Annotated in this window: 51 protein-coding genes, 1 tRNA gene and 1 other RNA gene (2 of these 53 cut by a window edge); 25 read left to right on the plus strand and 28 right to left on the minus strand. The window is 41.0% G+C overall.

Going from position 1 to position 57671, the window contains the following annotated elements; all coding sequences use genetic code 11:
* From IMPJCBKJ_RS04375 to lipA, 4 genes are all read left to right on the plus strand, one after another.
* On the plus strand, positions 1-1076 hold the 3' portion of the coding sequence (locus IMPJCBKJ_RS04375) for a serine hydrolase (protein ID WP_054551673.1). Its footprint begins 85 nt before the window's first position; 1076 of the gene's 1161 nt are visible here — the last part of the coding sequence; the start codon falls outside the window, past its left edge; the stop codon is at positions 1074-1076.
* 183 nt (positions 1077-1259) lie between these two features.
* Complete coding sequence (gene ybeD / locus IMPJCBKJ_RS04380) at positions 1260-1538, plus strand: DUF493 family protein YbeD (protein WP_054551674.1); 279 nt, start codon at positions 1260-1262, stop codon at positions 1536-1538.
* Between the two features lie 19 nt (positions 1539-1557).
* On the plus strand, positions 1558-2211 hold the full coding sequence (gene lipB / locus IMPJCBKJ_RS04385) for a lipoyl(octanoyl) transferase LipB (protein ID WP_166338944.1): 654 nt from the start codon (positions 1558-1560) through the stop codon (positions 2209-2211).
* Positions 2208-3173, plus strand: a complete 966-nt coding sequence (gene lipA, locus IMPJCBKJ_RS04390) for a lipoyl synthase (protein WP_138602638.1) — start codon at positions 2208-2210, stop codon at positions 3171-3173. The genes lipB and lipA overlap by 4 nt, the downstream gene beginning before the upstream one ends.
* 57 nt (positions 3174-3230) lie before the next feature.
* Here the strand turns inward: lipA and IMPJCBKJ_RS04395 are convergent, their stop codons facing one another.
* The gene (locus IMPJCBKJ_RS04395; protein WP_062564346.1) at positions 3231-3824 is read right to left on the minus strand and encodes a TetR/AcrR family transcriptional regulator; all 594 of its coding nucleotides are present in this window, start codon (positions 3822-3824) and stop codon (positions 3231-3233) included.
* 175 nt (positions 3825-3999) lie between these two features.
* Here IMPJCBKJ_RS04395 and IMPJCBKJ_RS04400 point away from each other — a divergent pair, with 175 nt between their 5' ends.
* On the plus strand, positions 4000-5019 hold the full coding sequence (locus IMPJCBKJ_RS04400) for an MBL fold metallo-hydrolase (RefSeq protein WP_228482534.1): 1020 nt from the start codon (positions 4000-4002) through the stop codon (positions 5017-5019).
* 127 nt (positions 5020-5146) lie between these two features.
* On the plus strand, positions 5147-6772 hold the full coding sequence (locus tag IMPJCBKJ_RS04405) for a M28 family metallopeptidase (RefSeq protein WP_166339227.1): 1626 nt from the start codon (positions 5147-5149) through the stop codon (positions 6770-6772).
* 61 nt (positions 6773-6833) lie between these two features.
* On the opposite strand, the gene IMPJCBKJ_RS04410 is transcribed toward IMPJCBKJ_RS04405, so the two are convergent.
* From IMPJCBKJ_RS04410 to fabB, 4 genes are all read right to left on the minus strand, one after another.
* Entirely contained in the window at positions 6834-11159 is a 4326-nt protein-coding gene (locus IMPJCBKJ_RS04410) for a FimV/HubP family polar landmark protein (RefSeq protein ID WP_166338948.1), read from the minus strand.
* Positions 11160-11480: 321 nt separating this feature from the next.
* Positions 11481-12497: an aspartate-semialdehyde dehydrogenase gene (locus IMPJCBKJ_RS04415; protein ID WP_054551679.1), complete on the minus strand. Its 1017-nt coding sequence runs from the start codon at positions 12495-12497 to the stop codon at positions 11481-11483.
* 32 nt (positions 12498-12529) lie between these two features.
* Positions 12530-13651, minus strand: a complete 1122-nt coding sequence (locus tag IMPJCBKJ_RS04420) for a 4-phosphoerythronate dehydrogenase (protein ID WP_054551680.1) — start codon at positions 13649-13651, stop codon at positions 12530-12532.
* A gap of 132 nt (positions 13652-13783) precedes the next feature.
* Positions 13784-14998 carry a beta-ketoacyl-ACP synthase I gene (fabB, locus tag IMPJCBKJ_RS04425; RefSeq protein WP_054551681.1) on the minus strand — a complete coding sequence of 405 codons (1215 nt, stop codon included), beginning with the start codon at positions 14996-14998 and terminating at the stop codon, positions 13784-13786.
* 180 nt (positions 14999-15178) lie between these two features.
* On the opposite strand from fabB, the gene mnmC reads away from it, so the two are divergent.
* Positions 15179-17227 carry a bifunctional tRNA (5-methylaminomethyl-2-thiouridine)(34)-methyltransferase MnmD/FAD-dependent 5-carboxymethylaminomethyl-2-thiouridine(34) oxidoreductase MnmC gene (gene mnmC / locus IMPJCBKJ_RS04430; protein ID WP_166338950.1) on the plus strand — a complete coding sequence of 683 codons (2049 nt, stop codon included), beginning with the start codon at positions 15179-15181 and terminating at the stop codon, positions 17225-17227.
* Between the two features lie 22 nt (positions 17228-17249).
* Here the strand turns inward: mnmC and IMPJCBKJ_RS04435 are convergent, their stop codons facing one another.
* Positions 17250-18707, minus strand: coding sequence for an OmpA family protein (locus IMPJCBKJ_RS04435; protein ID WP_166338952.1), 1458 nt, complete (start codon positions 18705-18707; stop codon positions 17250-17252).
* A 142-nt stretch (positions 18708-18849) separates the two neighbouring features.
* On the opposite strand from IMPJCBKJ_RS04435, the gene IMPJCBKJ_RS04440 reads away from it, so the two are divergent.
* The 3 genes from IMPJCBKJ_RS04440 (at position 18850) to IMPJCBKJ_RS04450 (ending at position 22057) form a co-directional block, all read left to right on the plus strand.
* Positions 18850-19485 carry an SDR family oxidoreductase gene (locus tag IMPJCBKJ_RS04440; RefSeq protein WP_166338954.1) on the plus strand — a complete coding sequence of 212 codons (636 nt, stop codon included), beginning with the start codon at positions 18850-18852 and terminating at the stop codon, positions 19483-19485.
* A 249-nt stretch (positions 19486-19734) separates the two neighbouring features.
* Positions 19735-20571, plus strand: coding sequence for a transporter substrate-binding domain-containing protein (locus IMPJCBKJ_RS04445; protein ID WP_166338956.1), 837 nt, complete (start codon positions 19735-19737; stop codon positions 20569-20571).
* A 7-nt stretch (positions 20572-20578) separates the two neighbouring features.
* Positions 20579-22057: a methyl-accepting chemotaxis protein gene (locus IMPJCBKJ_RS04450; RefSeq protein WP_166338958.1), complete on the plus strand. Its 1479-nt coding sequence runs from the start codon at positions 20579-20581 to the stop codon at positions 22055-22057.
* On the opposite strand, the gene IMPJCBKJ_RS04455 is transcribed toward IMPJCBKJ_RS04450, so the two are convergent.
* Positions 22047-22820 carry a sulfite exporter TauE/SafE family protein gene (locus IMPJCBKJ_RS04455; RefSeq protein WP_166338960.1) on the minus strand — a complete coding sequence of 258 codons (774 nt, stop codon included), beginning with the start codon at positions 22818-22820 and terminating at the stop codon, positions 22047-22049. The two genes, IMPJCBKJ_RS04450 and IMPJCBKJ_RS04455, sit on opposite strands and share 11 nt — an antisense overlap.
* A 205-nt stretch (positions 22821-23025) precedes the next feature.
* On the opposite strand from IMPJCBKJ_RS04455, the gene IMPJCBKJ_RS04460 reads away from it, so the two are divergent.
* Complete coding sequence (locus IMPJCBKJ_RS04460; RefSeq protein WP_166338962.1) at positions 23026-23742, plus strand: enoyl-CoA hydratase/isomerase family protein; 717 nt, start codon at positions 23026-23028, stop codon at positions 23740-23742.
* Positions 23743-23829: 87 nt separating this feature from the next.
* On the opposite strand, the gene ssrA is transcribed toward IMPJCBKJ_RS04460, so the two are convergent.
* Positions 23830-24188, minus strand: a transfer-messenger RNA (tmRNA) gene (gene ssrA / locus IMPJCBKJ_RS04465).
* Between the two features lie 277 nt (positions 24189-24465).
* Here ssrA and IMPJCBKJ_RS04470 point away from each other — a divergent pair.
* A complete protein-coding gene (locus tag IMPJCBKJ_RS04470; protein WP_166338964.1) occupies positions 24466-26091 on the plus strand; it encodes a FapA family protein in 1626 nt (541 codons plus the stop codon).
* Here the strand turns inward: IMPJCBKJ_RS04470 and rnt are convergent.
* Positions 26075-26755 carry a ribonuclease T gene (gene rnt, locus IMPJCBKJ_RS04475; protein ID WP_138601594.1) on the minus strand — a complete coding sequence of 227 codons (681 nt, stop codon included), beginning with the start codon at positions 26753-26755 and terminating at the stop codon, positions 26075-26077. The two genes, IMPJCBKJ_RS04470 and rnt, sit on opposite strands and share 17 nt — an antisense overlap.
* Before the next feature lie 216 nt (positions 26756-26971).
* On the opposite strand from rnt, the gene IMPJCBKJ_RS04480 reads away from it, so the two are divergent.
* Complete coding sequence (locus IMPJCBKJ_RS04480; protein WP_054561850.1) at positions 26972-27850, plus strand: OmpA family protein; 879 nt, start codon at positions 26972-26974, stop codon at positions 27848-27850.
* Between the two features lie 21 nt (positions 27851-27871).
* Here the strand turns inward: IMPJCBKJ_RS04480 and IMPJCBKJ_RS04485 are convergent, their stop codons facing one another.
* Positions 27872-28777, minus strand: a complete 906-nt coding sequence (locus tag IMPJCBKJ_RS04485) for a DMT family transporter (RefSeq protein ID WP_119852085.1) — start codon at positions 28775-28777, stop codon at positions 27872-27874.
* A 405-nt stretch (positions 28778-29182) separates the two neighbouring features.
* Here IMPJCBKJ_RS04485 and IMPJCBKJ_RS04490 point away from each other — a divergent pair, with 405 nt between their 5' ends.
* Positions 29183-30385, plus strand: coding sequence for an aromatic amino acid transport family protein (locus IMPJCBKJ_RS04490; RefSeq protein ID WP_082389182.1), 1203 nt, complete (start codon positions 29183-29185; stop codon positions 30383-30385).
* A 226-nt stretch (positions 30386-30611) separates the two neighbouring features.
* On the opposite strand, the gene ggt is transcribed toward IMPJCBKJ_RS04490, so the two are convergent.
* Together ggt and IMPJCBKJ_RS04500 are read right to left on the minus strand one after the other, a co-directional pair.
* Entirely contained in the window at positions 30612-32270 is a 1659-nt protein-coding gene (gene ggt / locus IMPJCBKJ_RS04495) for a gamma-glutamyltransferase (RefSeq protein ID WP_166338966.1), read from the minus strand.
* A 76-nt stretch (positions 32271-32346) separates the two neighbouring features.
* On the minus strand, positions 32347-32892 hold the full coding sequence (locus IMPJCBKJ_RS04500) for a GNAT family N-acetyltransferase (RefSeq protein ID WP_166338967.1): 546 nt from the start codon (positions 32890-32892) through the stop codon (positions 32347-32349).
* 49 nt (positions 32893-32941) lie between these two features.
* On the opposite strand from IMPJCBKJ_RS04500, the gene IMPJCBKJ_RS04505 reads away from it, so the two are divergent.
* A complete protein-coding gene (locus tag IMPJCBKJ_RS04505; RefSeq protein ID WP_054551695.1) occupies positions 32942-33310 on the plus strand; it encodes a hypothetical protein in 369 nt (122 codons plus the stop codon).
* 41 nt (positions 33311-33351) lie between these two features.
* Here IMPJCBKJ_RS04505 and IMPJCBKJ_RS04510 read toward each other — a convergent pair whose 3' ends face one another.
* Positions 33352-35574, minus strand: coding sequence for a TonB-dependent receptor (locus tag IMPJCBKJ_RS04510; RefSeq protein WP_055196989.1), 2223 nt, complete (start codon positions 35572-35574; stop codon positions 33352-33354).
* A 487-nt stretch (positions 35575-36061) separates the two neighbouring features.
* Here IMPJCBKJ_RS04510 and IMPJCBKJ_RS04515 point away from each other — a divergent pair, with 487 nt between their 5' ends.
* Positions 36062-36658, plus strand: a complete 597-nt coding sequence (locus IMPJCBKJ_RS04515) for a LuxR C-terminal-related transcriptional regulator (protein WP_166338968.1) — start codon at positions 36062-36064, stop codon at positions 36656-36658.
* Here the strand turns inward: IMPJCBKJ_RS04515 and IMPJCBKJ_RS04520 are convergent.
* Genes IMPJCBKJ_RS04520 through IMPJCBKJ_RS04545 form a run of 6 tightly spaced genes read right to left on the minus strand, consistent with a single transcriptional unit; the run spans position 36639 to position 42318 of the window.
* Positions 36639-37484 carry a hypothetical protein gene (locus IMPJCBKJ_RS04520; RefSeq protein ID WP_166338969.1) on the minus strand — a complete coding sequence of 282 codons (846 nt, stop codon included), beginning with the start codon at positions 37482-37484 and terminating at the stop codon, positions 36639-36641. The genes IMPJCBKJ_RS04515 and IMPJCBKJ_RS04520 overlap by 20 nt on opposite strands.
* On the minus strand, positions 37474-39924 hold the full coding sequence (locus IMPJCBKJ_RS04525) for a fimbrial biogenesis outer membrane usher protein (RefSeq protein WP_240920995.1): 2451 nt from the start codon (positions 39922-39924) through the stop codon (positions 37474-37476). Before IMPJCBKJ_RS04525 ends, IMPJCBKJ_RS04520 begins: the two co-directional genes overlap by 11 nt.
* Entirely contained in the window at positions 39884-40585 is a 702-nt protein-coding gene (locus tag IMPJCBKJ_RS04530) for a hypothetical protein (protein ID WP_166338970.1), read from the minus strand. The genes IMPJCBKJ_RS04525 and IMPJCBKJ_RS04530 overlap by 41 nt, the downstream gene beginning before the upstream one ends.
* On the minus strand, positions 40585-41283 hold the full coding sequence (locus tag IMPJCBKJ_RS04535) for a molecular chaperone (RefSeq protein ID WP_166338971.1): 699 nt from the start codon (positions 41281-41283) through the stop codon (positions 40585-40587). Before IMPJCBKJ_RS04535 ends, IMPJCBKJ_RS04530 begins: the two co-directional genes overlap by 1 nt.
* Positions 41284-41331: 48 nt before the next feature.
* Positions 41332-41808 (minus strand): hypothetical protein, encoded by a 477-nt coding sequence (locus tag IMPJCBKJ_RS04540; protein ID WP_166338972.1) that lies wholly within the window; start codon positions 41806-41808, stop codon positions 41332-41334.
* Between the two features lie 39 nt (positions 41809-41847).
* A complete protein-coding gene (locus tag IMPJCBKJ_RS04545; RefSeq protein WP_166338973.1) occupies positions 41848-42318 on the minus strand; it encodes a hypothetical protein in 471 nt (156 codons plus the stop codon).
* A 367-nt stretch (positions 42319-42685) separates the two neighbouring features.
* Here IMPJCBKJ_RS04545 and IMPJCBKJ_RS04550 point away from each other — a divergent pair, with 367 nt between their 5' ends.
* Positions 42686-43528, plus strand: coding sequence for a VOC family protein (locus tag IMPJCBKJ_RS04550; protein ID WP_240920996.1), 843 nt, complete (start codon positions 42686-42688; stop codon positions 43526-43528).
* A complete protein-coding gene (locus IMPJCBKJ_RS04555) occupies positions 43528-43680 on the plus strand; it encodes a hypothetical protein (protein ID WP_166338975.1) in 153 nt (50 codons plus the stop codon). Before IMPJCBKJ_RS04550 ends, IMPJCBKJ_RS04555 begins: the two co-directional genes overlap by 1 nt.
* Positions 43681-43721: 41 nt before the next feature.
* Here the strand turns inward: IMPJCBKJ_RS04555 and IMPJCBKJ_RS04560 are convergent, their stop codons facing one another.
* The 8 genes from IMPJCBKJ_RS04560 to rlmE all read right to left on the minus strand — a co-directional run bounded on the left by IMPJCBKJ_RS04560 (position 43722) and on the right by rlmE (position 51137).
* Positions 43722-44666, minus strand: coding sequence for a general glycosylation pathway protein (locus IMPJCBKJ_RS04560; RefSeq protein WP_166338977.1), 945 nt, complete (start codon positions 44664-44666; stop codon positions 43722-43724).
* A 197-nt stretch (positions 44667-44863) separates the two neighbouring features.
* Positions 44864-44948 (minus strand) — tRNA-Leu (locus IMPJCBKJ_RS04565).
* 76 nt (positions 44949-45024) lie between these two features.
* The gene (gene secG, locus IMPJCBKJ_RS04570) at positions 45025-45372 is read right to left on the minus strand and encodes a preprotein translocase subunit SecG (RefSeq protein WP_054551698.1); all 348 of its coding nucleotides are present in this window, start codon (positions 45370-45372) and stop codon (positions 45025-45027) included.
* Position 45373: 1 nt separating this feature from the next.
* Entirely contained in the window at positions 45374-46123 is a 750-nt protein-coding gene (gene tpiA, locus IMPJCBKJ_RS04575) for a triose-phosphate isomerase (protein WP_166338979.1), read from the minus strand.
* A gap of 69 nt (positions 46124-46192) precedes the next feature.
* Complete coding sequence (glmM, locus tag IMPJCBKJ_RS04580; protein ID WP_054551700.1) at positions 46193-47548, minus strand: phosphoglucosamine mutase; 1356 nt, start codon at positions 47546-47548, stop codon at positions 46193-46195.
* Positions 47541-48389, minus strand: coding sequence for a dihydropteroate synthase (gene folP / locus IMPJCBKJ_RS04585; protein WP_166338981.1), 849 nt, complete (start codon positions 48387-48389; stop codon positions 47541-47543). The genes glmM and folP overlap by 8 nt, the downstream gene beginning before the upstream one ends.
* 114 nt (positions 48390-48503) lie before the next feature.
* Positions 48504-50441: an ATP-dependent zinc metalloprotease FtsH gene (gene ftsH, locus IMPJCBKJ_RS04590; protein WP_166338983.1), complete on the minus strand. Its 1938-nt coding sequence runs from the start codon at positions 50439-50441 to the stop codon at positions 48504-48506.
* 66 nt (positions 50442-50507) lie between these two features.
* The gene (gene rlmE, locus IMPJCBKJ_RS04595; protein WP_054551703.1) at positions 50508-51137 is read right to left on the minus strand and encodes a 23S rRNA (uridine(2552)-2'-O)-methyltransferase RlmE; all 630 of its coding nucleotides are present in this window, start codon (positions 51135-51137) and stop codon (positions 50508-50510) included.
* 89 nt (positions 51138-51226) lie between these two features.
* Here rlmE and yhbY point away from each other — a divergent pair, with 89 nt between their 5' ends.
* The gene (gene yhbY / locus IMPJCBKJ_RS04600; protein WP_054551950.1) at positions 51227-51523 is read left to right on the plus strand and encodes a ribosome assembly RNA-binding protein YhbY; all 297 of its coding nucleotides are present in this window, start codon (positions 51227-51229) and stop codon (positions 51521-51523) included.
* A 106-nt stretch (positions 51524-51629) separates the two neighbouring features.
* Here yhbY and IMPJCBKJ_RS04605 read toward each other — a convergent pair whose 3' ends face one another.
* Complete coding sequence (locus IMPJCBKJ_RS04605; protein WP_166338985.1) at positions 51630-52778, minus strand: serine hydrolase domain-containing protein; 1149 nt, start codon at positions 52776-52778, stop codon at positions 51630-51632.
* A gap of 115 nt (positions 52779-52893) precedes the next feature.
* On the opposite strand from IMPJCBKJ_RS04605, the gene IMPJCBKJ_RS04610 reads away from it, so the two are divergent.
* From IMPJCBKJ_RS04610 to IMPJCBKJ_RS04635, 6 genes are all read left to right on the plus strand, one after another.
* On the plus strand, positions 52894-53700 hold the full coding sequence (locus IMPJCBKJ_RS04610; protein WP_166338987.1) for a hypothetical protein: 807 nt from the start codon (positions 52894-52896) through the stop codon (positions 53698-53700).
* A 163-nt stretch (positions 53701-53863) separates the two neighbouring features.
* Positions 53864-54703: a MipA/OmpV family protein gene (locus tag IMPJCBKJ_RS04615; RefSeq protein ID WP_166338989.1), complete on the plus strand. Its 840-nt coding sequence runs from the start codon at positions 53864-53866 to the stop codon at positions 54701-54703.
* Positions 54693-55082 carry a DUF3019 domain-containing protein gene (locus tag IMPJCBKJ_RS04620; RefSeq protein WP_138601568.1) on the plus strand — a complete coding sequence of 130 codons (390 nt, stop codon included), beginning with the start codon at positions 54693-54695 and terminating at the stop codon, positions 55080-55082. Before IMPJCBKJ_RS04615 ends, IMPJCBKJ_RS04620 begins: the two co-directional genes overlap by 11 nt.
* A 13-nt stretch (positions 55083-55095) precedes the next feature.
* Positions 55096-55803 carry a response regulator transcription factor gene (locus IMPJCBKJ_RS04625; protein ID WP_054551708.1) on the plus strand — a complete coding sequence of 236 codons (708 nt, stop codon included), beginning with the start codon at positions 55096-55098 and terminating at the stop codon, positions 55801-55803.
* 12 nt (positions 55804-55815) lie between these two features.
* Entirely contained in the window at positions 55816-57105 is a 1290-nt protein-coding gene (locus tag IMPJCBKJ_RS04630; protein WP_166338991.1) for an ATP-binding protein, read from the plus strand.
* 173 nt (positions 57106-57278) lie between these two features.
* Positions 57279-57671: the 5' end (the start) of a sodium-dependent transporter gene (locus tag IMPJCBKJ_RS04635; protein ID WP_166338993.1), read on the plus strand. The gene runs 960 nt beyond the window's last position; only the first 393 of its 1353 coding nucleotides appear in the window; its start codon is at positions 57279-57281; its stop codon lies off the right edge, out of view.

The following is a 57671-nucleotide window of genomic DNA, read 5'->3' on the forward strand; positions in this document are numbered from 1 at the left end:
TCCCTGCCCCACCTCAAGTTAATGCGAAAGGTTATTTCTTGGTTGATTTCACCACAGGTAAAGTGATTGCCGAAGGCGAAGCAGATACAAAATTAGCACCGGCTAGTTTAACCAAAATGATGACCAGTTATGTAATTGGTACTGAAATCAAAGCAGGTAATATTGCACCAACTGATATGGTTACAGTCAGTGAAAAAGCCTGGGCAAAGAATTTTCCTGAATCATCAAAAATGTTTATCGAAGTCGGTAAGCAGATCAGTGTTGATGACCTTAACCACGGTATTATTATTCAATCAGGTAACGATGCCTGTGTAGCAATGGCTGAACACATTGCTGGTAGTGAAAGCGCATTTGCTGATTTAATGAATGCCCACGCTGAAAAGCTTGGCATGACTAACAGTCATTTCGTGAATAGCCATGGTTTAGATACTAACGAACACTTCACGACACCACGTGATATGGCAACCTTAGGTGCTGCACTTATTCGCGATGTACCAGATGAGTACGAAGTATACGCGAAAAAATCATTCACTTTTAACGGCATCAAGCAATACAACCGTAACTCATTGTTATGGGATGAAAGCATGAACGTTGACGGTATTAAAACTGGCCATACATCAGAAGCGGGTTATAGCTTAGTAACTTCTGCAACTAAAGATGACATGCGTTTAATCGCGGTAGTAATGGGCACAGAAAGCGAACGTGCTCGTAAAGTTGAAAGCAAAAAACTATTGAACTACGGTTTCCGCTTTTTCGAAACAATCACGCCATATAAAGCAGGCGATAGCTTTGCTGAGCAACGTATTTGGATGGGTAACAAAGAAAACGTATCGTTAGGTATCTTAGAAGATACACCTATTACTATTCCACGTGGTCAGCGTAAAAACTTAAAAGCGAACTTCGAGCTTGATAAAACATTAGAAGCGCCGCTTGCTAAAGGTACTAAAGTAGGCACGCTATTCTTACAGCTTGAAGGTGAAGAAATTGCACAATATCCACTAGTTACACTAGAAGAAGTGGAAGAAGGCAGCTTCTTTAGCAAGATCTACGATTACCTACGTTTACAAATTCAGTAATCTGGTCATAAAGTTTATAAACGCCTTGCACCGCAAGGCGTTTTTTTTTGTCTGAAAAATGATAGAATGCGCCCCATATCAGTCGCGCTGGGTCGAGTGCGTCGTAATCTAAGTTTGCTTAACGCCAAGAAATGGCAGAGAACACCTCTATTAAGCACACTCACTGTTTGAGGAGTCACCGTCGTGGTTCAACCTGTAAAAAATACTAAGTTTGACGAGTATTTAGATTTCCCTTGCCCATTCACATTTAAAATCATGGGCTTAGCTAACGTAAATCTAACAGATCAGATCCTAGAAAAGCTGCAACCAATTGCACCTGGCGATTATGCGCCAAAGGTAAAACCAAGCAGCAAAGGTAATTACGAATCTGTAACGCTTGTAGCAACGGTTACAAGTAAAGAGCACATTGAAGAAATTTATAACGTGATCAGCAACATCGATGACGTACGTCACATGCTATAGGCCGATTACGGAGTAAGTCGTGAGCGAAAGAGAATTAATCGTTCGTCAATTAGGTCGTCAGCGTTACATGCCAATTTGGCAAAAAATGCAATCTTTTACCGACACCCGTGATGAGCATACAGCAGATGAAATTTGGCTTGTAGAGCACGAGCCAGTATTTACGCAAGGCCAAGCAGGCAAAGCTGAGCACTTATTAAATACCGGTGATATCGAAGTGATCAAAGTGGATCGTGGTGGTCAAGTGACCTATCACGGACCAGGCCAACAAATGATGTATGTGCTATTCAACTTACGTCGTTTAAACATTGGTGTAAGGGAGCTAGTAACCTGGCTTGAAGAGTGCATTATTGATACGTTAAAAGACTACGACATTGATGCCTACGCGAAAGCGGACGCACCCGGTGTTTACGTTAACGACAGCAAAGTTGCCTCATTAGGCCTTCGCGTTCGCCGCGGTTGCTCTTTCCACGGTTTAGCACTAAATGTAAGTATGGATCTAAGTCCATTCTTACGTATTAATCCATGCGGCTATGCTGGCATGAACATGGTGCAAACAACCGATCTAAACGGTCCGCAAAACCTCGAGCAAGCAGGTGCAGGGCTTGTAAAACACATGATTAAAAAGCTTAATGCTACTGTGGTTAAGCACACTGAAGGGTTTGAAAACGAATGAATAAACCAGTCAAAATGGAACCAGGCGTAAAACTGCGTGATGCAGAAAAAATGGCACTGATCCCAGTTAAAGTTTTACCGACTGAAAAAAACGAAATGTTGCGTAAGCCAGAGTGGCTAAAAATTCGCTTACCAAAATCAACTGAACGTATTGATGGTATTAAACAAGCGATGCGTAAACATGGTTTACACTCAGTGTGTGAAGAGGCTTCGTGCCCTAACCTATCTGAATGCTTCAACCATGGTACTGCGACTTTCATGATCTTAGGTGCTATTTGTACTCGTCGTTGTCCGTTCTGTGATGTTGCCCATGGCCGTCCATTAAAGCCAGACGCAGCCGAACCAGAAAAGCTAGCGCTGACTATTAAAGACATGAAGCTAAGCTATGTTGTAATCACGTCAGTAGATCGTGATGATTTACGTGATGGTGGTGCACAGCACTTTGCTGACTGTATTCGTGAAATTCGTAAGCATAACCCAGAAATCACGATTGAAATTCTAGTACCTGATTTCCGTGGTCGTATGGACAGAGCCCTTGATATCTTAATCGAGACGCCGCCAGATGTATTTAACCACAACCTAGAAACAGCACCGCGTTTATACAAATTAGCGCGTCCAGGTGCTGACTATAAATGGTCACTTGAGCTGTTACGTCGCTTTAAAGAAGCACATCCAGAAGTGAAAACTAAATCTGGTTTGATGGTAGGTTTAGGTGAAGAAATTAGCGAAATCGAAGAAGTGTTACGTGACTTACGCGAGCATAACGTTGATATGCTAACAGTAGGTCAATACCTACAACCTTCTAAGCACCACTTACCGGTTAAACGCTATGTGCCGCCAGCAGAGTTTGATGCTTTAAAAGATTATGCAGACGAAATTGGCTTTACACATGCGGCCTGTGGTCCATTTGTTCGCTCAAGCTACCATGCTGACCAACAAGCAGCTGGTAAAGAAGTGAAGTAATACTTTTACAACTATTTAAAAGCCCGCATTAAGCGGGCTTTTTTATGTTCCAAAATATCAGCGCCCATAACGCGCTAAGAACATTTTTACAGTTTCGCTTATTACTTTGTTATCGGAGTCGCCTTCTTGGCGCTCAAAGCCATACAGCAACGGATAGAAGATCAGCGACTTTAACTGATACACAAACTGTTTTGCTGCAAACTCAACATCATCAATCGTTAAAACCTGTGCTTGCACACCTGCTTCTAAAAACGCCACCAGATCTTGCATACAGCCCATGTTATTACTGGCTAATGATTTTGCTAAATCAGGCTGCTGTAACATCTGCATGAAAGCGACTTTCGCTACTTTTAAAAACTCTTCAGAGGTCAAAAGTGCCACTTCTTGTTCAGCAATGCGTGTTAACTGCTGTGCAATTGGCACAGCGGCATCAAATACTACCGCTTGCTCTTGGCGGACTTTTTCAAACATAAACACTAGAATTGCTTGAAACAACACATCTTTATTTTCAAAGTGATTGTAGACGGTACGTTTTGAGGCACCCGCTAAGCTTGCAACCTGATCCATACTTGTATGCTCAACGCCCTGCTGAAAAAACAATGTTTCAGCTGCATTCAAAATATCTAATCGTTTTCTCTGTGATAATTTCATGGACCCCTCCGATAAGGGTTACTAGTGTAACGCAAAAATAAAAAATGCACTAGATAGTTTACTTTTATAGCAAACCATGAAAAACTACACCGTGTAGTTTACTTATGGTGACGATATGAAATTTCTAAAATGGCTCGCAATCGCCACTCTATGCATCGTGATAGGAGTGTTTATTATGAATAATCAATTAGCCGCTGAAGGCGTGAGTGATAACAGCCACTCTGCGCAGTTATCTGATGGCAAGTTCCACAATACTGCTGAGGTAGAAAGACCCAGCTTTAAGAAAACGCTAGGTATCTTCAAACGCTTTATTACAGAAAAGAAAATTGATGCAGAGCCAACAGGTGAACTGCCTATGCATTCTGTTTCTCATGCACAGCTTGAGCGTTTATCTAATGACACAGTGCATTTTGTAAAATTAGGTCACTCCTCTATTTTAGCGAAAGTGTATGGCGAATACTGGCTATTTGATCCAGTATTTTCAGAGCGCGCTTCGCCTTTTTCATTCATGGGGCCAAAGCGTTTTCAGCCAACACCTATCAGCATTAAAGAGCTACCAAACATTGCTAAAGTGTTTATTTCACACAACCATTATGATCACTTAGATAAAGCAGCAATTAAACAGCTTGTTGATAAAACAGATTCTTTTTATGTGCCATTAGGAGTCGAAAACGACCTGAAAAAATGGGGAGTTGATGAACAAAAAGTCCATAGTTTTGATTGGTGGCAAGAGCAAAATATGGCAAATAGCCAAATTGTATTTACACCAACCCAGCACTTCTCTGGCCGAGGTTTAACAGACGGCAATAAAACCCTTTGGGGCTCTTGGGCTATTAAAGTAAATGACAAGCGCTTTTATTTTAGCGGTGACTCTGGCTATTTTGCTGGCTTTAAAGAGATTGGTAATCGCTATGGGCCGTTTGATATCACTTTTATTGAAACCGGTGCTTACGACAAAGATTGGGCTGACATTCACATGACACCAGAACAATCAGTACAAGCTCACCTCGATTTACAAGGTGATGTGATGGTGCCAGTGCATAATGGAACATTCGATCTGGCCTTTCATGCTTGGTATGACCCACTTAAACGTGTCGCTAAAAAAGCGGGGCAGGAGCAAGTATCACTGAGTACTCCGTTAGTTGGTGAGGTATTTAAAATTCAAGATACCGCCATTGAAAAAGCGTGGTGGTAAAATTGACAGGATGAAAGGTGCATTATTATCCTTTCATCCTGAATAATTAGTTATTTGTAGACTCTTTCTGGACAGCCCCCCTTCGCGTCCCATATAGTGAAACCCTGTGCAATCAACCAGAAAAACTATGACAACTCACCTTAAGTATGCAAGCTTGGCACTTGCAATTGGTTTATTTGGCTGCTCTGAGCAACCAACAACAAGCACTGATAAACCAAACGCTGAAAGCAATGCAGCCGTAAACATTGCCAATGTACGCTCACATATTAAAACCCTCGCCTCTGATGAATTCTTAGGCCGTGGCCCTTTAACTGAAGGAGAAACGCTAACTATTAACTATTTAGCCGATAAATATAAAAAACTCGGCTTAAGCGGTAGTTTTAATGGCGAGTTTTTACAGCCAGTTACTATGGCAAAACTCACTCCAGATCAAAACATGACCTTACAAGTGGGTGATTTAAGCTTTAATGCTGGCAGTGATTTTACCGCCCGTACCCAACAAATTAACCCTGAGATCAACATTGATGGCTCTGATGTTGTGTTTGTTGGCTATGGTATTAATGCACCTGAATATAATTGGGATGACTTTGCAGATATTGATGTAAAAGACAAAACAATTATCGTGCTTGTTAATGATCCTGGTTTTGCCACGCAAGACGACACGCTTTTCACCGGTAATGCTATGACCTACTACGGTCGTTGGACTTACAAATATGAAGAAGGTGCTCGCCAAGGTGCAAAAGCAGTATTTATCGTTCACGAAACTGCTCCTGCAGCTTACCCTTGGAGCGTTGTAGAAAGCTCGAACACGGGTAGCAAATATACCTTAATCGACCAAGATAAGAATGCTTCTGACATCCCTGTAATGGGTTGGATTGATGAGCAAGCGGCAAATGAAATTTTTGCTCAAGCAGGCCTTGATTATCAAACTGAAAAAGCCAACGCACTAAAAGCTGACTTTAAACCTGTCGACTTAAAAGCGAAAGCAGCGCTGACACTGAAAAGTGATATCTCTAAAGCGCAATCGCATAATGTTGTTGCAACGCTTAAAGGTAGCGAAACTCCTGATGAGTACATTGTAATTGGTGCGCACTGGGACCACTTTGGCACCAAGCAAACTGATGACGGTGTGAAAATCTACAATGGTGCTGTTGATAACGCATCAGGTAGCGCAGCAACGGTTGAAATAGCCCGTATCCTTACTGAAATGCATAAGAAAAAACCATTTAAACGCTCTATTATCTTTGCCAACTTTACGGCTGAAGAAACAGGGCTTATAGGCTCAGAGCAATTCGCAACTGGCGAGATTGTACCAACCAAGCAAATGGTCGCGCTGCTTAATATTGATGGTATGAACGTGCTAGACGGCGTTGACTACATATTACAATACGGTAAAGGCATGTCTGAAATGGAAGACTACCTTGCAGATGCAGCGAAAGCACAAGGTCGTCATGTAAAAATGGACCCGCGTCCTCAAAATGGTTTGTTCTTCCGCTCTGATCACTTCTCGCTGGCTAAACAAGGGGTTCCTAGCTTACTATTTATGAGTTTAGGTGATACAGATCCTGATTATATCGCGCACAAATATCATAAAGAAGCTGACGACTATTCAGCAGATTGGTCTTTGGGCGGTGTTAAGCAAGATATTGAACTGATTGTTGATATTGCCGCCAAACTTGCTGATAACGGCGATTGGCCTAAGTGGAAAGCCGAGTCTGATTTCAAAGCTCGTCGCTTACAAGACAAGCAATAACCTTCGCTTAGATACAAAAAACCGAGCTAGTTGCTCGGTTTTTTATTGTCAGTTTTACTTATTACTCGTTAATTTTAGCCTTAAGTGATTGTGCTTCTTCTTGCACTTCCTCTGGGCCATTGGCAATAACATCTTCAATGGCTTGGAGCGCTGCATCAAAGTCGTCTATTTCGATATATGCCCGAGCTAAGTCCAGTTTTGCTGAGTAACCACCACTTTCGGCATCAACATCAGTTGGGTTATCACCTGCTAGTAAGTCATTAAAATCACTCAGCCCTACATCCATATCAACCTCATCATAAGGTTCGTGGTCGAGTGCTTCATCGTCACTTTGTTCAAGTAATGAATCGATATCTACAAACTCATCCGTTGAGGTAGTTTGTTGCTCCTCGGCATCTAATGCCTGTACTTCAGGTGCAACTGGCTGTTCGCTTTCACCCTGTAAGTCTTCATTTAATAGCGCATTAAAATCAACATCGAACTCACTGGCATCAGCAATATCAGCTTCGTCTGGCTCTGCTAGTTCATTTAACAGCGCATCAAAGTCTGTTTGAGTAAGGTCGGCCATAAAATCATCATCGATTTCATCGTCTGACAGCTCACTTAAATCAGCCTCGTCAGCTAAATTAGACTCGATATCAGCTAATGTTTGCTCAGCTTCTCGGGCATCATCAAGTTCAATATCGTCCAATTCGAATTCAGGGAACTCTTCTAATTCGTCTTGGCTATCAGCCACCTCATCGTCAATTGGCGCTTCGCTCGTTAACTCTGTTGTGGCTTCACTCTGTGATTGATCCGATAAGTCGTCCTCAGGATCAAGAAAATCATCTTCTGTAAATTCATTATCAAGCAAGATCTCATCATCAAAATCATCGTCTAGCTGATCAAGCTCATTACCCGTTGCTAATGAATTAGCAAGGTCTTGCTCTGCCTGACTTAACTGTAATGGTGCATCTTCATCTAACTCATTAGAAGTGTCTTCATCAGATTCATCCAATTCAAAACCGGCTTCATCTAGCTCAAGCTCTGGATACTCTTCCAACTCTTGGCTAGGAGTCACGGTATCTTGCTGTAACGGCTCTTCGTCGGCGGTTAAATCAAATTCATCAGTTAGGTCTTCATCTGCTAGCGGATCATCGCCTAAATCAATTTCAACTTCTTCTATGCCTTGCTCTGGTTCATCTATTGACCAATCTGGAGCTTCAACATAATCATCTTCTTCGCCAATTTCATTTAATAACTCATCGACACTTTTCAGTGACGGGTCATCAAATTCGTCAAGGCTATCATCTTCATCTAATAGCTCATCGCTATCTTCATTAAACTCTTGATTAAGCGCCTCATCGATATCAACTTCGTCACTATCATCCGCATCATCAACCAACTCTGATGCAATTGATTCAACATTCATGTCATCAACCGCTTGATCAGCATCGGCTAAATCTTCTAGCGACTCTTGTAGATTCTCATCATGCTCTGCACTGTCACTCTGTTCATGACTTAAATCCGATATCTGCGCTTCAGTGTCTTGCTTCAGCTCATTTGTTTGCTGAATAAGCTCTTCAAGCTCATCATCAACGTCAGAGTCCTGCTCATCACTAGCATCTTCATCAAGTAATGAGTCGATGTCATCGACATCTAAATCATGATCAAGCTCATCTTCGTCAATTAAGTCATCTACACTAGGTTCTTCAATTGACTCTTCAACCAACTCTTCAGATTCAGGCTCTTCTTGAGCTTCATCTAATAGTGAGTCGATGTCATCGACATCTAGGGCATCATCAAGCTCACCTTCATCGATTAAATCGTCTGCACTTGGTTCTTCAATTGACTCTTCAACCAGCTCTTCAGGTTCAGGCTCTTCTTGAGCTTCATCTAATAGTGAGTCGATGTCATCGACATCTAGGGCTTCATCAAGCTCATCTTCATCGATTAAATCGTCTGCACTTGGTTCTTCTACAAGCTCTTCAGGCTGCTCTTCAACAAGCTCTGCTTCAGGCTCTGTCTGAGCTTCATCTAATAATGAATCAATGTCATCGACATCTAAATCATCATCGAGCTCGTCTTCGTCGATTAAGTCATCTGCGCTTGGTTCTTCTGTAAGCTCTTCTGGCTGCTCCTCAACAAGCTCTGCTTCAGGCTCTGCTTGTGTCTCATCTAGCAATGAATCAATGTCATCAACATCTAGGGCATCATCAAGCTCACCTTCATCGATTAAATCGTCTGCACTTGGTTCTTCAATTGACTCTTCAACCAGCTCTTCAGGTTCAGGCTCTTCTTGAGCTTCATCTAATAGTGAGTCGATGTCATCGACATCTAGGGCTTCATCAAGCTCATCTTCATCGATTAAATCGTCTGCACTTGGTTCTTCTACAAGCTCTTCAGGCTGCTCTTCAACAAGCTCTGCTTCAGGCTCTGTCTGAGCTTCATCTAATAATGAATCAATGTCATCGACATCTAAATCATCATCGAGCTCGTCTTCGTCGATTAAATCGTCTGCGCTAGGTTCTTCTTGAACTTCATCTAATAGTGAGTCAATGTCATCAACATCTAGCGCATCATCAAGATCATCGTTTTCTAATGCATCGTTAGCTTCAGCTGCTGGCTCTTCTGTTTGTGCGTCATCGATTAAGCTGTCGATATCGAAATCATCTTCATCGATGAGCTCATCCGCACTTGGTTCTTCGGCTGGCGCTTCGTCTTGAACTTCATCTAATAGCGAGTCAATGTCATCAACATCCAGCGCATCATCAAGATCGTCGTTTTCTAATGCATCGTTAGCTTCGGCTGCTGGCTCGTCTGTTTGCGCTTCATCAATTAAGCTGTCGATATCGAAATCATCTTCATCGATTAGTTCAGCTTCAACGTTAGTTGTTGAGGCATCATTATTTTCATCGAGTAAGTCATCAATATCGTCTAGGTTTACGTCTTGATTAGAATCTGTATTGTTTTGCTCATCAATTAAGCTATCAATGTCAAAGTCATCTTCAGCGTCATCTTCTGCGAGCTCTTCACTAAGCGCTGCCATTTCATCATTAGCGTTATCTAACGAGTCACCTTCATCAGTATCAAATAGGTCATCAATGTCATCTGCACTTAAAATATCACCCGATGAATCTGCTGGAGACTGTTCACTATCTAGGTCTATTTCATCACCTAAACTGTCGTCATCGGTTTGATCGAAATCTTGCTGTAAAAATGCATCTAAATCATTATCGTCAGCGCTATTAGATGAATTATCGCTAAACTCAATATCATCACTTAAAAGCCCTTCTAGCTCATCTTGATTTAAAACACTGTCATCTTCATCGAAACTATCATCAATGCTGTCGTCAAAAATGATGTCATCATCTGGCAGCATGTCTTGGTCTAAGTCGTCATCTAAACGCACACTCAAGTCATCATTGTCTTCGACTGGATCAGGAACTAGTGGATCAGTTTCTATAATTGGTTCTAAATCATCATCAGCATTATAACTTGGGCTTTGAGGTAAAAACTCATCGTCATCGCTGGCATCTGTATCATCATTGGCGCTGTTGCGTTTTTTCAAAAACATCACAACGGCAGCAATGATCAGTAATGCCGGAATAAACATTAATGCACCGAGAACAAATGGGTTGCTCAGTAAACTCGAAAAACTAAACCCACTGTCCTCTTCAATCTTTTTTGCTCTTTGCTGCTCTATGATTTCATTTTGTTTAGTGATCAGTTCTTTTAGCTGCTTTTGAATTTCACTGTCTTGACCAAGCTGATCGCGAACGGTTTCAAGCTCTTTAGAAATACCACTCAGTTGTTTTTTGAGTTTGTTGTTCTCAGCTAAGATTTCTTCAACATTTTCAACCGACGATTTAAACTGCTTTTGAAGCTCAACTAGCTGCGTACCCTGCTCTGTTTTAATGGTGTTGATTTCTTGCTTAAGCTCTTGCTTTGCTTCGTCTACATCAACTTTACGGGCTTGGGTTACTTTCTTTTGCGATTCATTAATTTCAGCAGTAGTCAGGGTGCCGTTTTTCTTTTTCTCCCATAGCTCATCATCTTGTTCAGAACGTGCTTTTGCTAACGTTGGATTGACCGCGCGCATTTCAGCAATTGTTGGGATTTTTAGGTATGCGCCATCGCGCATATGGTTAAGGTTTTGGTCTAAAAATGACGATGGGTTTTTGTCATACAGAGCTTGCATGACCTGATAAATACTTACAGAGTTGTCAGGGCGAATTTTAGCGGCAATGCGCCACAGTGTATCGGTCGGTTTAATTGGACCAATAGAGCGCCCCTGCGCACCATAATCGACACCTTTAGGGCCTTTAAGTGTGGTGCCTTCATCAGAGTATGTCGGTGTTACCACCAATGCAGACGCTAATATGAAGAGTGTTGCTAAACCGCGCATGCTGATCCTTTATGTTTTAAATGTTAACGCAGCAACCTTGGTTGCTTAAACATCAAGTAATTCTTGCAGAATTGATTCTTAATTATGTTTTCTTGCAAGCTCTATTCCAGCTGCAAACTATAGCTTAGTTGCCTTGCAATATCTATTGCAACACCTTGATAGTAAATAGCTTAAATATTAGCGGCTGAGAGACTTTTTTATTGTTATCGTTAAGTTTATACGCTTTTACAACGTATGCGGCAATAATTTGGCAGTGAATTCACAAAAAAAGCGGCAAATTGCCGCTTTCTGTCAAATTTAGCTCAGCCTAAATCATCAGATTTATAAATAATTTGCGATAAGCTCTTCAGCAATCTGCACACTATTTGTTGCTGCACCTTTGCGCGTATTATCACTTACAACCCACATATTTAAACCATGTGGATGCGAAATATCAGCACGTAAACGCCCTACGTATACTGTATCGTTACCACTTGCATCAGACACAGCTGTTGGGTAATCGGCTAAGTCTTCAATAAACTCAACACCTGGTGCATCGTTTAATAGCTGCTTCACATGTTCGATATCTACTGGCATACGCGTTTCAATATTGATCGCTTCACTGTGACCAAAGAACACGGGAACACGAACACAGGTCGGGTTAACCACAACACTGTTATCACCTAAGATCTTTTGTGTTTCGTTAACCATTTTCATTTCTTCGCGGGTATAACCGTTATCTTCAAAACTGTCTATTTGTGGGATCACGTTAAAAGCAATTTGTTTAGGGAAAACGGCATTATCCATCGGACGCGCATTCATTAAGTTTGCTGTTTGCTTGGCTAGTTCATCAACGGCTTCTTTACCCGCCCCCGATACAGCTTGATAAGTTGATACGTTAATACGGTCAATGCCATAAGCATCATAAATTGGTTTTAACGCCACCAGCATTTGAATCGTTGAGCAGTTAGGGTTTGCAATGATGTTGCGGTTTCTGAAATCCGCTAAGCTTGATGCATTCACTTCAGGAATAATGAGTGGCACATCGTAGTCATTACGAAAGTGTGAGGTATTATCAATTACCACACAGCCTGCGTCCGCCGCAATCGGTGCATATTTTTCAGAGACACTGCCGCCTGCTGAAAATAAACCAATGTGAGCTTGGCTAAAATCAAACTCTTCAACATCGATTACTTCAATGCTCTCACCGCGAAATTGAATTTCTTCACCAGCACTACGGCTGCTTGCGAGTAAAAATAACTGGTCTACCGGAAACTTACGATCTTCTAAAGTTTCGATAATCTGACGACCCACTAAACCTGTGGCACCTAATACGGCTACATTAAATTTTTGCGACATGTATTTTCCTCTTTTGAATAAAGCAAATGGCTTTATTCGTTAATTCTAAATCCCAGTGCAGCTAATGCGCCTTCGCATGCACTGTTGGCAGCCACCGACAACGTACTAAACTCGCGTCGTGGCGGGTAATTCTTACGTAAACTATCAAAGCCTTCGCTTGCTAATTTACTGCGTAAAATGCCATCGTCGCGACGCACATCATAAATTAAGTGCACCAAGCGACCTATATCGTCTAGGTTAAAGGTTTCACCTAGCGTGACAGAATGGCTAATTGGCTCTGGTAAAAAATCGTCCAGAGACTTAAGCGCTGCGATGCCTTCAAGCTCACATACTTGCTGATACAGCATTTGTGTACCGCGGGCTTTGCCTTCAAGTGTATGCCCTGCAATATGTACGCTGGCATAACGTACATAATCAAGCAGAGGTGTCAGTATATTGGGTTCGTTTTCCCAAACATCAAGCACACAATCTAATTTTGCGCCTTGCTCAAACAATGCTAGCAATGCTTGGTTATCAATCACATCACCACGGCTTGCATTGATAATCGTCATGCCCGGCTTAAGTGCTTTTAAGCGTGTTTCGTCTAGCATGTGCAAGGTTTTATGTGGCCCTTGTTTAACCAATGGCACGTGAAAAGTCACAATATCAGCTTGGGCTAGTAATGTGTCTAACTCAATATGCTCTGCAAGCTCACCGGCTTCATGTTTTGGTGGATCACATAACAATACATTCATGCCTAGCAAGCTTAACTTATCACGTAAACAGCTACCTATACTGCCAACACCCACTATGCCGATGGTTTTGCCTTGTAACGAGCTGGCATTTTCTTGGCTCAAGGCATACAAGCAGCTAATAACATATTCAGCAACCGCCACAGCATTACAACCTGGTGCGCTGCTAAATGCGATATTTCGCTCAGCAAGTAACTCGGTATCAATGTGATCAACACCTATGGTTGCTGTGCCCACAAATTTTAATTTATCTGCTTGAGTGAGTAAGGCTTTATCTACATTGGTAACAGAGCGGGTTAACAAGATATCGACCCCGACTAGCTGCTCGGGTTGGAGATTACGGCCATCAAATCGCTCAACATCACCAAAATCGGCAAAGTACTGCTCAACCAATGGCATATTTTGATCTGCAAGAATTTTCATTTGTGTGTCCGAGAGGCAGAAAGTGGCGCTATTGTAGCGAATTTATCAGTATTCGGATAGGTAACAACTAAGACTTTATAACAAATGAAAAAGCCGAGCTATTGCTCGGCTTTAAGCAAATACTGGAGAGGTTTAACCTTTATATTTGCTCATTACTAATGTGGCGTTAGTGCCACCGAAACCGAAGCTGTTAGACATAACTGTATTTAGTTCAACGTCTTTACGCTCAGTTACAATATTTAGACCTGCAGCTTGCTCATCTAGTTCATCAATGTTGATAGATGGAGCAACAAAGTTATGCTCAAGCATTAATAGCGAGAAGATTGCTTCATGAACGCCTGCTGCACCTAGAGCGTGACCTGTCATCGCTTTGGTTGCACTGATCATTGGCGAGTTACCACCAAATACTTCTTGAATAGCGCCAAGCTCTTTCACATCACCAACAGGTGTAGAAGTACCGTGAGTATTTAAGTAATCAATACCGCCTTCAAGACCTTGCATTGCTTGCTTCATACAACGTACAGCGCCTTCACCTGATGGAGCTACCATGTCGTAGCCGTCAGACGTTGCACCGTAACCAGTGATTTCTGCATAAATGTGCGCGCCACGAGCAAGTGCATGCTCAAGCTCTTCGACAACAACGATACCGCCACCACCAGAGATAACGAAACCGTCACGGTTTGCATCGTATGTACGTGATGCTTTCTCTGGTGTTTCATTGTACTTAGTAGACAATGCACCCATTGCATCGAATTCCATTGCTAGCGTCCAGTGAAGCTCTTCACCACCACCTGCAAAGATGACGTCTTGCTTACCTAATTGAATTTGCTCAACCGCATGACCGATACAGTGTGCAGATGTCGCACATGCAGAGCTTAGTGAGTAGTTAACACCTTTAATTTTAAATGGTGTTGCAAGACACGCCGAAGTCGTACTCGCCATAGTACGTGGTACCATGTAAGGACCAACACGTTTTACGCCTTTTTCACGTAAAATGTCAGCCGCTTCAACTTGCCATTTAGATGAACCACCACCTGAACCCACTAATAAACCAGTGCGCTCGTTTGAAACTTGATCTTCACTAAGGCCAGCATCTGCAATCGCTTGTGACATTGAGATATAAGCGTATGCAGCAGCATCGCCCATAAAGCGCATTGCTTTACGATCAACAAACTCTTTAACATCAATATCGATTTTGCCAGATACGTTACTACGTAGGTTGTAGTCAGCAAACTCTTGGTTGAACGCGATACCACTACGGCCTTGTTTTAATGATTCTAATACTTCTTCTTTGTTGTTACCGATGCTTGAAACAACACCGATGCCCGTAATAACGGCTCTTCTCATGGGTAATTACCTTAGCTCTATACTAAATTGTGTTCTATTTTACGCTGAAATTACTCTCGAAGTGGTCAGCTTTCTAGCGTACACATGTACTCTGAATGTCTAGCTTATAAATAACGCCAGACTATTTCAAAGAAAACACGTAAAATAATGAAAAAAAGTTTGTAGTTAATTAGTTAAACCATGATCAAAAACGCACATATTCATTTTAATCACCTTGGTACCCCTGTCGCCGATCAGTTTGACGATGTTTATTTCTCTAATGATGATGGCTTAGCCGAATCACATTATGTGTTTTATCAACAAAACCATATCCCGCAACGATTACAAAATCATGACCGTAACCACTTTGCAATTGCTGAAACAGGCTTTGGTACCGGGCTTAACTTTTTAAATACATGGCAACACTTTGCAGCTCACCTTGATAGGCAGCATGCAGAGCAAGAAGTTCAAAATCAACACGACCATAGTGGTAAAAAAAGTGTTACCCGCCTGCACTTTATCTCTTTTGAAAAGTTCCCTATTAAGCGTGATGACCTCGCTCAAGCACTCAAAGCCTGGCCTAATTTAACTGAATATAGTGAGCAACTAATTGCTCAATACCCAATTAATTTGGCCGGCTGTCATCGCCTTGAATTTGCTGGCGGCAAACTAATACTCGACCTTTATTTTGGTGACGTACAAGACAGTATTGATGCCATGAGCTACCCAAGTGAAGGGATTGTCGATGCGTGGTATTTAGATGGCTTTGCTCCAAGCAAAAACCCAGATATGTGGCAACAGAGTTTGTTCAACAAAATGCGGGCTATCTCAAGATCAAATGCCACACTCGCCACTTTCACTGCCGCAGGCTTTGTCAGAAGAGGACTCATCGAAGCAGGCTTTAGCATGAGTAAAGCTAAAGGCTATGGTAAAAAACGCGAAATGCTGATTGGCGAGCTCACTGAGCCTAATGAGCAACAATCAGGGCCTGCCTATTTTGCTCATCAGCAAAGTGAATTGAGTAATGTGGCTGTTATTGGCGGTGGTATTGCCAGTAGCAGTGTACTGTATTCACTGGCAAAAAGAGGCCTAAAAGCCACGCTTTTTTGCCAAGATGAAGCGCTTGCCATGGGCGCTTCTCACAATGTACAAGGGGCTGTTTATCCGCATTTGCAAGCGAAGAACTCACCGCACAGTGAAATGTTCGCTCATAGTTTTTTATATGCGATGCGTCTATACCAACAATTACTTGATGATGGTTTTGACTACCCTCACCAGTGGTGTGGTGTATTACAACATGCGGTTAAACAAGGCCTAGCTGATAAACATCAAAACCTTGCCGATAAAGAACTTTGGCCAGCTGAATTAATGCGTAATGTAAGCGCTGAAGAAGGCGACGAAATTGCCGGTGTCGATACAGGTTACTCAGGCGTATTCTTTGCAAAAGGCGGCTGGGTAAATCCACCAGCCCTGGTTACAGCACTCTTTAATGCGGCAAATTCGTTAACTGCCACTACCAATAATAAAATGGACAGTCACTTTAATTGCCATATTGAAAAGCTCGAAAAAACCGCTGACGGCTGGTTACTACACAGCAAAGAGCAAACATTCGGGCCATTTAGCGATGTGATTAATTGTGCAGGTGAACACAGTGACCAGTTTAGCCAAACTCAAGCGCTACCTGTTGTTGGTGTGCGCGGCCAAGTCTCGCATGTGCAAGCAAGCGAGCAGTCAAAACGCTTAAAGACCGTGCTTTGCCATAAGGGCTATTTTACTCCTGAATATCAGGGCCATCATTGCATGGGCGCGACCTTTGAAAAAAACTCAAAAAGCCGTGAAGTTAAAGAGCAAGACAACCACATCAATCGCGAACAACTGTTAAGTTTTTACACAGACAGCGAGTTTGCAACGACCTTAGGTGAGATAACAGCCGCGAAAGCAGCTGTAAGGTGTACCTTCATTGACCATTTACCTATGGCTGGTGAATGGGCTGAACAAAGTGATTATGTAAGCGCGTTTGCTAATCTTCGCTTGGGCAAGCGTTATCAGTACCAAACGTTAACAAAACCTCAGCAAGGCTTGCATGTACTCACAGGCTTTGGTGCAAGAGGCCTGTGCAGTGCCCCCCTTTGTGCTGAACATTTAATTGCTTGTTTAAATAATGAACCAAGACCATTTAGCGAACGCGTGAGTCAAGCTATTCACCCCGCCCGCTTTATTGTTCGTGACCTAATTCGTAATAAAATTTAAGGGGCTAAAAAGCCCCTTTTGATTAATTACTTAATCGCTCAACTAGCTCTACGCGCCGGTTTAACTGACGACCCAAATCGTTTTTATTATTGGCAGCTGGCGCATAAGGGCCTACACCATAACCAATTAAGCGCGACTCTTTAATGCCATATTGACTCACGAGCGCTTTAACAACCGCTTTTGCTCGTTTAGATGACAACCCTAAATTATATTCTGGGCTTCCTTTATCATCAGTATGACCAACAACGTACAAGTTTAAGCTGTTATTTTTATTTAAAACATCCGCAATCACTTTTAATGACTCGGCTGACTCAGGTTTAATGTCTGATTTATCATGGTCAAAGTAAATGCCATAAATGGCTGCTTTACCTTTTTGCTCTAGTTGCTTTAACACCTGATCCGGATTGGTTTTAACTAAATCTCCTTGTAAAGGCTCTGTTCGAATTATAACAAGTTGCACTCGCGTAGTGCCTTGGTAATTACCCACAAAAAATGCGACAAAGGTTGTTTGATTTTCTATGGTGTTTTTCATTAACTGATAGCGCGGCTGGCGATAATAGTTATAAACTTGTTTTACCGACAAGTGATCACCAAGTGCTTGTATTGCCTTACGGTCGTCACCACATGCTTGACGTTCGCAACTAAATACCGTTTCAAAGCCTTCTTTTGTTAAGGCAGACACATAGTTATGAAAAACCTTAAGGGTTGATACTTTTCTAATTTCATAAGTAATACGAGTGATATCGCCTGTCACATCTTCGGCAGGTAGCGCTTTGTTTTTACGGTTAAATATTCCTGTTGGTAGTGAAAATTCTTCGTAATCAATTTGCTCGTAGTCTTCAATAAAACTACCAGGATAACGGCTAAGTAATGGATGATCGCTTGAGCCTCTAATATCGTCTTTAGGTGCTTTGGTAACTGGATTTGATTGCTGTTTTGCAAAAGCAGCTGTATTGGCTTGTATCAGACCTGTTTCAAGCTCCATAATCGCAATTGAGCTACTCATAACACGCGTTTTACTGTTGTACTGGCCAACAAATAACGACACTGCAAACTCAGGCTTTTCACCTTTAGTGGCAAGCAGATAATAAGGCTTACGATGATAATTATAGAGCTGAAAGTAACCGACTTCCTCTGCAAAATCACTGCTGTCACCGCAAGCATCTAGCTGACAAGAATAAACAATATTAAAGCCATCTGTGAGTAGAGCGTGTTTATAGTTTTCAAATACTTTGAGAGTGGCAACATTGTTTATTTCGTACAAAGTGTGGTTAACATCGCCAATAAAGTCTGTGTAACTAAATCGCTCTGCTGACTTTTTACTGCCATCAAACTGGCTCATTAATTTTGTCTGTTCGCCACTGAGTTTAACCGACTTTTCAACCTCACTATTTGGATAAGGCGATAGCCATTGATTGGCAGATACCGCATTGCAAAATGCTAATGTTATCACCACCAAAAGATTAAAATATATTTTCACTTTAAGTCCTTTTAATTGAGTTTGTACCTAATTCAATACTATGCCAAATAATACTTTTTTATTCAAAGTTTGCTTGTACCCCTTTAAAAATAAATCCACACCCCAAGGTCTTTAGTTACACAGCAATTTGAAGGAGTTTGATATGAAGACCTTAATCATTGGCGCAACGGGTCAAATAGGTAAAATGACCACCGAAAAAATGCTGGCAAGCGGTCATGATGTAGTGGCTTTAGTTCGAGACAAAAGCAAGCTGAGTGCGCTTGAAAGTAATAATTTAACAATTGTAGAGCAAGACCTCGAAAACGATTTTAGTCGTGCCTTCGAAGGGGTTGAACAAGTAATTTTTAGTGCTGGATCTGGTGGTGCAACAGGTGCAGATAAAACCTTACTGATAGATTTATGGGCCGCAGTTAAAGCGATTAATTATGCGGTAGATGCCAAGGTTAAGCACTTTATTATGGTGAGCTCAATCGGTGCTGATGCCCCAGACAACATTGAAAGCAGTATAAAACCGTATTTAGTTGCAAAGCACATGGCTGACCAACATTTAATCAATAGCGAGTTAAATTACAGTATAGTCAGACCCGGCACGCTATTAGATGATGCAGCAACGGGGCGATTAACCACCACGCGCCCTGCAACGCGCCAAGATGCGGTTATCAACCGTGAAGATGTAGCAAATACCCTGCTATACCTTGCTGAACATACACCGAAAAAACCACAAGTGTTTGAATTGTTTAATGGTGATAAGTCAATCTATGACTTACTGGATGCCTAATTTAAACTATAAACTTTAGCTGGATAAAGTTAACTTTATCCAGCTCCCTCCTTAAATACCCACCCAAACAATTAATTTTTTGTAAGTCGCAATGAATAAAAACTTTATATTTCAATGCTCTAATTATTTTTATTTTAAATTAGCTTACAAATAAGCATTGCTGTGCCCTATTTAATGATAAAGCAGTAATGACATTAAACGCCATATGGAATTAATATATTATTTACAAAAACGAAACAATGGTGTCCAATGCATTACACCCTCATTATTCTATGTCTGGCCTTTGCTTCTGTAAGTTATTCTCAAGAAGTTAAGATACAAAGTAATAGTAGTAACACTTCTTTACCCTATAAATTGTTAACCCAAGCAATTGAGCGAGCGGGTTTAAGCTACTCGCATCCATATAATAACTTTAAAGATATTACCGATGCTCGAATGTTAAACGACTTACAAAATAAGCAGCTTGACGTTATCTGGAGCATGACTTCAAGACAATTAGAGGAAGATTACCAAGCCGTTTATATTCCTTTGTTTCGTGGCTTACTTGGCATGCGAGTAGCATTAGTGAAAGCACAAAATCGCGAGCTGTTTAGCTCGGTAACTAGCTTGCAAGATTTAAAGCGCTACACCGCAGGGCAAGGTAAAACCTGGCCAGATACGAAAATATTAAAAGCGAACCAACTGCCCGTTGTTACCACATTAAAATACCCTAACTTATTCCCAATGCTTGAGGGTGAGCGCTTTGATTATTTCCCACGTGGTATAAATGAACCTTGGGATGAAATTGCCAATCATTCGGAGCTTGACCTCATTGTTGAGCCGCACTTGATCATAAAGTACACCGCACCTCTTTACTTTTTCGTCAATAAAAACAACCTTACACTACACCAACAACTAAGCGATGCCCTTAACGAGATGATCGATGATGGCACTTTTAACGCGATGTTTTTGGCAGACAGCCAAGTACAAACTGTTTTATCAAAAGCCAACTTGAGCTCGCGTCGCGTCATTGAGCTTGAAAACCCAACGTTATCGTCGAACACACCAAATAAAAATAGCCCTTTGTGGTTTAACCCATTTCAATGAGCGCATAATGAAATCACTAAAATATAAAATGACCTTGGCACTGTCTTTGTGCCTTTTCTTAAGCGTGATCTTCGTGATCAGCGCAAACTATCTGCTCGCAAAGTCGAGTCAAACACAACAATGGCAAGACGACATCACAGCCCTTAATGAGCAACTGCAGGTTATTTTAGCTGAGCCGGTATTCTCTTACGATGAGCCGTTAATCAATCAGATTATTAAAGCCTTTTCGCAAAACAAACATATACATAGCATTTCAGTGACAGACCATCGTAATAAGCTTCTTGCCTCAATCATCAAACAAAGTAACAGCGCATCGGTTAGCAAAACTATTGATTTGCACTATTTAGATAATTTAATTGGCCACATTAAAATTGGTTATTCACAACAAGCGCTGCATAGCACCACTGCTAATTCGACACGCACTATGTTTATTACCCTGCTGGTCTCATTTATCACCCTAGGTACCGTGATTATTTATATCGTGCGGCTTTTAGTGATAAAACCAATCGATAGCGTAAACAGCCTTGTTGATGAAATTGTCAAAGGTGAAGGCGACCTTACAAAACGTATTAGCTATCAATCTAATGATGAAATTGGTTACTTGGTTAATGGCTTCAACCGATTTATAGCGCAAGTACAAGAAATAATTACAGAGTTAGGCAGCACTGCCAGCGAACTTGAAATGATTGCCAGCAGAGTAAACGAAGCATCTGTTCGCTCAAAAAATGAGGCCGAACTTGGATACAACCGCACTGATTCAGCAACCAATGCGCTTAGTCAGTTAAGTGAAGCAACCAAAGAAATTGCTCAAGGAGCCAACCAAACCGCGCAGCAAACAACCGATGTACATCGCTTATGCCAACAAGGCGAACAAAACATGAATGCCAATGGCAATATTGTTGATGAGTTAACTGCACAACTAGACCACACTTCAAATGTAGTTAAACAATTAAACGCCAGCAGCAATGAAATTAGCCAAGTGCTCGATGTTATAAAAAGCATTGCCGAGCAAACCAATTTGCTGGCTCTAAATGCTGCTATTGAAGCGGCTCGTGCTGGTGAATCTGGTCGAGGCTTTACCGTGGTCGCCGATGAAGTAAGAGCGCTTGCTAGTAAAACCTATGATTCAACATCTGAGATTGAGTCGATTATTGTATCGCTACACAATAATACCTCTGATTGTGTAACCGCAACGGAGCAAAGTAAGTCACTGAGTGATAAAGTAAGCCAAGCGAATCAAAAAAGCCAAGCGGTGTTTAAAGATATTGCTAAACAAATCAATACCATTAATCAAATGAACGAAAGCGTGGCGGCAAGTTCTGAAGAGCAAACCAGTGTCACCGCTGATATCTTAAATACTATGCAGCTTATTAACCAAGGCGCTAAGAGTCTATCGCAAGAAGCTCAGCACCTTGATAACACCATAGGCCAGCTCAATGAATTGGAACGCGGCATCGTTGCTAAATTGGGTTTGTTTAAATACTAAAAGCCATAATCCCCTGCCACGCAAGTTGCAGGGAAAGCACTGTTAACACTAAACGAAAAATCTTTTTAAATTTATCTGACGAAATGCGGTGCAATAACTTAAGGCCAAGCCAAGTACCTAAAGCACCGCTCATTATCATGAGCATAATCAGCGGCAACCACTGCCAAAATGCAAACCCCACAGCCCCATATAAAATCGCTTTTAAGGTATGTTGTACTGTCATGCAGCTTGAGAAAGTGGCGGTAAATTTAAGCTTATTATAATTATTTACGTATAAGCAGCTGCCAACTAAAGGCCCACTTGCCCCTACAAACATCGAAATAAACGTAGTCCAACCCCCAGCAAGAACCCGCCATAACTTTGAGGTTTCTCTGAGTTTTGGCGTCACACCCCACAGTAAATAAAGCACAAAGGCAGCGACCACTATTTTCATTAATTCAAGGGGAATTGATGTGACAATCGTTGAGGCAACCAGCGCTCCTATGACTCCCCCTAGTGAGAAGTACACAAACATAGCACCATCAATATGTTTAAAGGTGAACAAAAAGCGGTTTGCATTAGAGCCTAACTGCACTAACCCATGGACAGGAATAACCACACTCATAGGAAGCATGGATGCCATGATCACCAGCAGCATTAATCCACCACCCGCACCAAAAGCCGCTGAAACCATTGAAGTAAAGCCCGCAACCACAATGAGCATGATTGTGCTGATCGGACTTAATAAATCTCCACCCAAAAACTGCCAACTGATCAAATCCATTGTTACGCTTTAAATAGTGTGTTTGAGCTAACGCTATCATGACTCACCACTATTAGCGATATATTGGAAAATAGTTTCGACTAAAAGACCATATCAACCAAAAGAGAAGTGCCCCTAAATTCACAACTGGTCAGACTTGTGGTTTATTTTGTTAAACCTATGGGTTATAACTATGCCCACAACACAATAAAATTAAAGGCACAGCATGACACTGATGAATGTAAGTACACAAGGATCTGTTGCTATCTTAACTATGACAACAGCTGAAAATCGCCATAACCCTGCTTTTGCAGAGGCTTTTTTAAATTGCCTTGACGAAATCGAACGTAACCCTGAACACAAAGCACTGGTGATCACTTCAAGCAGCGAAAAATCATGGAGTTTGGGCATAGATACCGATTGGCTTATGCCCGCATTAAAAGCACAAAAATTTGCAGAAGTAAGTGGCTTTATGCACTCAATGGATGCGGTATTTAAGCGCCTATTACTCTTCCCAATGCCAGTAATCGCAGCGATAAATGGCCACGCGTTTGGTAATGGTGCCATTTTATCGTGCGCTTGTGATTTTAGATTTATGCAAAGCGATCGTGGTTTCTTCTGCTTTCCAGAAGTTGACTTATCAATCCCGTTTTTACCGGGCATGCTCGCCTTCATTAAAAAAGCTATTCCAGACTATCGTTTTAACGAGATGATGCTAACAGGCCGCCGCGTTACCGCAGGCGAACTTGCCACGGATCATGTTATTGAACAAGCTTGCCCAGACAGCGAAACCTTGTTAAATACCGCCCTCGAATTTGCCAGCCAGTTCGATAAAAAACGCGCGATTTTCGCCGAGCACAAAAAGCGCCTACACAAACACATCATCGACACCATTGATATAGAAAACAAACCGATTATTGATGCTGTTCAGTTGGTTGTTTGATTCTAGACTCTGGACTTCTTTAGAGGAGCTTTAGAAAAAAGTTTTAGCAATAAAAAAGGCCGCTCTGAGAGCAGCCTTTTTCATATTTGGTGGAGCTGGGGGGATTTGAACCCCCGTCCGAAAAGCCTCGACCTTTGGTACTACATGCTTAGTATCGTCTTTTAGTTAACCTTATACAGCTCGGACGAACACGATCTGCAAAGGCGAGGCCGCTTAATTTTAGCCCTTCAACCCCGGCCAGGGTTTCCGTAGCGAGTCCGTGTAGGGTGACACTTCAGAACCGGGTCCACAGACATACACCGGAGAAGTGCTAGCGGGCTATTATGCCGCTAGAGCGTAGTTATCGTCGTTTGCGATTACTTTAAATTGCGGCTTTTTTACGAGGCCAACCGCACCTCGACATGCACCTCGGGCGTCTTGAATTCCGTCGAATCCTAATCAGCCCCTGAATTTGGTATCTCATTCAGAGTGTTCGTGCAGTATAACTGAGTAGCCTGTTCAGACTCAAGGCATTAATCGGGAAATTTTTGCTAAGTGCCTTTGACTGCTGAAATTTCAAGCAGGAAAAGTCAGTTTTATACATATTTTCACATTTTAATCATACAAATCCTTAACATAGTACAAAAGTTGTGCTGAAATAGGAAACGTTGTTACCCTTCTCCAAAAATAACCTGTAACAACACATAACTATAATAACAGGCAGTTTTTTACAGGGCTTTTCAGATGTCGATGTTTTCATTCGATGAACAAAGTGGCTATGTCTCTTTGTGTGAGCATCCTAGGGATGCGGGTTTTCCTACTACGAGTTCTCAATTAATTGAATTACTTGAGCAGTCGCCTTATGCCAACTACGAATATATTGATGCCAATATAGGTAAGCTGTTCATCCCTAGCAGCCAATATCAAAGCCAATCGTTAGTGGTTGCTAAAGCCGTTGATGCTCAGCTTGAAGTAAAAGTCGATGCTAAAAACATGGTGGTTGAAGCAAGCCTAACAACAGCCCGTGGCGGTAAAATTGTTAGCATGGATATGGCGCAAGAGGTGCTTGCAGAGGCGGGAGTGATTAAAGGCATTAGTTTACGTGCCCTTGATACTTTTTTAGGCCAACAATTTAAGCAACCACCCGGCGCCCATTACAGCGCAATTGTTGCCCATGGCAGAATGCCTAAAGAAGGCACTGATGCTAAATTCGTGCGCTTATGCTCAACAGCACAAGACCGCGTTCTTAGCCCGCAAGCGACCTCAGGCGGTAAAGTCGACATGCGTAATTTAGGTGCCATTATTACCGTTAAACCCGGCACGCCATTAATGCAACGAGTGCCTGCAACACCTGGTGAAGATGGCTTTACGGTGTTTGGTGATGTGATGCCAGCTAAGTCCGGTAAAGACTTACCTCTTGAGCCATTTGAGGGAACGCGTATCGATCCAAACAATAGCAATATGTTAATTGCCGATGCTAAAGGCGTGCCTGTTGCCCTACCCCGCGGTATGCGCGTGGACGATGTATTGTGCTTTCATCATGTTGATGTAAGTACGGGCCATGTCGAATTTGATGGCAGTGTTATTATCAGTGGTGATGTAAAAGATGGAATGCGCGTCAAAGCAACGGGTGATATCACTGTATTAGGCTTTGTTGAATCAGCCACAATTGAAAGTAAAAGTGAAGTCACCGTGATGCTTGGGGCTGTTGGCAGAAAGCGTGAAAACGTTGAAAACTTTACCTGTAACATCACGGCATCGCGCACTATCTCTGTTGGTTATGCTCAGTACTGCCATATAAAAACAGAGCAAGATTTATTCATTGAACGTCAGGCTTTGCATTGTGATTTAAGCGCTCGTCGCCTTATTCGCGTTGGCAAAGCCAATAATCCGCGAGGCAAAATTATTGGTGGCAATATTTTAGATGCGATGCGAATTGAAACCGGCGAGCTTGGTGCGCCGTCAGGCACTAAAACACGGGTTTTCATTGCTCAGTACTGGCATGATTTACGCCAAAAGCAGCAGCAAATTAATGACTTTGAAAAGTTATTAGCGACCAAAGCAGCTGCCTTACAACAGGCTCGCAAAAAGGCCAATAAAATACCCGACCCAGCTCAACGTGCGCATTATATTAAAAAGATCACTGCTAGTGAGCAGCAGATTAAAATTAAAACAGCCAGCACGAAGAAAAAGAAACACTTAGTGAAAATTAAGATTGCGCGCTTATTAGCAACAAGCCGCTTAAAAGTGAATGAATTAATGCATCCTGGGGTGGAGCTTAAGATAGCGCAAGAGAGTAAACAGTTTTCACGTATTTACCCTCCTAACATGGTACGATTTTTTGAAGGCAAAATTACTCAGTCGTTTTAACGGCTGAGTCTTGCTCCTCTTCTGTCGCTTCAGTTTCAGGCAATGGCCAACCGCCGAGTTGTTGCCAGCGATTAACGATTAAACAAAACAGTTCTGCTGTGCGCTCAGTATCATATAATGCTGAGTGAGCTTGTTTATTATCAAACTCAATCCCTGCCGCCCTACACGCTTTAGCTAATACTGTTTGCCCTAGTGCAAGGCCTGCCAATGATGTGGTATCAAAGCTAACAAATGGATGAAATGGCGTGCGCTTAATTTTACAACGCTCAATGGCGGCATTTAAAAAGCCGTGATCAAACGCTGCATTGTGTGCTACTACCACTGAACGCTGACAACCCGCTGCTTTTTGTGCCTTGCGCACGACTTTACAAATTTCTTTAATCGCTTCTTCTTCAGGCACCGCACCACGCAGCGCAGAAAAAGGATCAATACCATTAAACTCAATGGCCGCTTGTTCAATATTCGCGCCTTCAAATGGCTCAACATGAAAATGCACAGTATGATCAATACTTAACACGCCGTCGTCATCCATTTTCAGTACAGATGCAGCAATTTCTAATAACGCATCGGTCTCTTTATTAAAACCTGCGGTTTCAACATCAATCACAACAGGAAAAAAGCCACGAAAGCGTTTTGCGAAAAGAGTTTGTTCAGTATTTTCCATAGTCTTCTTGGTTTGCCAGTGTAAGCTGGCTATTATGTCAAAAACCACGGCTACTCTGCTAGAGTAAATAGTGTTAAATCGCAGATTCTTACTGAGTTTTTAGGCACATTACTTGCTTTATACTAATCAGCTAGCCCTGTGTTTAGTGTGCTGAAGCAATTAAACACAAAAATTGCCAATTATTTGGCATTGATGATTTGTTGGAGAATTACCGTGATGAAGCTTTCATTACTTCCTTTAAGCCTAGGCCTATTAACCTCAGTTGCAAGTATAAATGCGCATGCAGCCATGCGTGAGTATACCGCTAATGCTGATATGTCGAACTGGCAAATGGTTAAAACATCTCGTTTAGAATGCCAATTAAATCATGAAGTTCCTTACTATGGTGAAGCAATTTTCAGCACCACTGCCAGTAAAAATAAAGACGTAAACTTTAACCTTGATATGGTCGTACGCCCAGACAACTACAGTATTGCTGGTCTAAAAGCCGTACCACCTAGTTGGCGTGCAGGTATGCCTGCTCGCGACTTAGCAAACATGAAGCTATTACGTAAGTTTGACGGCGAGCTTGGTAACAAAACTGCTTGGGAAATGCTCACCGAACTTGAAAAAGGTTACCAACCGACATTTTATTACCAAGACTGGCAAAACAGTGCCGATAAAATTGCCGTTGGTTTATCGAGTGTCAACTTTAAGCAAGCCTATTGGGCGTTTTTACAGTGCCGAGATGCAATGCTGCCATACAGCTTTGAAGATATTTCATTCACAGTGATGAACTATGAGCCTAATACCAGCAAACTGACTAAATCATCACAAAAACGCTTAGATAAAATTGGCGAATACTTAAAGTACGACACCAACATCGAATCTATTTCAATATCTTCTTACACCGATAGCTACGGTGGTCGCTGGAATAACCTCGAATTATCAAAAAAGCGTGCTAAAGCGATTAAAGATTACATTGTTAGCTTAGGGGTTGATGAAAGCAAAGTAGATACCGATGGTTACGGTGAAAAGCGCCATGTTGCCAGTAATGACAACATTTTGGACAGAAACAAAAACCGTCGTTTAGTCATTCAAATTGCAAAAATGTAGCCGCCGAAGCGGCTACTAGCTTTAACTCATTTCTATTGACTTCACACGCTTAAAGCGCTTAAGCCACTTATCGCCAAACTGAAAAAATGCGAGGCTAATCATAATGATGGTCGCGCCAACAATCAGAGCTTGGTCAATGGGCTCATCATTAAGCAAACCACCTAAAGCAATTGCAAAACTTGGTGTGATCAAGGTTGTTAATGCGACCGTGCTCGCGTTCAACTTCTGCAATACATGAAAATACGCCAGCGCACCAATTAATGAACCAAACACGCCTAAGTAAACAATTGAGTACAGTGATTTTGCACTCCATATCTGGCTATTAAGTTGGCCATCTACCAGCAACCAAGTAATAAAAAACAGCGGGGTTACAAAAACCAACGCGCCAAATGTGGTGGCCATTGGATGAATAGCAATTCTTACCCGTTTGATCATCACACCGCTCAAACTGAAAAAGCACACTGCCATAAATACATATAACAGGCCACTAAGCTGCTCTACTCCCCCTTGAATATGGCGCTGGCTTACTAAAAATAAACCAATTAAGGCACAGCCAAGTGCGCCAAGCTTAATGGCGCTGAACTTAGGTTCGTTCAAGATCTTTTGCGCAAGTAAGCCCGATAAAATTGGCGCAAGGCCAAACATCAATGATATTAACCCTGAAGGCACTGTTTTAGCGGCCATGTAGCTTAATAACATACCGCCAAAAATACCTATGCTTGAATAGCCATAAAGGAATAAAGCACGGCGATGCCAGGGCACTCGGATATTGGCAACAGCAACGACAAACGAAGCCAACACCAGCCCCACCAGCATGCGTAAAAACACAGCCAGGGTTGGTGCTACCGTTTCACTACTCCAAACAATACCCAGTGGTGTTGTTGACCAAATCACCACCATTAAAAAATATGAGGCTTTAACAGGCACTAGCTTATTCCTTTAAAAAGGCGAAAAAAGCGGAAGAAAATTTAAAAGGGAAATAACCAACCGCTTAGAACGCGGTTAGTAAAACTTACTTAATTAACCGCAGCAAATAACAGACCATACGACTGATGAGGTCAGGCGCATACAATTGTTTGTTGGTCGTTGGTTTAGCTGCATCATGGTATTTAAAAAGTAAGTTGAAGAAGCTTAAGAATCCGCCTAAATGGTGATTTTGTCAACACGAATACTCATGCTATTTGGCAAAAAGTTTTTTGCTGATTTCAACAGCCTGTTTGCACATGTAAATCATAGGTTACATTTAATTTCTTTGATTTATAACAAAACTATTTAAGTTTTGTTAAACAAGTTATATCTTGCTTGCCTCTCACGAAGTTTAAGGGGCAAAAAGTGCTTAAAAATAAAACAATAGGTAGCATGTTAATTGTTGCTGGCACCACCATAGGTGCAGGGATGCTGGCATTGCCTATCGCCTCCGCAGGGCTTGGTTTCACAACAGCGTTATCACTTATCTTACTTACATGGGTTTTAATGACCTACACAGCATTACTGATGCTAGAGCTACATCAATATGCCGACAGAGATGCAACCCTCAATACGTTAGCTAAGTCATGGTTAGGTAAACGTGGGCAATGGGTCGCTAACTTTTCAGTGATGTTTTTGTTTTACGCATTATGCGCTGCCTATATCGCAGGTGGTGGTGCGCAATTACAAGAAAAGCTCAACAATGGTTTATCGCTTTCTTTAGCGCCGCAAGTTGGCTCAGTTATTCTGGCTGTTGTGATTGGTACTGTGGTGACACTCGGTACCAGCAAAGTCGATAAGCTTAACCGCGTACTGTTCACTATTAAAGTATGCGTACTAGCCAGCTTATTTTATATGCTTACACCTTATGTTCACGGTCAACACTTACTTGAAATGCCGATTGAACAAGGTCTGATTTTATCTGCAATCCCAGTGGTGTTTACCTCGTTTGGTTTTCATGGCTCTATTCCATCGATTGTGAAATACGTGGGTTTAGATATCAAAACACTTCGTAAAGTAATGGTGGCAGGTGCAGCATTGCCTTTAGTGATTTACATTTTTTGGCAATTACTTAGCCAAGGTATGATGAGTCAAAGTGACTTACTACAAAGCCAAGGGTTACCCGGTTTTGTAAGCAGTGTTGCTAGCATTGCTCACAGCCCACACGTTGCCACTGCTGTGAACATTTTTGCTGATTTAGCATTAGCCACGTCTTTCTTAGGGGTGAGTTTAGGTTTATTCGACTTTTTTGCTGATGCATTTAAAAAAGGTGATGGCAGTAAAGATCGTATCAAAACAGCCTTGATCACCTTTATTCCACCGCTAGGCTTTGCGCTATTCTATCCACAAGGGTTTATTATGGCACTTGGCTACGCCGCCATTGCGCTGGTTATTTTAGCGGTATTTTTACCGGTTGCTATGGTCTATAAGCAACGAAGCAGCAAACCTGATGCGGGTTACCAAGTTAAAGGCGGTAATATTGGCTTAGCACTGGCCGCCCTGTTTGGTGTGCTTATTATTAGTGCTCAAGGTTTACAAATGGCGGGGCTTATTCCAGCGATTGGTTAAACAACCCACCAAATCAAAAAAAGCACCCGAGGGTGCTTTTTTGTACCTGTGTTTAAGGTGTAATGCCAATTCGCTTAATTAAGTAGTCAATTTTTAGGCAAGAAAACCTTGTTGATAACAAGGCAAAAATTTCGTTATTTAGTTGTTCTAAATGAGAAATTTTTAACGCAGGTAGCGACAGGTTTAATCCCTCAAAATGATTAAGTATTATTGCGGATTGGTATAATTAAAACACCATCGCCTTACCACGGCCAGATGCTTCAGAGGCTGCATCTAATTTACCGTCTTTATTGATGATCACATGCATATCACCAAAATGGCGTTCATCAAGTGTATAACCCATCTTCTCAAGCGCTTTAACAACCTTTGGTTCAAGACCTGTGTGGTATCTAATCACATTTTTAGGCCATAACTGGTGATGGAAGCGTGGGCTGTCTACCACTTGCTCTGCAGTCATATCAAATTCAACCGCATTTAAAATTGACTCATACACAGAGCTAATAATCGTGGTACCACCCGGAGAGCCAGTTACCATTTTAACTTTGTTATCCTGAAGTAGAATGGTCGGTGTCATTGAGCTCAACATGCGTTTATGAGGTTGGATTTCGTTAGCTTTGCCACCAATTGCCCCAAATACATTCATCACACCTGGCTTGGCACTAAAGTCATCCATTTCATCATTCAAAATGAACCCTGCGCCTGATACAACCACACCGCTACCAAAGCTTAAGTTGATGGTCGTGGTATTCGCAACGGCATTGCCCCACTTATCTAGAATAGAAAAATGCGTTGTTTGCTCACTTTCGTGTAAACCTGGTTTGATGTTCTCAGTTGTTGAAATGGCATCTGGGCGAATTGTACTTGCACGATTACTAAGATAATCATCTGCAAGTAGAGCTGTTTTTGGCACCTCATAAAAATCTGGGTCACCTAAATATTCAGCTCTGTCGGCAAATACGCGTTTACCTACTTCAGCCAAAATATGAACATAGGTGGTCGAGTTGTGCTCAAGCGTTCCTTTTGGCTTTGCCAAGTCGTACATTTTTAGCCACTGTAAAATAGCAATACCGCCTGAACTTGGCGGTGGCGATGTGAGCACTTCGTAACCGCGCCAATTACCTTTAATCGGTGTACGCGATTTAGCTTGATAAGCTTTTAAGTCTTGCTCAGTAATAATGCCGCCGTGCTGCTTCATAAATGACGCTATGATCTTTGCTGTCTCACCTTCGTAGAAACCTGCTTTACCTTGATCACGAATACGTTTTAGTGTGGCGGCAAGTTCCGGCTGCTTAAATACCTTATTTGCTTTGGCATCGGCAAAGTAATCAGCAAAGTTAATGTTCACCGACTTTTTGGCCATTCGCGCAATGTAACGCTCGATACTCGCAGCTAACTTAGGGTGCACAATAAAGCCCTGTTCAGCTAATTTAACTGCAGGTTCTAGCAGAGTCTTCCACTCTAAGCTGCCGTGCTTTTGATGGGCAAGCCACATTCCAGCAACACTGCCCGGTACACCACTTGCGTGAATACCATACACAGACATGTTATCAATAACATCGCCTTTATCATCAAGATACATATCTCTGTGTGCAGCAGCAGGGGCTGTTTCGCGGTAATCAATAAAATCACCTTTGCCATCTTTTTGGATCAGCATAAAGCCACCACCACCGATATTTCCAGCTTCTGGTAAAGTCACTGCTAATACAAACTGTGCCGCAATTGCCGCATCAACGGCGTTACCGCCTTGCTCTAAAATAGCGCGCGCCGTATCACTGCTGTAGCTATCTGGCATAGCGACGGCCGCTTGCTTTGCAAAGCTTGATGGATGAAAGAATATAGCGGTAACGATAAATAGATGCGCCGCGTATTTGACTAAACTTGCCATGGTACTTCCTTTTTCTTGATGTTATTTTAACCATTTAGACATGTGAAACCCTTAAGGTCAATTAGTTACGATTAACTTAGCTAAGCTGCTCTTTAGGACATGAATAAAGTACTGCAGGTAATTCGCCTTGCTCATCTTGATGGGTATAGTTTTTTACAAACTTAAGGCCTAGTTTTTCCATCACCTTTATTGAGCCTAGGTTAGCTTTAAGTGCTGTGGCACTGAGCGACTTTATTTCTTCTGGCTCGCTTACGGCTTTAGCAATGGCAAGTGCCGCCTCAGACGCATAGCCTTTGCCCCAGCTCATTCTTTTAAAGCGCCAGCCAATTTCTAAATCACTAAAATCAGGCTGTTCAAAAAAGCCCATAGGCCTGACTAATACCCAACCGATAAAGGTATTGCTCTCTATGATGTTTACTTGCCAAAGCCCCCAGCCTTTTTGCTCATTTCGATACGCATTCAAGCGTGGAATAAACACCTCTTTAATGGTCTGCATAGTGGATACTTTGCCGCGAGTGAGATGTTTCATTACTTCTGGGTCGTTATCGAGCTCATAAAGTAGCTCGGCATCATTTTCATCCATTAACCGAAAACTTAATCGTGCTGTTCTAGCTATATTCATTTTTTATTGCTTATACTGCTTAATAGTTAATTAACCATTAGAGAAAAATATGAACAAATTAGCAAGCTTAGTTTTATTAGGCTGTATTGCCTTAACAGGTTGTGATGACGCAGAGCAAGCCAAGAAAGATGCCAGCGAAGCAAAAGAGGAAGTAAAGCAAGCGCTAAATGATGCTTGGAGCGATGTAAAAGACGCCACCAATGAGTTTAACGACGACTCACTGCAAGAGTTACTCGAAGAAAGTAAAAAGATGGGCTTAAGCATGTATGATGACGGTAAAGAAATTGCCTTAGATGCATGGATTGAGAGTAAAGAAGCGGCTGGTGAGCTTTCTGAAAAAACCAAACAAAAAGCAAAAGAACTGGCTGAAGAATTAAGAGAAGCGCGCGAAAAACGCGAGCAAGAGAAAAATAATTAAAAAGAAAGGGCAAGTATTTACTTGCCCTTTTTTGTTAGTAATTAAAGCTCAAATTCTTTTTTGAATTTTAAGCCAAATTCACTGCGGTCATTGCTGCGCATTACGCCAACAAAACCAGATTGTTGTAATCGACCTACATCGTATACTTCGTTTAACACGTTCTCACCGTAAAGAGTCACTTCAAAGTCACCGTTCGGGTTTAAGTAAGAAATGTTGAAACCCACTAATTCACGAGAATCAATGTGTTCACTTTGGTTGTAAACTGATTGACCTTGCATATCGCTACGGTATGAATAGTTAGCGTTTACTGCCACTGTGCCACCGTTACTTAAATCAATGAAATAAGAAGGAGCGACCATCACAGTCCAACGTGGTGTTAGTGCTGGTGAGTCGCCTTTACCAATACCTAATACACCGTCATCTACTTCTGTGATTTCTGAATCTAGGTAACCAATCGCGCTACGTAGCGTAAAGTCATCTGTAAATGCAATTGTTGTTTCAAGCTCGATACCTTGTGCTTTAGACTCACCCGCATTTTCTACGATAGTAACGAAACCGCCACCTGCAGTTGGATCTGAGAATGGTAATGCTAGGTCTGTGTAATCAGTAACAAACACTGCAAGCATCATAGATACGTCTTCGTGTACTTGACCTTTAAGGCCTAGCTCGTAGTTAATTGCTTTTGTTTCATCGAAAGAAACAAATTGATCAGGACCACCAAATGGACGCGGTGGGAAACCACCTGTTTGATAACCTTTTTGGATTTGGCCATACACGTTCATGTTATTGCTAAGCTGGTAAGACGCATTTAAATCCCATGTTACTGCATCAAAATCAGCACTTACGTATTTGCGTGTTGCAAACGTTGGGAATAAGGCATCGGCTTCTTTTTTATCTTTCGAATAACGAAGACCACCGCCCACTGTTAAATCGTCGCTTAGGTCATAGCTTGCATTGATATAAGCTGCGTATGAGTTAGTCTCTTGGTTGATATCAAAGTAACCGTAATCACCAAAAGACGCAGTAGTACCGTCGTTCAAAAGGCCATCTGGTGTGTTGAATGGGCTAAATACAAACGGACCAGAACTTGTGAAGCCATCTTCATTAAAGAAGTATAAGCCAGACACAAAGTCCATATTATCGAAGCTACCATTTAACTGGATTTCGAATGAATATTGATCTGCACCGCCTTCTTCAGGGAACTCTGATAAGTTAAGGGCAACAGCGTCATCATCAAGACCCCCTTCGTATTCTGAGCTACGGTAGCTTGTGATAAACTTAGCTGTATAGGTGTTATTGATATCCCAATCAGCTGTTAATGAAGTACCCCAGCCTGAGTAAGCCGTCGACTCAATACCCGCTACCGTCGTTGCTAAATCATCAGGATCGCTCGGTAACATGTCTTCTGTAAGTAATGGGAAATCACCATTGAATGGGTCATTCGGGTCAAGTGGCGCCGTTAGCTCAATTGTGTATGGTGATTGGCCTGATTCGTTATCAACACCATCAATTGAGAACACAAAAGATAAGTCGCTGTTTGCTTGCCATTTAAGCGCCATACGACCACTTAACTCTTGCTCTTCACCAATTTCTTTCTCTGGGTTAGCAAGGTTAATCGCTTCACCTACACCATCGCGTTGTTTATAAGACACGCTTGCCGACATGCTTACAGTGTCTGTAAGGCTGTTATTAAAGTAAACGTCACCGGCTAAACGACCACGGCTACCTACTTTTGCATTTGTAGTCACAATGCCTTCATCACCCGGTTGCTTAGTAATAATATTTACTGCACCACCTAATGTGTTGCGACCGTACAAAGTACCTTGTGGACCACGTAATACCTCTACACGCTCAACATTTGGTAATGATAAGTTAGAGCCCATTTGGCGACCAAGGTAAACGCCATCTAAGTAAACACCTACACCCGGATCAGTTGTGATCACATGGTCTTGTAAACCAATACCACGAATGAATACAGATGCATGTGCCGCATTACCTACACCGTAACGAGTGATGTTTAGGTTAGGTACGTATTTGCCAATGTCTTCTAGGTTACTCATGTTCGCTTTATCAATCAGGTTTTCACCGATTGATGTCACTGCTGTTGGCGACTCAAAAATGCTTTCTGTACGCTTACGCGCTGTTACTTCGATTTTTTCGAAAGCATCTTGTTTAGCAGTGGTTTTTTCTTGCTCAGCAAAGGCTGAAGTAGATAATGCAGCAACAATAGCTACAGTTAACTGTGAGAGGTGACGTAATTTCAATTAAAACTCCAAAGGATACCGTGTGTGTGTATTTTTACCCGTAAATTTCAGGCATAAAAAAAGACGCTTAGGTGTAAGCATCTTTCCTCTGGAGGGGCATTATATGTCAGTTTTGTGAAAATATGTATAATTTTTTTATCTAAATACTCAAATAAGCCATGTCAAATCGCAATAAAGTGGCATAAACACAGAAAAATAAACAAAAACAAACATGATAATATTTTATGACACCCAAAAAATTCATTAAAAAAACAAAAGTAAAATAAAATTCTCAAAGTTAAACAATATCAATAACATGAGATAAACAAAGGCAAAATTTCAACATCTCTCCGATGTTATAAAATGTTTAGCCAAAATAAAAATGTAGTATTTTTCCCTAAAGGATGCAGTACTTTCCACCCATCTAAAACAAGGCAGTTAAGTTGGAAAAGTAACAATTAGCGCTTATATTTCATGTTAATTATTCAGTAAAATGACGTGCTTAAATATGAATATGGAAATTCGCCTTGATAAAAAGGTAATTATAAATGATTCAGCAACAACACTACTATCATGTACTTTGAATCAAAAAAATACTTTACTACTTAACTACAGCTTACTTGATAGTTTTACGAACCGCCAGATGACTTCTGACTTTTTAGAAACGAATGGCTATCAAAACCTGGTAATATTTAATATTCCTCAAGACGTAGACGTTTTAACTTTAAAAGATTGGCCTAAATTAAAAGGTTTATTTTATGTTAATACCCAAGCTCATATCATTGAGCAAGGACTAGAAGCAATTCAAGATGGGGCTCTTTGGTTTCCTCGCAACGTTACAGATATTTGGATGAGAGAGATGTTAGAGTCTGAAGAAAAAGCTGCAATCTTAACCCATAACTTAACTTTAAAAGAAGTGAAAGTGTTGAGCCTATTATCTAAAGGTGTGAACAATACTAAAATTGCGGACACTTTGTTTATTAGCGAAGCCACTGTTCGGGTCCATTTACACAAAATTTACCAAAAAATAAACGTAAAAAACAAACAAAGAGCGTTGCAATGGTGCGAAAAAAACATACATAAATTTAGTAACTTACCGGATTAACTTGAAATCTGATAATGTCTGAGTAACGACCAGCAGCTAAATTTGAAAAATCTGCTAACTTAATCTTTAAAGGCAGCAAAACTTCGTCTCCTTCAGCAATCGATATTTGCTTAGTGATTGGACTTTTGAGTTCAAAATACTCATTCGAGATTGCAAGCTTATAATCGATTGCAAATTTATCATCATGAGTCTCATGTTTTAATTTACCTAGATGTTGAGAGTCAACCCTAATGATCACGTCTATATTCGCCACAATATGTAAGCTTGGTAACAACGAATACTCTTCTGTCGCCTTTAACTCACCAAGGTTTACTGTTGCATTCGTACCACTGTAACCTAAAAATGAGAGGGAAATGTTGGATGGGATTTTTAAATCAATATCAAAATCATATTCATCCACTATTTCGTTATGTTGATTCTTCATGACTATCTTAAGTCTATCAGTATAATTCCCTGCCTTAACTACTGTTCCAGATATAATAACGAACCCTAAACTAGCTTTATCATCTGTAATGCTGAACTTTTTAAATGGTGAGTTACTAAGGCCCGATTGCTCATCCTTTATATAATAAGGGATCTCCCTAAATTGACCTGTTAACTGAAAGTTAGTCTGACTTTCTAATACTAAGTAGTACTGGCAATCATTGTTGGCCGACACTTTCACTGTTACAAACTTTTCTGCATCTTGATTAGGTTTATAATTATGAAGATTGTCAAAACCATGTTCTACTTGTTTTATCTCTCCATCACATTCAGCATAACAACTTAATGTCATACCTAAAGATATCAAAATAATAAGTTGTGCTAGTTTTATACTATTGAACATAAATCACTCCTTTTCGTTGTAATTGTTCATTCTGCGTCACATCCACAATAATTGACTCATGAGCTATTCCCTTTAGAACAATCTGATACTTACATGGTTTCAGGCCTGTTAATGCGAAACGACCAGATTTATTAGTAAAGAAAGTATAGCTTTTTTGATCACCGGAACTCATACAGCGAGCAGTACCAACCTGTAATGAAAGAGGATTATTATTAGAATATTTAAGCGATGCTATGACCGAAATATTAGCGTCAGTGCCAACCGTTACAAAATGCCCACTTTTGTATGATGGATAAAAAGCAATTAAACCTGCCCCAATATCATATCCAGGGCTTAAGTCTGCTACATCTAGGTTAACTGTTGCGTTATCATAAGAGTTTATATCGCTTAATAGAATGGTACCGAAATCAGAATTATTTGCCCGATATTGCTCCCCATCCAGTCCTAGACTGATGACTTTACCTGCAAGGCTTTCATGACCACGGACCAACGCAAAGCTATCTTGTACTGGCTTACCAACCCCCCATTGAGAGTCGGCAAATGCAACGCTTGTAGCCCAGTTTAATCGACTCTGGTGAACCGCATTTTTTGCATTTAATTGCTCATAATAGGTGGCATGATCAAAACTTAATAAATACCTGTTTGCACTATATTGGGTATTTAAGTCGAATACGGCTTCATTCCGCTCATTTTTCTCAATACCTGTTCTAATATTAAGAGCGCCAACATAACGCTGGCTTTCATCTTGCGTATATTCTAGACGTGTTTTATTCCTGTTTGATAAGTGTGAAGCTTTCACTCTTCGCGAACTTGAAAATTCATAACTTAAATTTGCTCTCCATCCCCACTGTTTCTCATTATTTAGGTCTTCCCATTGCCCGCTCAAAGAGTAGCGCCATGCATTACTGAAAATATAACCTGAAATCCCTAAGCCGACAGACTTATCAAAGCTCTCCTGATCATGCTTTCTTGATAGTGTTCCATAGAGTGAAGTTTGAGTATAACTACTATTTACAAAGTTAACTTTTCCTTGGATAAAGTGCTCTCTTTGCGGGAAGGTTGTTTTTTGGAAATCATTAAAGTTTAATTTATAAAAGTCTTGGTTGCTGTATTCATACCCTATACTAAAGTCTGAACTTGATGTCAGCGGGTCATTATACGAACTATAAACAAAACGGTAGGCATAGCCATTACTTCTTTGTAGATTGATCGCATTTTCAAATGCTATTTGACCTATAGGTGTCGCAACTACCTGTTTTAATCCAACTTGTTGTCGGTATTCGTTGCCTTGTAAAGAGAAGCCAACTGTCCAACTTGGAGTTATCCCATAATCAAAATAACTGGATATTAGTGGTACATCGTTGTTGTAATCAAGTTTGCTTTTCAATTCTGCTGGGTACCCTATATGAATTTCATACTCTAGCTGGCCTTGTGCAAAAAGATCTAATCCTGTTGTCACGCTAAAGTCGACGATTTTAGTAATGCCAGCATTATCTGTAATGCGCAAAACAATGTTGTTATTTCCTTCTCGTAAAGGAATATCATTAAGGGAATAAACTCCTGCAGCTAAGTTTAAACGCTGGACTAAACGCTCTTCAACAAACACTTCTACAGATGAGGGGCTTTCAAGGGTAAAGCTTTGTGAAGCACTCGGCCTAATAAGCCTATCAGAGACTAAGGTAAAATCATGCGCGATTGACACCCCAATCATTCGAGTAGTCGATTGAAAATAACTGCCAGAACTATAGTTATCGCCAACAGAAAAACGCATGCCATCTAATGGTAAATCATGAATGATTCTTGTGCCTAAACGCTTAAATTCATTTTTATTATTACTTCTTATGTATTCAGCTTCATTCTCTAGAACCCATCCACTAAAATTTAGTACAAATTCGGGGCGTAATGTTAATTGATATTGAGAAGATTCTTGAGCTTTATTAATTTGATATAAATAACTTGAATATAAATTTGTGAAGCCACTTATATCGGCAGTTTGTACAGTTTTTTGTTTGGTACGATCGGAAGTAGCACTTAGTTTTTTTTCTTTTGTGAGCTCTAGGGGTATCGTTATTGTCAAGCTAAAATCCATTAAAGAAAATCGTGCAGCAATTCTTTTTTGCTTTAAGGTAGATACTTTAATTACTCCATTTGAATCTACATGAGTAGCTATTGCATCATAAACATCTTTAATCAACAGTTCATTAAGTGACTCTGCTATCTCTTCCCATTTCAATGATAAGGAATCCTCTGGAGAGACAATTAACGTTAAATTACCGACCACCTCCTTATTAACATTAGTCACTACAGAAAGTTCGATATCTTGTTTTGATGGGTTTATTTGTGCATGAAGGTTCGAGACCAAACCGATGTAGACTGATAAAGAAAACCAATACTTAAATTTACCGAGACATAGTGACTTTCGGAGAATGTATAAGAACATCGTTAACTTCCCTTAACGGTAAAATTACTTTACTCTCGGAGAGAGGAGCAAAAAACACATCATAACCTTCTGATTTTAATTCTTGCTTCTCATAGGTTATGGTGCGTTTATTTTCGAGCTCAAGTATTACTTTATATTCACTTAATCTTGCAGCTCCCTTCCCATTATTTCCAACCCATAATTCGCAAATCGATTGAAAGCAACTACTGTCATTGACGACTAAATACGGCTCTAGCGAATCTTGTTTAATATGAACAATTAGATTTAAGGTCAGTAACATTATTAAACGAGATCTTTCCGAAGGCTCATCTAAGTTTAAAGGTTGCTCTATAAAACTAATTTGATAGGTTTTGTCTGTATCAGGTAAATTGCCTAACCACCTAAGTTGTACCCGCTGACTCTGGTTCTTTTGTAACAACAAAGTAGGAGGAAAAACCCAAACAGGCGGCTCCTCTACAAGTCTAAAACGCGGCTCAGGAGCTGAAAAATCGACTTCAAATACTTCAATTTCAAAAGCCGCATTCCTATTAAATAAATTTTGCACGGTTGTATAAGCCGGTCTACTAGAGTCAAGAGGATCAATCGTCACTACCATTGGCGTTATTTCAACAGCACTACAGATAAATGAGTTAAATAGGCAAATAGCCATAAAAAATCGCATCAGAAAAGTACCTGAAGGTTGCTAGAATCTGCATTAAATTCAGCAGGCACATTTATTAGCACCTCTCGAGATGAGTGTGGCAATACTAATTTACCAGTCAGAGCCTTGCTTAATTCAGGTCCTTCAAGTAAAAAGCGATTGTTAGCATTTTTAAATACCCATTTACCCTGAGACAACCGGATAAATTTATTCCCATCATTTTCCAATAATACCTTCCATTTACCTTTTTCTACTTGCTCAAAATTCTTTACTTTTAAACTGGCTTTCGCTCCTTTTGGTACAACATTAAACAAAGTACGGAAACTAACTGACATACCAACACCTGATTGCTTTGCCAAGTTTAGATCTACGGTAACTTGATTTACTGCAATACGATAAGCCTTAGATGACTCAATTAAAGGGTCCCCTATATACCTAACTAAGACCGATTGTGTTTTACCTGGGGGTATAATCGTCGTCATTGGAATAATAAGAAAATCTTCCTCATTAATCTTGAGCTTTTCTTCGCCTTTACTGTTAATTAAAAGTTCATAGGCAGCAAGTTCTATCGTTAATGGTTCCGTTGTATTATTCATTACTCTAAGTGTTTGCTGTGATCCTGTTCCATTGGTAGCAAGCTCAGCAACCATAGGTTGTACTTGAAATGTAAAACCATGAAATGAAAGTAGTGTTAAGACGAGAAATATTATGATACGCATGTCGATTCCTTCGAAAAAGGGCAGCGAGAGCTGCCCTAATCAATCATATTAGTTAGCGGTAATTGCTAACATTAAAGTATCTGCATAAGTGCCTGCAAATACCGGGTCCTCTGTAACCGTTAATTCAATAGTGCCTGCAATACCACCGGTTGCTAATGCCACTGAACCAGGTTGACTTTGCTCAACACTTTGGTCGTTAATCCCGTTATCAGCGGTTAGTGTGAAAGAGAAAGGATTTGCATTTAACTCTGCTGTGTAACCAACGCCTTGGTCCTCTTGGTCTGCATTTTGAAGATGTCCTTCAGCTGTGGTGAGCGACATTGTCGCACCATCAGCATCGTTACACTGCAAATCAAAGTTGATCATTTTAGTTTGGTCTTTGGCAAGAGCCGGAAAATAAGCGGTTGTGTTGATATTGCTTACTTCACAAATAGATGCGACCGAACCGCCCACATTTAAGTTTTCAGCGAATGCTGCACCTGAAGTTAAAACTGCAATAGCTGTTAGTGTCATTAACTTTTTCATTACTTTATTCCTTATCCGTGTTTTAAAAGTTTTCACTACTTACCTAATCCCGCCAGATACGGAAGAAGGTGTCATATTGATACGCAAGATGTCCCTATACTCTCCTGCATACACTAAAGGTTCTATAAGCTCTAACTGTAATTTTATCTCCTGCTGAAATACAATTTCGTCAACGAAGAACTGATGTGTATCTATTAGTTTGTTTGCTCTGAAAGAGTTATCTAGCTGGGCACCTTCAATAGATATATCCACTTTATAATCTTTGACTAATGTACTTTGCTGATGAAGTAAACCACCATATTCAGAGTGCAAAGACACTTGTATTGGTGTATTACAGTTAACAACCAGCTCTGTATTAGCAAATCCGCTATCTGAAAACCAAAGCTCTGTTGAGTTAGCACTAAAGCCACATTTAGCTTTAATTTCTCCTACAAGTGATAAATGAGCTTCATCAGAGGCAAAACATCTTATACACATTAGTAAAATCAACAAAATCGCAGTAATTTTCATAACTAGTCATATTCCTTATGAACTAACTTGTTAATACATCTAAAGCATATAAGAGAATTTTATTTTACTAGGTTGCTTTTTGTTTAACCCTACACAAAAATATTTTTTAGAGTTTACTCGCAGCATTTAGAATCTAAACATTATTATTTTCAAAAATAAAAAAATTCTATTTGAAATAAATATTTAAAATATCCATCATTTTAAGAACGCTAAACATTTCACGTAAAAAGTTTCAAAGAGAAAAGAAACTTAAAATAAACGAAAAACTCAAATCTAACTGGTTTTAGTACTCTGCTTAGAAAATTTAAAATTAAAAACTTTTAATAGTCTATGCTTATATTTGACCCCATTTTGCAAGGAGCAAATTTTGAAATTACTCACCCCCTTACGTGCTGCAATTTTAATGGCAGTCGCTGCGGCCTCATTGACCGGATGCCAGCTTACTTCAAGCGAACTACCCGCAATCAGTGATTCAGGAACAAAGAACTCAGGACACGTAGTGTGGCATGATTTGATCACACCTAATTTGGCACAATCTCAAGCATTTTATGCCAGCGTGTTTGGATGGCAATTTCAAGCCGTTAACGACAGCTACACGCTGGCATCATTAGATGGAAAATTAATTGCCGGTATGGCAGAGCTTGATAATAAACAAAATGCCAGCCATTGGCTGAGCCTTATCAGTAGTAAAAACATCGCTGGCGTTAGTGAAAAAACTATCAAAGCCGGAGGTAAAGTCTTAGTAAGCAGTACCGAAATTAAAGGCCGTGGCACTATTGCTGTATTAGAAGATCCACAAGGGGCTGTTTTTTCACTGATCAATGCCGTAAATGGTGACCCTGAAACTCAGCAAACTGATAACGGCTGGATTTGGCAAGAAGTATGGAGTGATAACCCAGAGCAGAGCAAAGCCTTTTACCAATCACTTGGTAATTATTCAGCACAAAGTAAACCGCTTAAAAATGGCAATTACAGCTACTTAGCCTTAAATGGCACACCTGCGATTGGCTTTGTAAAAAAACCAGATGCCGAGATTGGTAATACATGGGTGAATTACATTAAAGTAGCCGATATTGATGCAACCCTATTAAAAGTAACCTCGTCAGGCGGCATCGTATTGATGGCACCAAGTGACAAAGTACGAAGTGGCAGTGTCGCAATTATTCGTGATCCAGCGGGTGCTGGTATTGTTATTCAGGAGCAAATGTAATGAATAAAAAAATAATTCGCCTAGCTGCTCTTGCGGCTGTAGTGTTAGTTTTAAATGCCTGCACCCCCTATGCAAGCCTAGATATTAATGCGCCGTTTAAAGTAGGCCCTGTGTACGTTAACCCAAGTATTGGCATTGGCGGTACACTTTAATCAATTTCAGGGCGCTGCGTTTTAAACAAAGCGCCCTATCATTAGTGTTTTACTTTTAAGCGCTGTACCTGGGTCAGCACATCTTCAGCTTTGGCGCCTAGGTAAACGTAAATTGCCAGTGCAATCAACAAACCTACCACAGCAAACATCATCAATACAGCAGGTATAACATACTCAGTTTGCCCGAGTGCTGCTTTAAACATGGTTAGTAAGGCTTCTATCGATACTGCAATCAAAATTGTTGAGATAAAGCGTGTGATCGTACGTCTTGTTGAACTGTGGCGAAAAATATCCTTATGCATGAGGATTTCTTCTTCTAGAATTGTTTTACCTAAATCAAAAATAGCCAACGCTAAAGTAACAAAGATAATAATAGTAAATGGTTTAAGCGGGTCTGACTGGGTGTCTTCGCTAATCACTAAGTCCACCATTCCGGCAAACACTTTATATAACAGATAGAACACCAAGCAAAACAAACAAGTGACAATCAAGCCATAACCTACCTTAAAGTAAGGTGTCATTCTGGCTCGTTTGGTGTCTCCCATAATAAATTCAATCAGTTCTGTTAAACACACATCGATGACTAAGAACTGCTGCAAATTATTACCTGCAGGAATTGTTTTAATAACAGAAATACACAAGTGCTTTGTCGCCGTGGAAATATACGGCGATGTAAAGTGCGGCTCCGGCGTAGCAGAAGCGAGTAAAAAATAAGGTCGAGCGCTTAAATCCTGCCCTGCACCAATATGAGTGAGTTTCTTTTTATATTGACGTTTAAAGCAAACATTATCACCTTGTTGAATGCCTTGTTCATTCAAGCAATATTGCAATTCTAGAAATGGATATTGACTGACGAGCTGCTGATATTCTTGATTATTAGTTAAAGACGCTTGAACACTGGCAAGTATAGAAAGAAGCAGTTCATGAATAAGCTGCTGTTGCTCTTCATATCGTTCTATAGCACTTAAATAACTCATTCTGGCCATCTTGCTTCCTCAAAGTAATGATATCAACTCTAGTTAAGCAAGGAAGACTCCAATTTTTATTTCAATTAATAATCAATTAGTTAATTTTGTGCACGGGAATGACATTAGAATAAAAGCACTATAAAGGTGCGCATTTTATTTTATGAAGCACTAAAACGAAAAAAGCTGTAACTCAGTGAGTTACAGCTTTTTAATTTTGGTGCGGATGGGGGGACTTGAACCCCCACGGCCGAAGCCACCACCCCCTCAAGATGGCGTGTCTACCAATTCCACCACATCCGCATACAATTCTGTATGTTGTTAAGCTTTAAGTTTACTTGAGGAATGAAAACTGCTTAACGCTAATTAGCAAAGCTAATTAGTTAGGTACGTCAGACGTTTTATCTTCTGTCGCAGGCACATCAGATTGTGCTGGCGTTACAGTTTCAACAGCTGGCGCAGCTTCTAGGTTTTCCCACTCATCAGTCTTTTTGATTTGACCTGCAGTAAGGTTACCTAGAACAATACTTAGTACGAAGAAGATCGTCGCTAAGATTGTTGTTGTTTTAGTCATGAAGTTACCAGCACCTGATGAGCCAAACACGGTACCAGAAGCGCCAGCACCAAATGATGAACCCATATCTGCGCCTTTACCTTGTTGGATTAAAACCATACCAACTAATGCTAAAGCAACAATTAAATAAACTACTAATAAAATTTCGTACATCTTATACGGTCCCTTTTGCACTTTCACAGATAGCAGTAAATGAATCTGCTTTAAGACTCGCGCCTCCAATAAGGCCGCCGTCTATATCTGGTTGTGCAAATAATAATTCGCTATTTTTTTCATTTACGCTACCACCATATAAGATGGTTAACTGCTGTGCTACATCGCTATCCGAAGAAGCAATCTTCTCACGGATAAATTTGTGCACAGCTTGCGCTTGCTCAGGAGAGGCAGTCTTACCTGTGCCAATGGCCCAAACGGGCTCGTATGCTACCACAGAATTCTTCAGTGCTGCTACACCTAATTTGCTAATTACAGCATCAATTTGAGCTGCAACCACTAATTCAGTTTCGTTTGCTTCACGTTGCTGCTCGCTTTCACCCACACATAGGATAGGAGTTAAGCCAACTTGCTGCGCTCGCGCAAACTTATCTGCAACAACGTCATCTGACTCACCGTAAATGCTACGACGTTCAGAATGGCCAACTAACGTATAAGCTGCGCCTAGGTCTTTGACTAGCTGAGCATCTACTTCACCCGTAAATGCGCCTGCTTGATTTTCAGAGACTGTTTGCGAACCAAACGTGACCTTTTGTTGCTGCAAAGAACTCAACAATGGGAATGGTGGAAACACCACTATATCCAGTTCATCCGTTTGAACATTTTTAATAGCAGTTGATAACTGTTCAACAAGCTCTAAAGAGCCGTTCATTTTCCAATTACCTGCGACCATCGGCTTACGTGTTGCCATTATTCCACTCCACATTTGAAAGCGGGCAAGATACTAACTCGACTTGCCCGAAGTTACAAGAGGTTATTGTTATGCCTCGGTTTGTTTGCTCACAGTTTCGACAACTTCAGCTATTTTGCGAGCACTATCAAGTACAACTTTTTCTTGCTCAGCTTCAACCATTACTCGAACAACAGGCTCTGTACCTGATTTTCGAAGTAATACTCGGCCTGTATCACCTAATTGCTCTTCAACATGCGCTACCATCTCAACTACAGCTTGATCTTGCGTTGGATCGGTACCTTGTGGGTAACGAACATTGATCATTTTCATTGGGTACTTTGTAAAACCTGCCCCTAAGTCTTGCAACGTTTTATTCTGTGCAACCATTGCCGCTAACACTTGCAAGCTTGAGATAATGCCGTCACCCGTACTGATTAAATCAAGATTTAATACATGGCCTGAGCTCTCACCACCGATTTTCCAGCCATTCTCTTGCAGTAGTTCCATCACGTAGCGGTCGCCTACTTTACTACGAGCAAAGCCAATACCGCGCGCTTTTAATGCATTTTCAAGGCCCATGTTAGACATAACAGTGCCAACAACACCGCCACCTAAGATATCGTCATTAGCGGCTTGGCAAGCAATGATATAAACAATGTCATCACCATCAAATACACGACCATTGTGGTCAACCATCATTACTCGGTCACCATCGCCATCGTAAGCAATACCAACATCAGCATTATGCTCTAAGACCTTACGTTTAAGCGTTTCAACATGGGTTGCACCACACTCTAGATTGATATTTACTCCGTTTGGCTCGCAAGCATGACAGATAACGTCAGCGCCTAATTCACGCATTACTGAAGGTGCAATGTGGTATGTAGCACCATTTGCGCAATCGAGAACAATTTTTAAGCCTTCAAGCGATAAACCTTGTGGGAATTGGCTCTTACAAAACTCAATGTAGCGACCATCAGCCGTTTCTAAGCGACGGGCCTTACCAAGCTTGTCAGAGGCAACGCAGGTCATTGGCTCATCCATCATAGCTTCAATTTCAAGCTCAACATCATCTGGTAATTTTAAGCCTCTGCTTGAAAAGAATTTAATTCCGTTATCATGGTAAGGGTTATGAGATGCACTAATTACAATACCCGCTTCAGCACGGAACGTTTGCGTAAGATATGCAACCGCCGGCGTTGGCATTGGGCCTAATAAAACAACATCGATACCAGCAGCAATTAAGCCTGCTTCAAGTGAGGTTTCGAGCATGTAGCCAGAAATACGGGTGTCTTTACCAATAATGACTTTTTTGGTGCCAATTTTCGATAATACACGGCCTGCAGCCCAACCAAGCTTTAAGGCAAACTCTGGAGTGATTGGGAATTCACCAACCATGCCACGTACACCGTCCGTGCCAAAATATTTTCTTGTTTTACTCATTTGTAATTCCTTTAATACATGCTTGCCAAACGCTAAGCACATCAACTGTTTCTTGTACGTCATGAACGCGAATGATTTTTGCACCGTTTTGTGCTGCTATCAGCGCGCCTGCAAGGCTTCCCGCTAAGCGTTCATTGGTATCTCTATTTAATAAGTTACCGATCATTGATTTACGAGATAATCCCGCAAGAACCGGTAATTTGAATTGGTTAAATACATCAAACTTATTTAAGATTTGGTAATTATGAGTCAGTGTTTTACCAAAGCCAAAACCTGGATCTAAAATAATACGTTCAGACTGAATGCCCGCTTTCTCACATGCGCCTAAACGCTCTGCAAAGAATTCGTTAATATCAGCAAATAAATCATCATAATGTGGGTTACTTTGCATCGTACGAGGCTGACCTTGCATATGCATTAAGCAAATTGCTACTTCTGGGTATTGTGACAATACCTCTATCGCTCCAGGCTCTTGCAGTGCTCTGACATCATTAATGATATCAGCCCCTGCAATTATTGCTTGGCGCATTACTTCGCTTTTGCTGGTATCAATGGAAATAATACAATCGCTGGATGCTCTTAGCGCTTTGACTAAAGGGATAACGCGTTCAAGCTCATCCTCAAGAGATACATCAGGTGCCCCAGGGCGGGTTGACTCACCACCTATATCAATTATTTTTGCGCCTTGATTTAATAACGTTTTAGCTTGTTTGACAGCGCTGTCGAGTTGGCAATAACTACCACCATCAGAGAATGAATCAGGAGTGACATTTAAAATCCCCATAACAACAGGGGAATCGAGGCGTAAAATGCGACCTCGCGGTAATTTAAGAGCGGTCATTTTTACTTAAACTTCCATGCATTTGCTTCACTGGACTCCACTGGAATAGTGAGCCAATTTTATGCTACAAAAAAGCCCCGGCATCCGGGGCTTTTGCTTTTTATATTCTAGCGATTATTCAGCTTTGTCATCAAGGCTTGTTTCATCCTTTTTTACTGAATCATCAGATTTAGTTTCATTAACTACAGACTCAGCTTTCGCACTCGGCTTTTTATCGTCTGAACGGCGGTCATGAACATCACGTGGCTCACGTACAGGCTGACGTGCCATTAAGTCATCAATTTGACCCGCATCGATCGTCTCGTACTTCATGAGTGCATCTTTCATCGCATGTAAGATATCAATGTTATCTTTAAGGATTTGCTCTGCACGTTGATAGTTACGGTCTGAGAATAAACGAACTTCGCTGTCGATAACTTTTGCTGTTTCATCAGACATGCTCATAGCACGGCTACCGCCGCCACCCATGTACATTTCGTTTTGATCTTCAGCGTAAAGTAATGGACCTAGTTTTTCACTGAGACCCCATTGGGTAACCATTTTACGAGCAATATCTGTTGCACGTTCAATATCGTTACTAGCACCGGTTGTCACTTTATCATCACCATAGATTAGCGCTTCTGCAATACGACCACCGTAAAGACTCGAGATCATTGACTCTAATAGCTCTTTTGAATGGCTTACACGATCTTGCTCAGGCAGGTACATAGTGACACCTAAAGCACGACCACGAGGAATGATAGACACTTTATACACTGGATCATGTTCAGGCACCATGCGACCAACAATCGCGTGGCCCGCTTCATGGTAAGCAGTCATTTCTTTTTCCTGCTCACTCATCACCATGGTCTTGCGCTCTGCACCCATCATGATTTTATCTTTTGCAGCGTCAAATTCTGCCATGCTTACAACGCGTTTATTACCACGAGCTGCATATAAAGCGGCTTCGTTAACTAAGTTTGCAAGGTCAGCACCAGAGAAACCAGGCGTACCACGTGCAATTACCGCAGCTTCTACGTTGTCGCCTAGTGGCACTTTACGCATGTGAACTTTAAGAATTTGTTCACGACCACGAATATCAGGAAGACCAACAACAACTTGACGGTCAAAACGGCCAGGACGTAATAACGCAGGGTCTAACACATCTGGGCGGTTCGTTGCAGCGATAACGATAATACCTTCGTTACCTTCAAAGCCGTCCATTTCAACAAGCATTTGGTTAAGTGTTTGCTCACGCTCATCGTGACCACCACCCATGCCAGCGCCACGTTTACGGCCTACTGCATCGATTTCATCAATAAAGATGATACAAGGTGCTGCTTTTTTCGCTTGCTCGAACATATCACGTACACGTGAAGCACCAACACCTACAAACATTTCTACGAAATCAGAACCTGAAATTGTGAAAAACGGCACTTTAGCTTCACCAGCTACAGCTTTAGCTAGTAACGTTTTACCTGTACCAGGAGGACCAACCATCAACACACCTTTCGGGATGCTACCACCTAGCTTTTGGAATTTTGATGGGTCACGTAAGAAGTCTACAAGTTCAGTTACATCTTCTTTCGCTTCGTCACAACCAGCAACATCAGCAAACGTTGTTTTAACTTGGTCCTCACTCATCAGGCGCGCTTTACTCTTACCGAAAGACATCGCGCCTTTACCGCCACCGCCTTGCATTTGACGCATGAAGAAAATCCACACACCAATAAGCAGTAACATCGGGAACCAAGAGATTAAAATGCTGGCGAGGAATGACTGCTCTTCTGGCTTAACGCCTTTGACATTAACGTTGCTTTTTAAAAGATCATTCAAGATGTCTTTATCATACATAGGCATGATGGTTTGAAAGCGCTCACCATTTGTTTTAGTACCAGTAATCGTACCTGTGGTGCTTTCAATTGAGACTTCTTGGATAGCGCCACTGCGAGCGTCGCTAACAAATTGAGTGTAACTTGTTTGGCGATCTGCCTGATCACCACCATTAAAGCTCTGGAACACTGACATTAGCACTACTGCAATGACCAGCCAGAGTATTAGATTTTTCGCCATATCGCTCAAGGAGTTAACCTCTTGTATCCAATTAATTTAAATTCAACTTAACGCAGCACAACTGTACTACAGTTTGTAACCTGTCGCCACTATATATACTTCCCGAGAGCGGGCACGTGACGCATCGGGCTTTCTAATTTTCACTGCTTTAAAGCTATTACGTACTTCTTGTAAGTATTGATCAAATCCTTCACCTTGGAAGACTTTGACACAAAACGCACCATTTTTCTTTAAAACTTGGTGGCACATATCTAATGCTAATTCGACTAAATACATACTACCCGCTTGGTCCACTGATGTATTACCACTCATATTGGGTGCCATATCAGAAAAAACTACATCAACATTTTTTCCGTCAATACGTGTTAATAGTGCATCAAGTACCGCTTCTTCACGAAAGTCACCTTGCAAGAAATCAACACCTGCTAAGGAATCCATAGGCAAGATATCACAAGCAATAACCTGACCTTTATCACCAACCTTTTCAGCTAAATACTGTGACCAACTTCCTGGCGCAGCACCTAAATCAACCACCGTCATCGATGGTTTGATTAATTTATCTTTGTTTTGAATTTCGTCTAATTTGAATACCGCACGAGAGCGCCAACCTTTCTTTTGCGCTTCGTGAACATAAGGATCGTCGAAATGTTCCTTCAGCCAACGCTTAGAACTGGCTGAATGTTTTTTATTTGCCATAAAATTAATACGTAACTAATTAGTAATATTCTCTAGATGGCGTTAGAATACCCTTAATTCAAGCCATATTCAGCAAAATTTGTAACATGATGAAATTATCGAACAAACAAAAGCAGTTTTTAAAAGGCCAAGCGCACAGTTTAAAACCTGTTGTATTACTTGGTGCAAACGGATTAACCGAAGGCGTTTTAGTTGAAATCGAAAGCGCTCTAGAAATTCATGAGTTAATCAAAGTTAAAGTTCCTACAGATGAACGTGAAACTAAAACATTGATTTTTGATGCAATTGTTCGCGAGACAGGCGCAACAAAACTACAAACAATTGGTCATACAATTGTACTGTATCGTCAAAGCGAAGAGAAAAAGATTCAATTACCGCGCGGTTAATCCTGCCTTGTGGAGTTTCGAATCAGAAAAAGCCAGCAAATTTGCTGGCTTTTTTGTAGGCAAAAATAATTTTCCATTAATTTGTAACTAAACTTTTTTACCTAAGCTATTTTTGCTCTCGCGTGAATTTAAGAACCCGATTGATAAACTCGGTAGTAAGCTCGTTAATTAACCCAGTTTCGGCATTAAGAACTAAGCTAAACCCGATGTTTAGATGCGGAAATACAACAATATCGCTGCGATAACCTTGTACCCAACCGCTATGGTAGTAAAGCACTTCATCATCATAATTATAAACACGCCAACCTAATCCATAATAAGCATCTTTTACATGTTCGCGCCAAACCCTACGACGAGTTTCTTTTTTAGTATGTGTGTAAGGGCGGGTTTGTTTGATCAATGCCTCGAGTGGTAATACGTCAGGGTATTGCCCTAACTGTGCATTCAACCAAATCGCCATGTCATTTGCGCTGGCGTTCACTCCTGCAGCCGCAGGCACTTTATAATAGTTTTTCTTCAAGCGTGATGTATACCATCGTTTTCTGCCGCGCACATGAGGGTGAGCATAATTATCATCTTTCACCATCCCCTCAAAACCAACACTCGCATCCGCCATTTTTAATGGTGCAAAAATATACTCCGAAATCCAGTGTGAGTAATCCATCTGTGTTGATTGATAAATCACAGAATCAATCAAGCTAAACATCACATTTTGATAACCGTAACATTCACTTGGTTTGCAGATAGGCTCAACAGTCAATAGCCGCTCGACAATATCTGGGTAGCTCATACGCGACTCAATTAGGTTATCGTATGCGTTAGGTACCAAGCCACTAGAGTGACTCAATATGTGATAAATTTTTAAGTCATCTTTATAAGCAGTATTAGCAAAAGCAGGAATAAACTTACTGATAGGGTCATCAATATTAAACTCCCCTTGTGCTGACAGTTTTGCGGTTAATGAACCCGCAAAGGTTTTTGAGACGGATGCCAATCGAAAGCGGGTATGTTTATCAACTCTGCGGCCTTTTTCTATTTTTGTTCGACCAATACCGTTAATAAAATCATCATGACCAATATTTACAATTGCCAATGAGCCACCTGGGATCCCTTTACTTTTTAGTTTTCGGGTGAGGTGTTTATTATAATCAGCAACGAATGTTTGCCATTGCTTATCACTCGAAGCAGCTTCACCACTAACAAAAAGCAGTGTTAAAGAAAAAAGAAAGGAAATTAAAAATAAGCTGTACTTCATTATTTATTTTTTTAAGTCTGTTTAGGAAGTTTCTTATAACATAATATCATGAACTTTTGCCTCGACTAACGTACAATACGCTTAATCTTAATTATTTATGGGTAGATTATTTTTTATGCGCTTATTCGTGCTTTTATTTTTTGTTTTAATTTCAGTCGGTTGCGCCCTTAAACCAGAGCCAGCGCCGTTACTTACAATGCCAAAAAAACCGAGCTTACAGAGCCAGCGTTTTCAAGTTGAGTATCAAACAGAGCATGCATCACCTAAAGTAAAATCGGTACAGCTACCAGCTCATACAGTAAGTAAAAATCAAACCGTCATGATAGTTGCCGACAAAACCAGTGTCACAGATACACTGTACTCTCAACTAACTGAGGCACTTACAGCTAAGCAGTTAAAAGTCGTAGCCGAAGGCGCACAAGCAGATTATACCCTATCTATCCATCAGCTTGATCTTGAGCTTATTGAAGAAACAGAATACCAATTGGTGAAACCCAAAAAGCCACTTTCTTTATTCGATGAAGTCGCCAAGCAATACCCTGTTCAACAATGTGCGACTATTTTAGGCCAAGTAAGTATGCGCCTAACTCATAAAAAAACAGGTGACGTTGTCTGGTTTGCAAAATCGTCAATTGATAGCGCAAGCTTTCACCGCGAGCCGCTAATCTACAGCTTTGAGCAACAACAACTAATAAAGAATGAACTTGAAGTAGCCAGTTTTGTGCATGAGCAAAATTCAGAGCAAGCACGTATGGCACGTGTGAATAAAGACGTGACGATACCTGAGTATCAGACCATTACACGCATGGACATGTTAAAAAAAGAACAAGGCCCGTGTACCCGTACTGAAGTTAGTGCTCTTACGCCTATGATGCAATACTATCTTAGCAGTATCTTAATCGATAAAATCAAAGTTCAATAAGTAACTTTCGCTGTTTGTCTGCCCATAGGCAAACAGCGCCCTTCACTATCTCCTCAACATCATTTCATTCGTCTGTTGCTACATTTTTTTACAGATTACAGGAACTCATTAACAATATACTATATGCTATTACCCTTTCTTACAGACAGACAAGGAAGCCACGTTGCGAGCTCAAAGTACCCTATTTTTAATATGTTTAACCTTGCTAAGTACCCCAAGCCTAGCAAGTAATCGCTATTATGCCGACAATACACTAGAGCCTAGCCAAGGCTTTGCATGGGATTGGGGCATAGGCGCTGGGTATTACATTGAAGACTCGTATTTAATAGGCATGGACTCTTACAATGATGGCTTTGAACCAGATATTCACCTTGCCGTTACTTACAACAATTTTTACCTTGATTATGATCAAAGCCAACTTAGTGGTGGTTTGACTCTGGGTTATAGTGTTATCGACAAATTTGAATGGGGCTTAGACCTAGTAGGCACAAATGTTCAATCTGGTTTTGATGATACAGGCTTAACTTTTTACGGTGACGAAGTCATCGCAGAACTCGAAGGTATAAAAAGCCGTAATTATGATTTTGATGTTGGCCTTCGCCTATCACGCCGTTTCGAAAACTCACAAATCTCATTTGAGTATTTACATGATGTTTCTGGTACCCACAACGGCTGGGTGATGAATTCATTTTTTAGTCAGATTATCCCTTGGCGAAATTGGGAGTTCCGCTCTGGTGTTGGCTTAAGTGCTTACTCTAATGATTTTACTGACTATTACTTTGGAATTTCACCATCAGAATCTTTATTAACACGCCCTGTCTATGATCCTGATACCTCGTACAGTTTAATTTTTGAATTCCATGCTGAATACCCTATAAATAGGCATTGGGTGTTTCTAACTGGCTGGCTTTCGACCTGGTTTTCTAAAGACATTCATCAAAGCCCAATTATTTCGCAAGAGTATCAGCATAAAGCCAAGGTAGGCGTGCGTTATGTTTTTTAAGTATTGTGTAACGTTAACAATATTATTTGCAAAACCCGTGTTTGCCCAAGATCAAGCAAATACAGATAATGCGTTAGTTGCATTGCCTGATACATGCGTGGCCTTACGTGAAGGTAGAAATTGCTTTGCCGAGGTGGATATAACCTGGCAACAACATAATACTGGCAATTACTGCTTACGCAACGCTCAAAGTAAGCACATCATGCAATGCTGGTTAATGCAACAAAAAGGGCTATTTAGATACCAGTTTGATTCTGCTGAAAGTGTTGGTTTCGAGCTAATAAATAGTAATAACGGTAAAGTTGTCGCAAGCACCGAAATACAATTGCAATGGGTCTATAAAAATCGTCAGAAGAAACGACGTTGGCGATTGTTTTAACTAGGAGTGAATAATGGAACATTATGGGACCATCTTATTGGTTGAAGATGATATATCTCTTGCCAACTGGGTTGCAGAATATTTAATCGAACAAGGCTACCAAACAACACTATGTCAACGCGGTGACCAAGTTGTTGAGCAAGTACGTAAAACAAACCCAGACTTGGTTTTGTTAGACATTATGCTACCAGGACAAGACGGTATTAGTGTGTGCCGTGACTTAAGGCAGTTTTATCAAGCCCCAATTATTATGCTAACCGCTCGTGATGATGAAATGGATGAAGTGATTGGCCTTGAAGTGGGTGCAAGCGATTATATGATGAAGCCCGTTCGTCCCCGTGCATTATTAGCACGTATTAAAGCGGCACTGCGCTCTAAAACTGATACGCAAGAGTCAACAGCCAACTCTGAACTAATAAATGTGGGTAAGTTATCAATTAATACTGAATCACGTACCGTTTACTTGGCAGATGAAGAAGTTCATATTTCAAGTGCTGAATACCTTCTACTCCATTACTTAGCAAGTAATGCAGGCCAAGTTGTATCCCGCGACTCTGTGTTTAAAGCGACGAAAGGTCGAGAGTATGATGGCTTAGACAGAAGTGTGGATGTGCTCATTTCATCGTTACGTAAAAAATTTAATGATGACCCACAACACCCTGAAAAAATTAAAACCATCTGGGGCAAAGGCTATTTACTTGTTGCCACGGCATGGCAATAGCATTGAGCGCCTGTGAAAAAGTTTTATCTTTCGCTACTTGGTAGTGCTTTACTTTCAATCATTGTTTTGGGTTGGCTAATTGATGCTTTCAGTCAGCAAACCCAAGCTCCTCAAGATGTGTTTTCTAGCGAAACACAAATGATTAAAGGTTTTGCAAAACAAATCGCCAAGCTTGACGCTAAACAGCGCGAGCAAGCTATCACGGATATTAATCAAGACTTTGCAGTGCAACTTGAGTATCGCCCGACGCAATCGCTTGCACTTCCCCATTCTCTATTATCACAAATAACCCAACCTAGCGGTCTGATCCTCGAAGATCAACAAGGCTACTATTTACTTTATAGTGAAGCCGCTTTAGGCACGCACCACTTAAAAATGCGTTTAGATAAAGACTTAACACACGAACAAGGCAACGATGTGTTACTCACCTTGTTGTTCTACGCTGGGTTATGCGTATTTATGGGCTTTATCATTGCGCCACTAGCCAAGCGTTTAACCGTTTTAAACGAAGCAGCAAAACGCTTTGCCAAAGGCGATTTAAAAAGTCGTATTCACTTATCTCATTTTACCTATATCAAAGATGTTGAGCTAACATTCAACCGTATGGCTAGCCAAATCGAAAAACTGCTTGATGAGAATAAGTTGATGGCATCGAGTTTATCTCACGATATTCGCACACCTATCGCCTGCTTGCGGTTTGGTCTTGAAGCAGCGCAAGATTGTAGTAGTGAAGAAAAGCGCCTTGAGTATCTTGCTCGCATGGAAAACGACTTAGATCAAATGGAGTCAATGCTAAAGAGTTATCTGGCATTTGCTACCCTTGAGCAAAAAGCGAATCAATTGACCTTCAATCATTCTGATTTAGAAACCTACATCCTTACACTCATTCATCAAATTGAACCTAAAGTAGAACAACATGGCTTACGCATTAATCACCGCGTTGAAGGCGATGATATTTGTGCTGATTTGCACTGGTTAGCTCGGGCCATTGTTAATTTATTAAGTAATGCTTGCGACTTTGCTGAATCTGAAATTTTACTCAGTGCAACCAGTACCAGTGAACTCGTTACCATAAAGATTGAAGATGACGGCCCGGGTGTCAGCGAACAAAACTGGCAAAAAGTATTTAGTCCATTTTTCCAAGAACAAACACATCGAAATCGGGATGGAGAAAGCTACGGGCTAGGTTTAGCCATTGTCTCTAAAGTTGCTGACTGGCACCACGGCACCGTCAGCGTTTCAAAGAGCGAACAGCTCAGAGGCGCGTGTTTTACTCTTTCAATTCAAAATAAAAGCCTTTAAACATGTTTCAATTACGTTAATTGTCTCGTATTGTAGAGAACAATTGCACGAAATGTACGCTGACTTCAAAGATAACAATATATAGAACGAATTTGACCTAGATTAACTCTTTTTATTTAGTGTTAATTCAAGTAGATTGTCAGCGCCGTCACAAATAGAGAAGTAACAATAATATGAGCGCATCACGTGGGGAGTTCAGCTCCCGCTTTGGATTTATTATGGCTGCAGCAGGCTCTGCTGTTGGCTTAGGAAATATTTGGGGTTTCCCAACACAAACTGCAAGTAATGGCGGTGCCGCATTTTTAGTGGCTTATTTAGTGTTAGCATTTTGTCTTGCTTATCCTGCTTTAATGGCTGAGTTAGTGATTGGTCGTCATGGTCAAGCTAATGCAGTTACTTCACTTCGAAAAGTAACAAATCAAGCATGGCAAAAAAAGTTTGCCTTCATAGTTGGCTTTGGCGGTATTATTTGTGCGGGCCTAATCCTAAGCTTCTATGCGATAGTGGCTGGCTGGATGCTGAGCGCTACACTTGAACCCGCAGCACAATTAGTGGGGCAAGAGCAA

This window comes from Pseudoalteromonas sp. MB47, assembly GCF_011319765.1.
In the GTDB taxonomy this organism is placed as follows: domain Bacteria; phylum Pseudomonadota; class Gammaproteobacteria; order Enterobacterales; family Alteromonadaceae; genus Pseudoalteromonas; species Pseudoalteromonas simplex.

Excerpts from the sequence above, each read along its gene's own strand:
- lipA (WP_138602638.1), top strand. The coding sequence starts at position 2,208 with ATGAATAAACCAGTCAAAATGGAACCAGGCGTAAAACTGCGTGATGCA.
- IMPJCBKJ_RS04395 (WP_062564346.1), bottom strand. The coding sequence starts at position 3,824 with ATGAAATTATCACAGAGAAAACGATTAGATATTTTGAATGCAGCTGAA.
- IMPJCBKJ_RS04400 (WP_228482534.1), top strand. The coding sequence starts at position 4,000 with ATGAATAATCAATTAGCCGCTGAAGGCGTGAGTGATAACAGCCACTCT.
- IMPJCBKJ_RS04405 (WP_166339227.1), top strand. The coding sequence starts at position 5,147 with ATGACAACTCACCTTAAGTATGCAAGCTTGGCACTTGCAATTGGTTTA.
- IMPJCBKJ_RS04410 (WP_166338948.1), bottom strand. The coding sequence starts at position 11,159 with ATGCGCGGTTTAGCAACACTCTTCATATTAGCGTCTGCATTGGTGGTA.
- IMPJCBKJ_RS04415 (WP_054551679.1), bottom strand. The coding sequence starts at position 12,497 with ATGTCGCAAAAATTTAATGTAGCCGTATTAGGTGCCACAGGTTTAGTG.
- IMPJCBKJ_RS04420 (WP_054551680.1), bottom strand. The coding sequence starts at position 13,651 with ATGAAAATTCTTGCAGATCAAAATATGCCATTGGTTGAGCAGTACTTT.
- fabB (WP_054551681.1), bottom strand. The coding sequence starts at position 14,998 with ATGAGAAGAGCCGTTATTACGGGCATCGGTGTTGTTTCAAGCATCGGT.
- mnmC (WP_166338950.1), top strand. The coding sequence starts at position 15,179 with ATGATCAAAAACGCACATATTCATTTTAATCACCTTGGTACCCCTGTC.
- IMPJCBKJ_RS04440 (WP_166338954.1), top strand. The coding sequence starts at position 18,850 with ATGAAGACCTTAATCATTGGCGCAACGGGTCAAATAGGTAAAATGACC.
- IMPJCBKJ_RS04445 (WP_166338956.1), top strand. The coding sequence starts at position 19,735 with ATGCATTACACCCTCATTATTCTATGTCTGGCCTTTGCTTCTGTAAGT.
- IMPJCBKJ_RS04450 (WP_166338958.1), top strand. The coding sequence starts at position 20,579 with ATGAAATCACTAAAATATAAAATGACCTTGGCACTGTCTTTGTGCCTT.
- IMPJCBKJ_RS04455 (WP_166338960.1), bottom strand. The coding sequence starts at position 22,820 with ATGGATTTGATCAGTTGGCAGTTTTTGGGTGGAGATTTATTAAGTCCG.
- IMPJCBKJ_RS04460 (WP_166338962.1), top strand. The coding sequence starts at position 23,026 with ATGACACTGATGAATGTAAGTACACAAGGATCTGTTGCTATCTTAACT.
- IMPJCBKJ_RS04470 (WP_166338964.1), top strand. The coding sequence starts at position 24,466 with ATGTCGATGTTTTCATTCGATGAACAAAGTGGCTATGTCTCTTTGTGT.
- rnt (WP_138601594.1), bottom strand. The coding sequence starts at position 26,755 with ATGGAAAATACTGAACAAACTCTTTTCGCAAAACGCTTTCGTGGCTTT.
- IMPJCBKJ_RS04480 (WP_054561850.1), top strand. The coding sequence starts at position 26,972 with ATGAAGCTTTCATTACTTCCTTTAAGCCTAGGCCTATTAACCTCAGTT.
- ggt (WP_166338966.1), bottom strand. The coding sequence starts at position 32,270 with ATGGCAAGTTTAGTCAAATACGCGGCGCATCTATTTATCGTTACCGCT.
- IMPJCBKJ_RS04500 (WP_166338967.1), bottom strand. The coding sequence starts at position 32,892 with ATGAATATAGCTAGAACAGCACGATTAAGTTTTCGGTTAATGGATGAA.
- IMPJCBKJ_RS04505 (WP_054551695.1), top strand. The coding sequence starts at position 32,942 with ATGAACAAATTAGCAAGCTTAGTTTTATTAGGCTGTATTGCCTTAACA.
- IMPJCBKJ_RS04515 (WP_166338968.1), top strand. The coding sequence starts at position 36,062 with ATGAATATGGAAATTCGCCTTGATAAAAAGGTAATTATAAATGATTCA.
- IMPJCBKJ_RS04520 (WP_166338969.1), bottom strand. The coding sequence starts at position 37,484 with ATGTTCAATAGTATAAAACTAGCACAACTTATTATTTTGATATCTTTA.
- IMPJCBKJ_RS04525 (WP_240920995.1), bottom strand. The coding sequence starts at position 39,924 with ATGTTCTTATACATTCTCCGAAAGTCACTATGTCTCGGTAAATTTAAG.
- IMPJCBKJ_RS04530 (WP_166338970.1), bottom strand. The coding sequence starts at position 40,585 with ATGCGATTTTTTATGGCTATTTGCCTATTTAACTCATTTATCTGTAGT.
- IMPJCBKJ_RS04535 (WP_166338971.1), bottom strand. The coding sequence starts at position 41,283 with ATGCGTATCATAATATTTCTCGTCTTAACACTACTTTCATTTCATGGT.
- IMPJCBKJ_RS04540 (WP_166338972.1), bottom strand. The coding sequence starts at position 41,808 with ATGAAAAAGTTAATGACACTAACAGCTATTGCAGTTTTAACTTCAGGT.
- IMPJCBKJ_RS04545 (WP_166338973.1), bottom strand. The coding sequence starts at position 42,318 with ATGAAAATTACTGCGATTTTGTTGATTTTACTAATGTGTATAAGATGT.
- IMPJCBKJ_RS04555 (WP_166338975.1), top strand. The coding sequence starts at position 43,528 with ATGAATAAAAAAATAATTCGCCTAGCTGCTCTTGCGGCTGTAGTGTTA.
- IMPJCBKJ_RS04560 (WP_166338977.1), bottom strand. The coding sequence starts at position 44,666 with ATGGCCAGAATGAGTTATTTAAGTGCTATAGAACGATATGAAGAGCAA.
- secG (WP_054551698.1), bottom strand. The coding sequence starts at position 45,372 with ATGTACGAAATTTTATTAGTAGTTTATTTAATTGTTGCTTTAGCATTA.
- tpiA (WP_166338979.1), bottom strand. The coding sequence starts at position 46,123 with ATGGCAACACGTAAGCCGATGGTCGCAGGTAATTGGAAAATGAACGGC.
- glmM (WP_054551700.1), bottom strand. The coding sequence starts at position 47,548 with ATGAGTAAAACAAGAAAATATTTTGGCACGGACGGTGTACGTGGCATG.
- folP (WP_166338981.1), bottom strand. The coding sequence starts at position 48,389 with ATGACCGCTCTTAAATTACCGCGAGGTCGCATTTTACGCCTCGATTCC.
- ftsH (WP_166338983.1), bottom strand. The coding sequence starts at position 50,441 with ATGGCGAAAAATCTAATACTCTGGCTGGTCATTGCAGTAGTGCTAATG.
- rlmE (WP_054551703.1), bottom strand. The coding sequence starts at position 51,137 with ATGGCAAATAAAAAACATTCAGCCAGTTCTAAGCGTTGGCTGAAGGAA.
- yhbY (WP_054551950.1), top strand. The coding sequence starts at position 51,227 with ATGAAATTATCGAACAAACAAAAGCAGTTTTTAAAAGGCCAAGCGCAC.
- IMPJCBKJ_RS04605 (WP_166338985.1), bottom strand. The coding sequence starts at position 52,778 with ATGAAGTACAGCTTATTTTTAATTTCCTTTCTTTTTTCTTTAACACTG.
- IMPJCBKJ_RS04610 (WP_166338987.1), top strand. The coding sequence starts at position 52,894 with ATGCGCTTATTCGTGCTTTTATTTTTTGTTTTAATTTCAGTCGGTTGC.
- IMPJCBKJ_RS04620 (WP_138601568.1), top strand. The coding sequence starts at position 54,693 with ATGTTTTTTAAGTATTGTGTAACGTTAACAATATTATTTGCAAAACCC.
- IMPJCBKJ_RS04625 (WP_054551708.1), top strand. The coding sequence starts at position 55,096 with ATGGAACATTATGGGACCATCTTATTGGTTGAAGATGATATATCTCTT.